Raw genomic sequence first — 57,531 nt, 5'->3', positions numbered from 1 at the left:
CTTCAATCAACACTTGAAATTATTACAGATAGGGAACATAAACTTAAAGATAGAAATGAGCTTATTAACGGTATTTCCTCTTCGCTTAATAAAGAGAAAGTACTACAAAGTATCGTTGAAAGCATGTGTAAAGTTACTGAAACAGATAAGGGGATTATTTCTTACTTGAATGAGGACGCTTTTGCCGCATGTGGTATTTCTCAATTAGGGATAGAACAATTTAGAAATCATATGGACAGTGACTTAATCCATCGGTTAATTACTGAGAAAAAGGCATTTACGATAAAAAGGGAGCAACATCACACAGAAAAAGGCTACCATGAAACAATCCAATATAGCTACGACTTGTATTTGCCTGTCATTTCCAATTTCTGTGTTATAGCAGTAATGGTTTACACGAGATTCGGAAACCCATTTTCGGCTAGTGAGCTAACTGAATATGACATACTCTCAAGACAAATTGCAATTTATCTCGAAAAAATCAGGTTGTTTGAGCAGTCTAAAAATGACTCACGATTAAACCAAGATATCTTGAATACGGTGCAAGAAGGAATACAGTTGATTGACAAAGACAACAAAATTATTCAGTTAAACCAGCCATTATGCAAAATATTTAAATGGAGCGATCCTTCGAAGGAATTATTAGGACTACCCTGGGATAAATGGAGCTGTTCGATGGAAGAGCAAATTCAGGAGGATGACTTTATTGACTCCCTGGAAAAACTGATACATGCTGCTAAACATAGCCCTAATGAAGATCATTCCTTTATTTACAGAATGAAAGACAGTAACCAAGTAATTAAAGTATATTCTAAAATACTCCAAGACTTTGAAGATGATTTTGGTATGCTACTCGTTCATCGTGATATTACAAAAGAGAATGAAGTTGCGGAAATGAAATCTGAATTGGTCAGTACAGTCAGCCATGAATTAAGAACACCATTGGCTAGTGTACTTGGTTTCACAGAGTTATTGCTAACGAAGGAATTAAAGCCTGAGCGAAAAACAAAGTATTTGCAGACGATTTATAATGAAGCAAAACGGTTAACAGCACTTATTAACGACTTTCTTGATATTCAAAGAATGGAATCAGGCAAGCAGACATATGAAAAGAAATATATCGATATTCAATCGATTCTGCAACATGTGATTAAGCTTCAAGAAATCAACACATCGATACATAAAATTAATTTTATAGTTGAAACTGAAGAAACAATCATATTAGGAGACCAAAGTAAAATAGGGCAAGTGTTTACAAACTTATTAAGTAATGCGATCAAGTATTCTCCAAATGGAGGAAACATCTTTATCCGAATATATCGAAGTAAAGATACGGTCTCTATTGATATTAAAGATGAGGGGCTTGGGATTCCTGAAGATGCAATTCCTCATTTGTTCCAGCAATTTTATAGGGTCGATAATTCCGATCGACGAAAAATTGGTGGTACTGGATTAGGACTTGCCATTGTTCAGGAGATTGCCAAAGCACACAGGGGGATAATCTCTGTAAGTTCTGTATATGGGAAAGGAAGCACATTCACAGTTCACCTTCCACTAGTAAGAATGAAATCTAGCATTCCAGATGAAAATAGTGATACATCTATGAATAAGTACACCATTATGATTGTAGAGGATGATCCAAGCCTTGCAGAACTATTAAAGCATGAGCTACAGGATTGGGGATTCAGTGTAAATCAGTTTAGCAGTGGCAAAAAGGCGTTTGAGCAAATGAAACTGGAAGCACCTGATACTGTAGTTTTGGACATCATGCTAGAAGATGAAATAGATGGATGGACAATTATGAAAGAAATGAAAGCAAGAGAAGAACTGTCAGATGTTCCGATATTCGTTTCAACTGCTCTTGACGAAAAAGAACTAGGATTCTCACTTGGTGCACAGGATTACTTGGTTAAGCCTTATAAACCAAGCCAATTATCTAAGTTAATCATGCAAACACTATTAAGTAATGAAAAAGACGGTCAGATTTTGGTACCTCATAAACAGAGTTAAATAGCAAAAAGATGATTTAGGTCTTATTATAAGCCAAATCATCTTTTTTCTTTTACCAATTTATTCAAAACCAGTCTCCAATTTATTTCACAGGATACATATTAATCAGCGTCCCCCAAATCAATCCCCTTCATAATATAAGGAATTGCTGAATGGATATATTCCTCCGGCGATATCTCCTTACTGCTTCTTCTCCATTCAACTGAAGCCCCATAAATTCCCCAGCTTAACATAACAGCCGTAACCTTTTGTGCTTGCACATCTTCAGTTGGACGCTGTTTTAACAGCATTTTATGAAAAATGACTTCGAGCTGCTCTCTAATAATCCGGGCAATCGTATCTTCATACCCTCTATGGCAACGATTGGATAATGACTTTTGAAAGTTCGTGATTGCTTTGAAAATATTTATCAGTGCTTCTTCATTTAGTTCATAATTTTGATAGTAATCGCCGTCCAAATTAACTAACAATACTTCTGACAATACCTTTTCCAATAAGTCATATATATCCTCAAAGTGATAATAGAATGTGGCACGATTAATTACAGCCTCCGCTGTAATATCCTTAACGGTAATATCCTTAAATTCCTTTTTACTTGAAAGTTCCATAAAAGAATCCATGATTAATTTGCGAGTACGTAAAACTCGTGGGTCCGTCTTTGATTGTTCCATTTATTATCACTCCTACTTTTTAAACAATTTCCTAAATGTGTTGTATAACCAACAAATCTACAGAACTATTGGTGTTGATTTTATTCATTATGACCTAAAATTCAATTGTAAGGCAAATAGGATGTTTTGTTAAACAATTTCAGGAGGAATAAATATGATTAAAATCGGCATTATTACTGGGAGTACGAGAGATTCACGCGTAAATATACAGGTATCAGAATGGGTGAAATCCGTTGCAGACCAAAGAACAGATGCTTCGTTTGAATTGGTAGATATTAAGGATTTCAACCTGCCAAAATTTAATGAACCAATTCCTGCAATTATGTCACAGGATTATGAAGCACCAGAGGCAAAAGCTTGGTCTGAAAAAATTAGGGAACTTGATGGTTTTGTTTTTGTCACTCCAGAATACAACAAAGCTGTTACATCTGGATTAAAAGATGCAATCGATTATTTATATGTTGAGTGGAATAATAAAGCAGCAGGAATTGTAAGCTATGGTTCTACTCTTGGAGTTACAGCAGCTAATAATTTACGATTGATCCTAACTGTACCAAAAGTCGCAACAGTAGGCACGCAGCCTGCACTCAGTCTTTTTACTGATTTTGAAGAAATGAGAACCTTTAAACCAGCACCGTTTCATCAAGAAACTGTTCAAACGATGCTAAATGAAGTCGTATCTTGGTCTACTGCATTAAAAACAATTAGATAAATAAATGATAACGAGAGATAAGCGTTTTGCCTCTTCTCTCCTATTCTATAGAAATGAGGGAAATGCATTGAAAAACAATAATAACATGATTTGTGACTTAGAAACTGGGGTCTGTGGAGTTGCAGGCGAAGAGGAAATGGAGATTATTAATTTTAATCAGCCAAAGAAATCAATCGAGCTTTATTATGTGACCGATCCTATCTGCTCACATTGCTGGGCAATTGAACCGACACTCCATCGTTTTACAGAGCAGTATGGTGATTATTTTAACTTCCATACGGTTATGGGTGGCCTACTGGAAAAATGGCATGACGGGCCAATTGATCCCGCAAATGGCATTTATAAACCAGCCGACGTTGCCGGTCACTGGAGAGAAGTTGGGGAAATTTCCAGAATGCCAATTGATGGCTCGTTAATGATTGATAATCCTGTTCAATCCTCCTATCCACCTTCCCGCGTATTTAAAGTAATTCAAAAAAATCATAGCGATGCTGCAGCATTTGAATATTTGCGCCGTGCAAGAGAAGCACTTTTCGCATTTAATCAAAATATCTCAGAACAATCGGTTATGATTGAAATCGTAAATAAACTCGGACTTGATGGAGAAGCAATTGTAAAGGAAGCAGCAGAACCAATCGGACAGCAATTACTCAATGAAGATTTTGCTCTGGCTGGCAGCTTAGGTGTCAGAGGGTTTCCTACCATTGTCATGATTAATGAGGAAAATAAAGGCGTAAAAATTGTTGGCGGCCGTCCGTTTGAATACTATGTTGACGGATTAAAGCAAGTTCTAAATGTGGAAGAACTTCAGCCAAAACAACAACCAGCGCTTTCTACCTTACTTGAAAAGGAAAAGCTATTGTTCTCCAAGGAAATTGAAGTAATGTATGATATTGAGAAATCAGATATGACCGCACTTATTGAAAGAGAGCTATCACCAGACAGTTATGACAAGAAGGAAGTTCTGGGCGAATTATATTTGACAACGACATAATAACGAGGAGAGATAAAATTGGCATATGTATTACAAGTAGGTTTTAAAATGAATGGACCCTTCGGAGATGAAATGGCTGAGGCGTTTACTGACTTAGCAAAAAGCATCAATGAAGAAGATGGGTTCATGTGGAAAATCTGGACGGAAAATCCGGAAGCAAATGAAGCTGGCGGCATTTATATTTTTGAAACAAAAGAAACAGCTGATAAATATTTAGAAATGCACTCTAAAAGGTTAGCTAGCTTGGGCATTACCGACGTCAAGGCGAAGATCTTCGCTATCAATTCTAAACTTACTGGGATTACTAGAGGGCCGGTAGAAGGTTAAAGTATATCCATAATTGCTATGGAACTTTCCGATTTTAAAACTAAATTATTTATCGACTAAGAAGAACATGATTCCTATAATATATTCGGGAATCATGTTCTTTTCATAGGCCTTTTTCTGGATTTTTTAATTTCAATATAATCTTTTACAATCTTTAAAGCTTCTATCATCTCTAAGACTTTTCTCAAAACAAAAACAAGCTATTTCATCATAGATGAAATAGCTTGTAAACGTTGAAAAATTAATATTTTTATTAAGATTAACGTTTTGAGAACTGAGGTGCACGACGTGCGCCTTTAAGACCGTATTTTTTACGTTCTTTCATGCGAGCATCACGAGTTAGGTAACCTTCGCGTTTTAGAGAAGCACGATATTCTGGATCTGCTTCTAATAATGCACGAGCAATACCATGACGAATTGCACCAGCTTGACCAGTGAAACCACCACCATGAACGTTAACTAACACGTCATAAGTTCCTTCAGTTTCTGTAGCAGCTAATGGCTGATTAAGAATTAGAAGTTGTGTGTCATATGGGAAATAGTCTTTAGCTTCACGACCATTAATAGTAACATTACCTGTGCCTGGTACTAAACGTACACGAGCAGTTGAGCTTTTTCTACGACCTGTGCCGTAATATTGTACTTGTGCCAATTGTTTAACCTCCTTCTAATTATCCACGAAGTTCGTAAACTTCTGGTTTTTGTGCTTGATTATTGTGTTCTGCGCCTCTGTATACATGCAATTTCTTAGCCATTTTACGACCTAATGGACCTTTTGGAAGCATCCCTTTAATTGCTCTTTCTAGCATTTCTTGAGGATATTTTGTACGCATTTCGTCTGCGTTACGTTCTCTCATTCCGCCTGGATGACCTGAATGGTTGTAGTACATTTTGTCATTGATTTTGTTTCCAGTTAATTCTATTTTCTCAGCATTGATAATGATAACATTATCTCCTGTGTCTGCATGTGGTGTGTAAGTTGGTTTGTGCTTTCCACGAAGGATTGCAGCAACTTCACTTGATAAACGACCAAGTCTTTGACCTTCAGCATCCACAACAAGCCATTTGCGTTCGATATTAGCTTCATTCGCCATAAAAGTTGTGCGCATGATAATTTCCCTCCATATATTAAAAAATTCGTTTCAAATTTGTTATTCCTATAGTCAACATAATTAGATTCCGGGGCTAATCATGGTTTAATTAGAAATAAAATGCCATAAATAATAATATAACACATGACAGGTATTTGTCAAGTTCTGTAGGTATTTATTTGTCATATTTTACTTGCCATAAATACAGTCCCTGGGGGGCAATTGTTTTACCAGCAAGTTGCCGATTTTTCCCATCTAATAAGGACTTAATGTCGGCTGGATTTCTTCTGCCTTGCCCGATATCGAGTAACACGCTGACCATAATTCGTACCATATTATACAAAAAACCGGATCCGCGAAAAATGAACTCCATCTCCGCTCCACTTTGCTTACATGTTGCTTGGTAAATCGTTCTTATTTTACTGCCTTTTGTTGTCGCCTTTGCAGAGGAAAACGTCGTGAAATCATGCGTTCCTTCTAGATAGCGACATGCCTCTTGTATCTTATCTATATCGAGACGATATGGAAAATAATATGCATAATTTCGTTTAAATACATCTGGTTCTTCAGCATTCCAAACGAAGTAGTGATATTCCTTTTCCATCGCACTATATCTCGCATGAAACGCATCTGTAACCCCTTCAACCTTATCGATATAGATATCTTCGGGTAGTAGGGTATTCATGGCTCGTTTCCATCCTAATTCAGGTATATCGTAGGGTGAATCAAAATGAATCACCTGCCCCTTTGCATGGACGCCTGCATCAGTACGACCTGATGCCTGCAGTCGAACCCGATCTCCTTTATGAATCTGTTTTAGAACCTTCTCCAGCTCTCCTTGAACGGTACGCTTCGTCGGTTGAAATTGAAAGCCAAAGAAGCCAGAACCATCATAATTGATTGTACACTTCAGTCTTCCCATCCTTGTCCAGCCTCTCTTACGAATACGTTCTTGTTAAGAATAAAATTGCCATGACACATGCAAATAGGAGATAGACCATGATGTCTCGTAACTCGATTTTCAGTTCACGTAACTTAGACCGTCCCTCTCCACCTTGATAGCCACGTGCCTCCATTGCCATTGCAAGCTCTTCTGCCCGTTTAAATGCACTAACAAACAGTGGGACTAACAGTGGCACAACCGCTTTGATTCGGTCTTTTATTGGCCCTGTCCGAAAATCAACGCCACGCGATGCCTGTGCTCTTGAAATCTTATCCGTCTCCTGCATTAATGTTGGAATAAAGCGTAAAGAAATCGACATCATCAATGCGAGCTCATGTACTGGAAATTTCACTTTATTTAATGGTCGCAGCATATCTTCAATTGCATCTGTTATTTCAATCGGTGTCGTTGTTAACGTGAGCAGTGAGGTCACTAGTATTAACAGGAAGAACCTGATTGAAATCGCAAATCCTTGAATGACACCACCGGAGTAAAATTCAAATATCCAGACATCAAATATAACGGTTCCCTCTTTAGTAACAAATAAGTGCAAGATAAACGTAAAGATAATAAGGAACCATACTGGGGTGAGACCCTTCATAATGAAACGTATTGGCACCCGTGATGTCAACATGCTTGCGAGCGCAAAAACGACAAGTACTCCATAACTTGGTAAGCTATTAGCAAAAAACACGGTAAATACATAGAAAAAGATAATCGTAATTTTTGTTCTTGGGTCCAATTTATGCACAATGGAAGTCCCAGGCACATATTGACCGATAATTAGGGAGTTATTCATTAGACTTTCGCTCCTTTGACTACCGATTTTATCATTTGTGCTAGCTCCTTGATTGTTTGCTTTTCAAAGGTAATTTCCTCACCAAATCTCTCTTTAAAGGAATTTATAAAACGAACCATTTCAGGCACATCCAGATGCACTTGATTAAGCGATTCCTTTTGGGTAAAGACTTCTTCAGGCTTTCCTTCCATATACTTGGACCCTTTATTTAAAATGATCACATGGTCCGCATACTTTACAGCATCTTCCATGCTGTGTGTCACGAGAACAGTCGTTAGGCCTTGTTCTTTATGCAATGAGTAGAACATCTCCATAATTTCCTTCTGCCCCCGTGGGTCGAGCCCCGCTGTTGGTTCATCTAGGACCAGTACGTCGGGTTTAACGGCTAGAACACCAGCAATCGCGACCCTTCGCATCTGCCCACCACTTAAATCGAATGGCGATCGTTCTAACACGCTTGTAGGAAGTCCTACTGCAGGGACAATCGCATCAATCCGTTTTTTAATCTCGTCTTGTGGTACATCAAAGTTTGCCGGACCAAAGGCAATATCCTTCTCCACCGTTTCCTCAAACAACTGATGCTCTGGATATTGAAAAACAACGCCAACACGACTACGTAATTCCTTCATATTCTTCGGCTTGTCTTCCTTCGACAGATGGTAATCGCCAATCGATACAATCCCCTCAGTCGGCACGGATAGCCCATTTAAATGGCTAATTAATGTCGACTTCCCGGAGCCTGTATGACCGATAATTGCTACAAACGAGCCGGATTCAATATGAAACGAAACATCGTCTAATGCTTTATGCTCGAATGGTGAGTTTGGTTGATAAATGTAAGTTACGTTCTCGAATGTAATGTCCATAATTCCTCCAGTAGCTCTTCGTGGTTTAATGGTTCTTGTAAAATCGTGATCCCCACTTGGTTTAATTCATCCGCTAAAATGGCTACAAATGGTACATCTAATCCGATTTTTCGAAGTTCATCTTTCTTGGAGAATATATCTCGTGGGGTAGCTTCATCCCATATTTCTCCTTCATTCATAACAATTACCCGGTCAGCTTGAACAACTTCATGTAAATCATGTGTGATTGTGATTAAAGAAAGCCCTTGATTGTTCTGAAGTTTAGACACTGTTTCCATTATTTCCTGCCGTCCACTTGGATCGAGCATCGCGGTGGCTTCATCTAGAATAAGTACCTTTGGTGATATTGCCAACACGCTCGCAATCGCAACACGCTGCTTCTGCCCACCTGATAATCGATGCGGCTCTGTCAGCCGGTAATCCTGCATTCCAACAGCATTCAATGTTTCATCTATCCGCTTCATCATCTCTTCGCGAGGGACGCCACGGTTTTCCATACCAAAAGCAACATCATCCTGCACCGTCGCTCCAACAAATTGGTTATCAGGATTTTGAAATACCATTCCAACTTCCTTGCGAATATTCCAAATCGATGCTTCATTTACCTGTTGTCCATCTATGATAATCTCCCCTTGTTGCGGAAAAAGCAATCCATTTACAAGTTTAGCAATCGTTGATTTTCCAGAGCCGTTATGACCAATAATGGCGACCCACTCATCCTCATAAATCTCAAATGATAAATTTTTCAATACCCAAGGCTGCTCTTCTCCATATCGAAACGATACATTTCTAAACTCAATTAATCTTTTACTCATTGAAAGTACCTCTCCTAACCTGTGCTCCGCCCGGGATTTTTTATGTGATTCGTCTATGCTGTGATTGTGTTGATCGTGTGGTGCTGATATGGTTTTGCATTGGGCGATATTATGGCGCTCCTGCTGATATACTTTCTCTCCGGGCGATATTCCAGCGCTCCTGCTGATATATTTTCTCTCTGGGCGATATTCCAGCGCTCCTGCTGATATATTTTCTCTCCGGGCGATATTATGGCGTTCCTGCTAATATACTTTTTCTCCGGGCGATATTCCAGCGCTCCTGCTGATATATTTTCTCTCTGGGCGATATTCGCATTAACCCGCAGATCGAGTGCCAGAACCACGCACTCTATGGTCTCCTGCTTATACCCTCCATCTCTAATCAAGCCCGCTACACTTTTCTTTACTACAAAAAAAGGGCTTGGATTCACCTCGTGAGAGATTAAAGTCCTGCCCTTGCCGCATGTTTCTTGTTTAGACCAATTCAATGATTGCCATTTTTGCGCCATCGCCTTGGCGTTCACCAAGTTTAAGAACACGTGTGTATCCACCTTGTCTCTCATCATAGCGTTTAGCAACATCATCAAAAAGTTTTTGTACTACATTGTTGTTTTCATCAGCTTCTTTATTGTAAAGGAATGCTGCTGCTTGACGGCGAGCGTGAAGATCTCCACGTTTACCTAATGTAATCATTTTATCTACAACCGATTTTAAATCCTTCGCTTTTGCTTCTGTAGTTTCAATCCGTTCATGAATAATTAAATCAGATGCAAGGTTGCGAAGTAATGCCATACGGCTGTCTGTACTACGTCCAAATTTTCTAGCCATGTTAGTACCTCCCTTTCAAAAAATCTCTAAAGGTGACTGTGTTTATCAGTCGTCATTACGCAGACCTAAGTCAAGATCCGCTAATTTAAGTTTAACTTCTTCAAGTGATTTACGACCTAAATTACGAACCTTCATCATATCTTCTTCGCTCTTGTTTGCGAGCTCTTGAACAGTATTAATTCCAGCGCGTTTTAAGCAGTTGTAAGATCTAACAGAAAGATCAAGTTCTTCGATTGTCATTTCCATGACTTTCTCTTTTTGATCTTCTTCTTTTTCGACCATGATTTCAGCATTTTGTGCTTCATCCGTTAGCCCGACAAAAATATTAAAATGCTCTGTAATGATTTTAGCACCTAAAGAAACTGCTTCTTCAGGACGAATGCTTCCATCTGTAGAGACATCTAATGTTAATTTATCATAGTTTGCATTTTGACCTACTCTTGTGTTTTCTACTTGGTAGGTAACACGTGATACAGGTGTGAAAATAGAATCAATCGCAATCACGCCTATTGGTTGATCCTCATGTTTATTCTGCTCAGCTTGACGATAACCTCGGCCACGCTCAGCTGTCATTCTCATGTTTAAAGCGCCTTTACTATTTAAAGTAGCGATTTTCAATTCAGGATTCAACACTTCTACATCACTGTCATAGGTAAGATCGGCAGCAGTTACTACTCCTTCACCTTGAACAGATAGTTCGATTGTCTTCGGTTCATCAGAATAAATTCTAAGTGCTAACTTCTTCAAGCTCAAAATAATTTGGGTAACATCTTCCACTACTCCATCAATCGTTGAGAACTCATGTAAAGCACCATCAATTTGAATTGATGTAACGGCAGCACCTGGAAGTGAGGATAGTAAGATACGACGCAAGGAGTTTCCTAGAGTGGCACCATATCCACGTTCAAGTGGTTCGACTACGAATTTCCCGAAAGTAGCATCATCGCTAATTTCGATCGTTTCAATAATTGGCTTTTCTATTTCGATCATTCAACAAAACCCTCCTTTAAAACGTCGAAACCCCGGCTAGACCCATGTCTAACCGAAATTCCCCAATAGGCAGTTGGCGTTTCTGCACTACCTGTAATTCATTCGTACTGTCCTGTCCTGATCTCTTAAAAATAAACTTACTTTTTTAGCTATCATAACCCATTATAGACAGAGTGACAAATTCTATACGGTAAAATTATACACGACGACGTTTTGGTGGGCGGCATCCATTATGAGGAACTGGTGTTACATCAACAATTGCAGTAACTTCTAAACCAGCTGCTTGAAGTGAACGAATTGCTGCTTCACGTCCAGCACCAGGTCCTTTAACAGTAACCTCTAATGTCTTCATGCCATTTTCAATTGCTGTTTTAGCTACAGTTTCTGCAGCCATTTGAGCAGCAAATGGAGTAGATTTACGTGAACCTTTAAAGCCTAATGCACCAGCTGAACTCCAACCAACTGCATTACCTTGTGTATCCGTAACCGTAACAATTGTATTGTTAAAAGTAGAACGGATATGCGCGATACCTGATTCAATATTCTTTTTCACACGACGTTTACGTGTATTAGTATTACGTGCCATTGATTAGTTAACCTCCTTCACTTTATTTTTTCTTGTTAGCCATTGTACGACGTGGGCCTTTACGAGTACGTGAGTTGTTTTTAGTATGTTGTCCACGAACTGGTAAGCTACGACGATGACGAAGGCCTCTATATGAACCAATTTCGATCAATCGTTTAATATTTAGTGATACTTCACGACGAAGATCACCTTCTGTTGTATATTGATCAATTACTGTACGAATTCGTCCTAATTCATCTTCAGTTAAATCACGAACGCGAGTGTCTTCTGAAACGCCTGCTTCTTTAAGGACTTTCTGTGCGGTAACTTTACCAATTCCAAAGATATATGTTAAAGAAATGACAACACGTTTATCACGTGGAATGTCAATACCTGCTATACGTGCCATAGAATAGTTGCACCTCCTAAGGTTTTATCCTTGTTTTTGTTTGTGTTTGGGATTTTCGCAAATCACCATTACTTTACCTTTACGCTTAATTACTTTACATTTTTCACATATTGGTTTTACAGATGCTCTTACTTTCATCATCTTTACCTCCTTTTATATCGGAGCTCGTTTATTTATAACGATACGTAATTCGTCCTTTTGTCAAATCATACGGAGAAAGCTCAACCGTTACTTTGTCACCTGGCAGAATACGGATAAAATGCATACGGATTTTACCAGATACATGTGCTAAGACCGTATGGCCGTTTTCAAGCTCTACTTTAAACATTGCGTTTGGCAATGTATCTGTTACGGTGCCTTCTACTTCAATTACATCATCTTTTGCCATCGTGTAGATCTCCCTTCTTCAAATCAGTCACAATCTCACTTTTAAACTTAGATATGGCAAATCGCAATTTCCCATTTGTGACACGACCAGTTTCTAGAAGGCTGTTTTGGACTTCTGGGGAAATATAGTCCATCTTCTCAAGGTGATGTAGATTCTTTCTCTTTGGCCTATTCGTCTTCCGCCTCTCCCCATCAGCTAACAAGACAGAATGATGATCCACTACATGAATGATTATCATATATTGGCCCGCTTCACGACCTTGCAAAATACGAACAACCTGACCTAGCATCAGAACCTGATCTCCTGTGTTCAACAACGATCACCTGCACTAAGGCATTAGAAAAATATTTTCCCTCTAAAGGGGCTACTTCTATATTTGACCTGTGTCACTTTATGTTAAAGCAATACATGTTAGTTTTAAAATTACTCGCAACTTTAATTATAACTTTTTACAGATAGAAATGCATCTATTCCATATTAGATGTAATTAAAATCGTATTATTTTACAAGTTTTTCTTGAATATCTTTGAAAACATCATCAATTCCTTGATTTCCGTTTACAGTAACAAGATATCCTTTATCTTGATAAAAATCGAGTAATGGTTTTGTCTGCTCGATATTCACGGCTAAACGTCTTTTCACTGTTTCGGCTTTATCATCATCACGCTGAATTAACTGTGAACCGTCTTTATCGCAAATTCCTTCTACTTTCGGAGGGTTAAATTCGATATGATAGGCTGTTCCACATGTTGGACAAATTCTACGACCCGTTAGACGCTCCACTAATTTTTCTTCTGGTACGTCTACATGTAATACGTAGTCAATGGATTCACCAAGATCTGAAAGAAGTTCTTGTAATGCCTCTGCTTGTGCAATCGTTCTTGGAAAACCATCCAATAGGAAGCCGTTCTTGCAGTCGTCCTTACTTAAACGTTCTTTTACAATTCCGATTGTTACTTCATCCGGAACAAGATCTCCACGATCCATATATTCCTTCGCTTTTTTACCAAGATCTGTACCTTCTTTGATGCTTAGGCGAAACATATCCCCAGTTGAAATATGTGGGATATTATATTTATCATTAATTTTCTCAGCCTGTGTACCTTTTCCGGCACCAGGTAACCCCATTAAAATTAAATTCATCATTCTTCCTCGCTCTCATTGGCAGCTGAGAACTATTTAATAAATCCTTTGTAGTGACGCTTCACTAACTGACTTTCCAGTTGTTTCATTGTTTGTAATGCTACACCTACAATGATTAGTAAACTTGTGCCGCCGATTTGTACTGCACTAGGCAGATTAGCAAGACTACCTAAAATGATTGGTAATATAGCAACAGCAGCTAAGAAAAGTGAACCTACAAATGTTAGACGATACAATACACGTGTAAGATACGTTTCTGTATTCTTCCCTGGACGAATTCCAGGAATATAGCCACCTTGTTTTTGCAAGTTCTCTGCCATTTGTTCTGGATTAACCTGAATAAATGTGTAGAAATACGAAAATGCAATAATTAAGGCTAAGTATATTACCATACCAACAGGTTGCGTATAATCAAATATGCTCCTGATTGTTGTTGCTACTTGACTACCTTCAAAGAAACTAGCAACCGTACTTGGTGCCATCATAAACGCTACTGAAAAGATTACAGGAATAACCCCTGCACCATTTACTTTTAACGGTAAATGCGTTGACTGACCACCAACTGGAGAACGATTCACAAGTTTTTTTGCGTATTGAACTGGTATTTTTCGTAATGCTTGATTAACAAAGATAACTCCAACTACAACCGCTATTGCAACTAATACAATTAAAGCAACTATAACGATATTGATAAATAGCTGATCCCCTGCATTTACGAAATACTGGCTATACAATTGTGCAACACCATTCGGCACTGCCGCAACGATACCTGCAAAGATAATTACGGAGATCCCATTTCCAACACCTTGTGATGTAATCTGTTCACCCAACCACATTAAAAATGCCGTACCAGCTGTTAATACAATTGCAATAACAAGGAATTTCATAAAACTAGGGTCGACGATCAACAAACCACCGGCCATCGCATTAAACCCTGCTGACATAGCAATTGCTTGAATAAATGCAAAACCGATTGCTGCATAGCGTGTAACCTGTGCAATTTTCTTTCGTCCCATCTCGCCTTGTTTCTTCCATTCTGCAAACTTAGGAACAATATCCATTTGCAATAATTGCATGATGATCGATGCTGTAATGTAAGGCATAATCCCCATAGCGAAAATTGAAAAGTTCTGTAATGCTCCACCACCGAATGTATTTAAGAAGCCAAAGACGTTTTGTTGGTTCATAAAGTCGATTGCTGCTTTATCTGTAAATGGCACAGGAATGAACGTGCCTAGACGAAAAACAATTAACATCAATAATGTGAAAACAATTTTTCGTCTAATGTCAGCCACGCGCCAAAAATTGGAGATTGTACGAAACATTAGATCACCTCAGTCTTACCGCCCGCTGTCTCAATTGCTTCTTTAGCTGAAGCAGAGAACTTATGAGCTTTTACTGTTAGTTTCTTTTCGATAGCGCCGTTTCCAAGCACTTTAATGCCGGAATTCAATTTGCTCACGATACCTTCTTCAAGTAATAGCTCTGGTGTAACTTCTGTTCCTTCTTCAAAACGATTTAATGCATCTAAGTTAACAATAGCAAACTCTTTACGATTAATGTTGCTAAAGCCACGTTTCGGTAAACGTTGGAATAATGGCATTTGACCACCTTCGAAGCCAGGACGTACACCGCCGCCTGAACGTGCGTTTTGTCCTTTATGTCCTCTTCCAGAAGTCTTACCATTACCTGAGGACGTTCCACGACCCACACGATTTCTCTCTTTGCGAGTTCCTTCTGATGCTTTTAATTCATGAAGTTTCATACAAGCACCTCCTCTTTAAGCTTAATAATATTATATTTCTTTAACTGTTACAAGATGAGATACGACATTAATCATACCGCGAACAACTGGAGTATCTTCACGAACAACGGACTGGCGAATTTTCTTAAGTCCAAGTGCTTCAACAGTTCTAATCTGTTTTTCTTTTCGACCAATAACACTCCGTGTGAGGGTGATTTCTAATTGTTTAGACATATTGTTTCCCTCCCTATTATCCTAACAGTTCTTCTACAGACTTTCCACGTAGTTTTGCTACGTCTTCTGCACGTTTTAATTGTGTTAAGCCTTCTAATGTTGCACGAATCATATTAATTGGTGTGTTTGAACCTAGTGATTTAGTAAGAATATCACCGATACCAGCAAGTTCTAGTACCGCACGAACAGGACCACCAGAGATAACTCCAGTACCTTCAGAAGCTGGTTTCATTAATACATGGCCAGATCCAAATTTACCATTCACTGTGTGTGGAATAGTAGTTCCAACGATTGGCACAGTAATTAAGTTTTTCTTTGCATCATCAACTGCTTTTTTAATTGCTTCTGGTACTTCTTGTGCTTTACCAGTACCGAAACCTACATTACCGTTCTTATCTCCAACAACAACTAGAGCTGCGAAACGGAAACGACGTCCACCTTTAACTACTTTAGCAACACGGTTTACCGTAACAACACGTTCTTCAAGTTCTAATTTGTTCGGATCAATGTTTGTTTTCATTAAGAGTTCCCTCCTTTTTATTAAAATTCAAGACCTGCCTCACGAGCAGCTTCAGCCAATGCTTTTACACGACCATGGTATAGATAGCCTCCGCGATCGAAAACAACGGATTTAACACCTTTTTCTTGCGCACGTTTTGCTACTAATTCACCGACTTTTTGAGCTGCATCTACATTGCTAGTAACTTCAACATTCAAATCTTTATCCTTTGTTGATGCACTTACTAATGTAACGCCATTATTGTCATCGATAATTTGTGCGTAGATGTTTTTATTTGAACGATACACGTTTAAACGAGGACGTGCTTCTGTTCCTGATAAGTTTTTACGAACTCGACCATGTCTCTTTTTACGAAGTACATTTTTGTCAGGCTTTGTGATCATCTGGGTCACTCCTTTCTTGCTTGCTAACTAACTAATCTTACTTAGCAGTTTTACCTTCTTTACGGCGAACAACTTCACCGACGTAGCGAATTCCTTTACCTTTATATGGCTCAGGAGGTCTGATTGCTCTAATGTTAGAAGCAACTTCACCAACTAATTCTTTATCGATACCTTTAATTATTAACTGCGTATTCTTCGGTACTTCAATTTCAATACCTTCGATTGGTTCAATTTCAACTGGGTTTGAATATCCAGCGTTAACCACTAATTTCTTACCTTGCAATTGTGCACGATAACCAACACCGATCATTTCAAGGTTCTTTTCGAAACCTTTACTTACACCCTCAACCATATTGTTGATTATGCTGCGAGTAGTACCGTGTAATGCACGGTGTTCTTTAGCATCTGATGGACGTTCAACAGTAAGAATATTATCATTTATGTTAATTTTCATATCTGAATGTAGATTTCTTGTTAATTCACCTTTTGGTCCTTTAACAGTAATTGTAGTGCCATTAAGGTTAATATCTACACCTTGTGGAATTTCAATTAATTTAAGTCCTATACGAGACATTCGATGCACCTCCTTAATTAAAAAATGTTAATTACCAAACATATGCGACTACTTCGCCACCAACAGCTTGTGAACGTGCTTCTTTATCGGAAAGCACTCCTTTAGATGTAGAGACAATAGCGATACCTAAACCATTAAGTACGCGAGGTACTTCATTAGCTTTAGCGTAAACACGTAGACCTGGTTTGCTAATACGTTTGATTCCTGTGATTACTCGTTCTTCGTTTGCACCGTACTTAAGGAAAATACGTAGAACGCCTTGTTTGTTGTCTTCGATTAGTTCATAATCTTTAACAAAACCCTCACGTTTAAGGATATCAGCGATATCTTTTTTCATTTTTGAAGCTGGAAGCTCCAGTTGCTCATGTTTTACTGTGTTCGCATTACGTATACGAGTTAACATATCTGCGATTGGATCTGTCATAACCATTACTAATTACCTCCTTCCCGATTCGGGGTTTACCAACTTGCTTTTTTGACACCAGGAATTTGACCTTTATAGGCAAGTTCACGGAAACAAATACGGCAAAGTTTGAATTTACGAATTACTGAATGTGGACGACCACAACGTTCACAGCGTGTATATTCTTGTACTTGATATTTATGTGTGCGTTTTTGTTTCGCAACCATTGATTTTTTAGCCACAAATTTCCCTCCTTGTATTAGCTCTCAGCTTACTTTTGGAAAGGCATGCCTAACTGAGCTAAAAGTTCACGTGCTTCTTCGTCTGTATTAGATGTAGTTACAATAACGATATCCATACCACGAACTTTATTCACTTTATCATAATTGATTTCTGGGAAAATTAATTGTTCTTTTACACCAAGTGTGTAATTTCCTCGTCCGTCAAAAGCTTTCTTCGAAATCCCACGGAAGTCACGTACACGTGGAAGTGAAACTGAGACAAGTTTTTGTAAGAAATCATACATACGTTCACCACGAAGGGTTACTTTTGTACCAATAGGCATTCCTTCACGAAGACGGAAACCAGCGATTGATTTCTTCGCACGAGTTATTAACGGTTTTTGACCAGAAATTAATGTTAATTCTTCAACAGCGCTATCTAGTGCTTTAGAGTTTTGAACAGCGTCACCAACACCCATGTTGATTACGACTTTCTCAATCTTCGGCACTTGCATTACTGATTTATAGTTAAATTTATTCATTAAAGATGGTGCAATTTCATCTTGATATTTTTGTTGTAATTGATTCATCATGTCGCCCTCCTTTCGTCGCTAAATTATTTATCTAATACTTCACCGGATTTTTTAGCGATGCGGACTTTTTTGCCGTCACGTACTTCATACCCAACACGAGTTGGTTCACCGGATTTAGGATCAATTGGCATTACATTAGAAACATGAATTGGTGCTTCTATGTCAAGAATTCCACCTTGTGGATTATCTTGTGAAGGTTTAGCGTGTTTCTTCACCATGTTTACACCTTCAACTAGTACACGGTCTTTTTTTGGATATGCTTCTAAAATCGTACCTGTTTTACCACGGTCTTTACCAGATAAAACTTTTACTTTATCACCTTTTTTTACATGCATGCTTGCGCACCTCCTTGACAGGGCTATTCATTCGCTTATAAAACTTCTGGAGCTAGAGATACGATTTTCATGAATTTAGCATCACGTAATTCACGTGCAACAGGTCCGAAAATACGGGTTCCTCTTGGACTTTTATCATCACGGATAATTACGGCTGCATTTTCATCAAAACGAATATACGATCCATCTTTACGGCGTGCACCAGTTTTTGTGCGAACGATGACAGCTTTAACAACTTCACCCTTCTTAACAACGCCACCTGGTGTTGCTTGTTTTACTGTACAAACAATTATATCACCAATATTAGCAGTTTTACGACCTGATCCACCCAATACTTTAATGGTTAATAATTCACGAGCACCAGAGTTATCTGCAACTTTTAAACGAGTTTCTTGTTGAATCATAACACTGTGACCTCCCTTCGGATAATTCCTTCGCGAACTTCAATTATATTATTACTGCTTCTTCTACTACTTCAACTAGACGGAAACGTTTAGTTGCTGAAAGCGGACGAGTTTCCATAATACGAACGATATCGCCGATTTTTGCTTGGTTATTCTCATCATGTGCTTTAAATTTCTTAGAGTATTTTACGCGTTTGCCGTACAATTTATGGTTTTTGTAAGTTTCAATTACAACGGTAATTGTCTTATCCATTTTGTCAGAAACAACGCGGCCTGTGTATACTTTACGATTATTACGTTCAGTCATTTTGAGGCTAACCTCCTCTCTTGAATTAGTTATTCACGTTTAATTCACGGTGACGTACAACAGTTTTCATCCGTGCGATTTCTTTTCTTACTTCACGAATACGTGCAGTGTTTTCCAACTGACCAGTTGCAAGTTGGAAGCGTAAATTAAATAATTCTTCTTTTAATGATTTAACTTTTTGTTCAATTTCGGCAGTGGTTAGTTCTCTGATTTCATTAGCCTTCATTGATTTCACCACCAATTTCTTCACGTTTTACGAACTTAGTTTTGATCGGTAGTTTATGAGCAGCAAGACGGAAAGCTTCACGTGCTACTTCTTCTGGTACTCCCGCAATTTCAAACATAATTTTCCCTGGTTTTACTACTGCAACCCATCCTTCAGGCGCACCTTTACCAGAACCCATTCGAACTTCTAGAGGTTTTGCTGTATATGGTTTGTCTGGAAAAATCTTGATCCAAACTTTACCACCACGTTTCATGTAACGAGTCATTGCAATACGAGCAGCCTCGATTTGACGACTTGTAATCCAAGAAGCTTCTAAAGCTTGTAGGCCATATTCACCGAAAGCTACTGTTGTGCCGCCTTTAGCTTGGCCTCTCATTTTACCACGATGTTGTCTACGATATTTAACACGTTTAGGCATTAACATAATGCATTGCCCCCTTCCTTATTTCTTAGTTTTAGTTGGAAGGACTTCTCCACGATAAATCCACACTTTAACACCTAATTTACCATAAGTAGTATCAGCTTCTGCTGTACCATAGTCAATATCAGCACGTAATGTGTGTAGTGGCACTGTTCCTTCACTATAATGTTCTGCACGAGCGATATCTGCTCCACCTAGACGACCAGATACTTGTGTTTTGATTCCTTTTGCTCCCATACGCATTGCACGTTGTATTGCTTGTTTTTGAGCACGACGGAATGAAATACGGTTTTCTAATTGACGAGCAATATTATCTGCTACTAATTTAGCATTAAGATCAACTTTTTTAATTTCAACGATATTGATGTGGACACGTTTGCCTGTTAGGCTGTTTAACGATTTGCGTAGAGCTTCTACTTCAGATCCACCTTTACCGATGACCATACCTGGTTTACCCGTATGAATTGTAATGTTTACACGATTTGCTGCACGCTCGATTTCGATAGAAGAAACAGCAGCAATTTTCAAGCGGTTTTCAAGATATTCTCTAATCTTAATATCTTCGTGTAAGAAGTCTGCATAGTCTTTATCTGCATACCATTTTGACTCCCAGTCTTTGATAATACCTACACGGAGACCCGTTGGATTAATTTTTTGACCCACTGACTATCCCTCCTTCTTTTCTGTTACCACTACTGTAATGTGGCTTGTGCGTTTGTTAATTTTACTTGCACGTCCTTGTGCGCGTGGACGGAAACGTTTCAATGTAGCACCCTCATTAACATATGCTTCAGATACAACTAAATTATCTGTGTCCATTTCGTAGTTATGTTCTGCGTTTGCGATTGCAGACTTCAAAACTTTCTCTACGACTGGAGAAGCACCACGTTGTGTATGACGGAGTATTGCAACTGCTTCGCCTACGTTTTTTCCTCGAATAAGATCAATAACTAATCGAACTTTACGAGGAGCTATACGAACTGATTTCGCAACGGCTTTAGCTTGCATACTTAGTGCCTCCTCTCATTAACGATTTGTTTTCTTATCGTCGCCAGCATGTCCTCTGTACGTACGGGTTGGCGCGAATTCACCTAATTTATGTCCGACCATGTCCTCTGTGATATAAACTGGAACGTGTTTACGTCCATCATATACTGCAATTGTATGACCAATAAAAGTAGGGAAAATAGTTGAACGACGAGACCAAGTTTTTACTACTTGTTTCTTATCGGATTCGTTTAATTTCTCAATCTTTACTAATAAATGATCATCTGCAAAAGGTCCTTTTTTTAAACTACGACCCATGGATAAACCTCCTTCCGCAATTGAAAGACGGGGATAAGTTCCCGCCAATTATTCCGCTTATTTTTTACGTTTACGAACGATATATTTATCAGACGGTTTGTTACGCGTACGTGTCTTGTAACCAAGAGTTGGTTTACCCCAAGGTGACATTGGTGATTTACGGCCGATTGGTGTACGTCCTTCACCACCACCATGTGGGTGATCGTTAGGGTTCATTACAGATCCACGTACAGTTGGGCGAATACCCATCCAACGAGAACGACCAGCTTTACCAATACGGATAAGCTCATGTTCAATATTTCCTACTTGACCAATTGTTGCGCGGCAAGTGCTTAAGATTAAACGAACTTCACCAGAAGAAAGACGCACTAATGTGTACTTATCTTCACGTCCTAGAATTTGAGCTTCAGCACCAGCTGAACGTGCTAATTGTCCACCGTTACCTGGTTTTAATTCAATGTTATGAATAACAGTACCTACTGGGATGTTAACTAGTGGCAATGCATTCCCAACCTTGATATCTGCTTCTGCGCCAGATTCGATTAATTGACCTACTTGTAATCCTTTTGGAGCTAAAATATAGCGTTTTTCACCATCAACATAGTTAATCAATGCGATGTTTGCTGTACGGTTTGGATCATATTCAACTGTAGCAACGCGACCTGGTATACCATCTTTGTTGCGTTTGAAGTCAATAATACGATATTGACGTTTGTGACCGCCGCCTTGATGACGAACAGTTAATTTACCTTGATTATTACGTCCGCCACGTTTAAATAGTGGACTTAGCAAGGATTTCTCTGGAGTGTCTGTTGTAATCTCTGCGAAATCTGAAACAGACATGTTACGACGACCATTTGATGTTGGTCTGAATTTTTTAATCGCCATCTTGTTTTCCCTCCTTCACGAGTATTTGTTTTTAAGCTTCAAAGAAGTCTAGTTCTTTACTATCCTCTGAAAGCTGTACGATAGCTTTTTTACGATCTGAACGATATCCTTGATAACGTCCTTGACGCTTTAACTTACCTTTAACATTAATTGTGTTTACGTTTAAAACTTTTACACCAAAGACAGATTCAATCGCATCTTTGATTTCAGTTTTATTTGCTTTTGGATATACTTCGAAAGTATATTTTTTCTCTGCCATTAAGTCTGCAGAATGCTCCGTAATGACAGGGCGTTTAATAATATCGCGTGCCTCTTTCATTATGCAAGCACCTCCCCTGCTTTTGCAGCTGCATCTTTCGTTAAGATCAACTTATCATGCGTAAGCAAGTCTAACACATTCAACTCTTCAACTGTTAATACTTTTACAGATTGAAGGTTGTTTGCTGAACGAGCGACAACTTCATCTTTATTTGCAGTTACGATTAGTGCTTTCGCATCAACGTTTAATGCAGTAAGCATCTTAACTACTTCTTTTGTTTTTGGAGCATCGATTGCAATGCTTTCCAATACTACTAAATTATCTTCCTTTACTTTAGAAGATAATGCAGATCTAAGTGCTAAACGGCGTACCTTTTTAGGTAGTTTATAGCTATAGCTGCGTGGTGTTGGTCCGAAAACGACTCCACCGCCTACCCATTGTGGCGAGCGAATAGATCCTTGACGTGCACGACCAGTTCCCTTTTGGCGCCATGGTTTACGACCACCACCGCGTACTTCAGAACGGTTTTTAACATCGTGAGTACCTTGACGTAAAGATGCACGTTGCATTACTACTGCTTCATGTAATACGTGAATATGTGGTTCAATCCCAAAAACAACATCGTTTAATTCGATTTCACCAGCATTACTTCCGTCTTGTTTTAATAGTGCTACTTTAGGCATGACATATCCTCCCTTCCTGTGTTTAATTAATTACCTTTAATTGCGCTTTTGATTTCTACATAAGATTTCTTCGCACCAGGTACATTACCTTTAACTAAAAGTAAGTTACGTTCAACATCAACATTAACAATTTCAAGGTTTTGAATTGTAATTTGTTGTGAACCCATATGTCCTGGTAGTTTCTTTCCTTTGAAGACACGCATCGCGTCTACTGCACCCATTGAACCTGGTCCTCTATGATAATGCGAACCATGACCCATAGGACCACGTGATTGACCGTGACGTTTGATTGAACCCTGGAAACCTTTACCTTTAGATGTCCCAGTTACATCAACTTTATCTCCAACTTGGAAAACTTCAACGCTAAGTTCTTGACCTACTTCAAACTCATCAAGATTTGCGTTACGGATTTCACGAACGTAGCGCTTAGGGGCTGTGTTTGCTTTATCAGCATGGCCTTTTTCCGCTTTATTAGTACGTGATTCCTTTTTATCTGCAAAACCGATTTGTAGTGCTTCATAACCATCATTTTCAATTGTCTTCTTTTGTAGTACTACGTTTGGCTCAGCCTGAATTACTGTAACAGGGATCAACTCTCCGTTCTCAGAAAAAAGCTGAGTCATGCCGATTTTACGACCTAAGATTCCTTTCGTCATCCGTTACACCTCCTATAATAAACCTATATTTTATAATTTAATTTCTATGTCCACACCAGATGGTAAGTCAAGACGCATTAACGAATCGACAGTTTTTGGTGTTGGATCAACAATATCAATTAAGCGTTTATGTGTACGCATTTCGAATTGCTCACGAGAATCTTTGTATTTGTGTACCGCACGTAATACAGTATAAATTGCTTTTTCTGTAGGTAACGGAATCGGACCAGATACATTAGCACCAGAACGTTTCGCAGTTTCTACAATTTTCTCAGCTGATTGATCTAAAATACGGTGATCGTACGCTTTTAATCGAATTCTAATCTTCTCTTTTGCCATTATTTTCCCTCCTTATCGCCCATATTATTATAGACATACTCCGTGAAAATTACTTGACAGCTCGCCATGGCAAAGGGGCCGGGCGTGCCAACAACCTCTCACATCATCGCCTTCTTCTGACCAACATTAATATTATACTAAAAACGCTTGGTCAATGCAACCTATATTTTTAAAAATTATAGGTTCTTTGCACATTTTTACATTATACATATATTTCACGATGGATGCAAGTTTTTATCGATTTCTTTTTTTGTTAATTATATTGAAGCTAAATAACATTTTCCGACAACATTCATTCTAATCAATGCTATTGTTTCATTTCAAGCAATGGATCGTAACTTAAGATGATATCCAACTCTTTGGCCGTCGCTCCAGAAATACACTACGCTGATTATAGTGTAGAATTTCAAACAAAAAGAATGAATAATCCACTAACGAACTAAGCTGAATGCCGCAAAACACTAGGGACTCGTCAATAAATAGCACGACATCAGAGATTCGTAGATCCAATCGCTGCAATCCCCTAATATGCATCAATAGAGACAAATCATTTTACCATCAGAACACAAAAAAACGTAGGTAACTTTATCAAGTTACCTACGTTTATAATGTTTACTTATTTAGTGATTGTTGAAACAACGCCAGATCCTACAGTACGTCCACCTTCGCGGATTGAGAAACGAGTACCGTCTTCAATAGCGATTGGTGAAATAAGTTCTACGATCATCTCAGTGTTATCACCAGGCATAACCATTTCAGTTCCTTCTGGAAGTTGGATAACTCCAGTTACGTCCGTTGTACGGAAGTAGAACTGTGGGCGATAGTTTGAGAAGAATGGAGTATGACGTCCACCTTCTTCTTTAGATAATACATAAACTTCAGCTTTGAAGTTAGTATGTGGAGTAATTGTACCTGGTTTTGCTAATACTTGACCACGGTTAATATCTTCACGAGCAACCCCACGAAGAAGTGCACCGATGTTGTCACCAGCTTCAGCATAATCAAGAAGCTTACGGAACATTTCAACACCTGTTACAGTTGATTTGCTTGGAGCTTCATTAAGTCCGATGATTTCAATTTCATCCCCAACTTTAATTTGACCACGTTCTACACGACCAGTTGCAACTGTACCACGACCAGTGATTGAGAATACATCCTCAACAGGCATCATGAATGGTTTGTCGTTGTCACGTTCTGGAGTTGGAACATATTCGTCAACAGCAGCCATTAATTCTAAGATAGCTTCTTCGTATTTAGGATCGCCTTCAAGAGCTCTAAGTGCTGAACCTTTAATAACTGGTACATCATCACCAGGGAAATCGTATTCTGATAATAGATCACGAACTTCCATTTCTACTAATTCAAGCAATTCTTCATCGTCAACCATATCCACTTTGTTAAGGAATACTACGAACGCAGGTACCCCAACGTTACGAGATAGAAGGATATGTTCACGAGTTTGTGGCATTGGGCCATCAGCAGCAGATACTACTAAGATTGCACCATCCATTTGTGCTGCACCAGTGATCATGTTTTTAACATAGTCAGCATGTCCTGGGCAGTCTACGTGAGCATAGTGACGAGTTGCAGTTTCATATTCAACGTGAGAAGTTGAGATTGTGATTCCACGTTCTCTTTCTTCTGGAGCACCATCGATTTGATCGTAAGCGCGTGCTTCCCCACCACCGTGTTTTGCAAGAACAGTTGTAATTGCAGCAGTTAAAGTAGTTTTACCATGGTCAACGTGTCCAAGAGTACCAACGTTAACGTGATCTTTTGAGCGGTCAAATTTTTCTTTAGCCATTTATAGTTCCTCCTTTAAATAAGTAAAAGTGTTTTATATTATTTTATATTGTACTAAGAAATAATGACTGTACATTATTTCTTAGCCTTTAATAAGAGTTATACGTTAGTTTTATCAAAAAATCAATTATTCGCCTGCGTTTTTCTTAATAATTTCTTCAGAAATGCTCTTCGGTACTTCTTCATAATGATCAAATGTCATTGTGTATACGCCACGGCCTTGTGTGTTTGAGCGTAATGCTGTTGCATAACCAAACATTTCAGAAAGTGGTACGAACCCTTTGACAACTTGTGCGTTCCCACGAGCTTCCATTCCTTCAATACGTCCACGACGAGAAGTAACGTCACCCATGATATCACCCATATATTCTTCTGGAATAACGATTTCCACACGCATCATTGGTTCCAAAATTACTGGGTTACACTTGTTCTTAGCAGCTTTTAATGCCATTGAAGCAGCAACTTTAAACGCCATTTCATTCGAGTCAACATCATGATAGCTACCATCGAATAATGAAGCTTTAATATCAACTAATGGATAACCAGCTAACACACCGTTTTGCAATGATTCTTTAACACCTTGTTCAACTGCAGGAATGTACTCACGAGGTACAACCCCACCAACGATGTTGTTATTAAATTCGAAGCCAGCTCCTTCTTCGTTTGGTTCAAATTTGATCCAAACGTGTCCGAATTGCCCACGTCCACCAGACTGACGTACGAATTTACCTTCGACTTCAGCAGATGCACGGAATGTTTCACGATACGCTACTTGCGGCGCACCAACATTTGCTTCTACTTTGAATTCACGTCTCATCCGATCAACAATAATGTCTAGGTGAAGTTCACCCATACCAGAAATAATTGTTTGACCAGTTTCTACGTTAGTTTCAGTTTTGAATGTTGGATCTTCTTCAGCAAGTTTTGATAATGCAATACCCATCTTATCTTGGTCAGCTTTTGTTTTTGGTTCAATCGCAACCGAGATAACTGGATCAGGGAATTCCATTGATTCTAAGATTACAAGTTCCTTCTCATCACAAAGTGTGTCTCCAGTAGTTGTATCTTTCAAACCAACTGCTGCTGCGATTTCACCAGAGTAAACTTCTGAAATTTCTTCACGGTGATTCGCATGCATTTGTAGAATACGTCCAACACGTTCACGTTTGTCCTTAACAGAGTTTCGTACATATGAACCAGATTTTAATGTTCCAGAATATACACGGAAGAATGTTAATTTACCAACAAACGGGTCTGTCATAACTTTAAATGCTAATGCAGAGAATGGAGCATTATCGTCAGCTGGACGAATAACTTTATCTTCTGTACCAGGAACAATCCCTTCAATAGCAGCAACATCTGTTGGAGCTGGAAGGTAATCAAGTACACCATCTAGCATTAATTGAACACCTTTGTTTTTAAATGCTGATCCACAGAATACAGGGTAGAATTCAACACTTAAAGTTGCTTTACGGATTGCAGTCTTTAGTTCATCGTTAGAGATTTCTTCTCCTTCTAAGAACTTCATCATTAGATCTTCATCAGAATCAGCTACAGCTTCGATTAAGCTTGCACGAAGTTCTTCAGCTTGTTCCTTCAAGTCTGCAGGAATTTCTCTTGATTCATCAACCGTTCCAAGATCATCAGTATAGAAATGAGCTTCCATGTTAATTAAATCAATAATCCCCTCGAATTGATCCTCTGCACCGATCGGCATTTGAACTGGATGTGCATTCGCACCAAGACGATCCTCTAATGTCTTTGTAGCATAAAGGAAATCCGCACCTGTTTTATCCATTTTATTAACGAATACCATACGTGGTACACCGTATGTCGTTGCTTGACGCCAAACAGTTTCTGTTTGTGGTTCTACACCGGATTGTGCATCAAGTACAGTCACCGCACCATCAAGAACACGTAATGAACGTTCAACTTCAACAGTGAAGTCTACGTGTCCAGGAGTGTCAATGATGTTGATTCGATGGCCTCTCCATGCAGCAGTTGTTGCAGCAGAAGTGATCGTAATTCCGCGTTCTTGTTCTTGCTCCATCCAGTCCATCTGTGATGCACCTTCATGTGTTTCACCAATTTTATGAATACGTCCTGTGTAGAAAAGAATACGCTCAGTAGTAGTGGTTTTACCTGCATCAATGTGCGCCATAATACCAATATTACGCGTCTTTTCCAAGGAGAACTCTCTTGTCATGTATTCTTCTCCTTCCTCTTAATGCTTTAGTTTTTAACTTACCAACGGTAATGAGCGAAAGCTTTGTTAGCTTCAGCCATTTTATGCATTTCTTCGCGTTTTTTCACAGAAGCTCCTGTGTTGTTAGAAGCATCTAGAATTTCATTAGCAAGACGTTCTTCCATTGTTTTCTCTCCACGTAGACGAGAATAGTTAACGATGTAACGTAAGCCTAATGCTTGACGACGTTCAGGGCGAACTTCCATTGGTACTTGATAGTTTGAACCCCCAACACGACGAGCTTTTACTTCTAATACTGGCATTACATTCTTCATTGCTTGTTCGAAAACTTCCATTGAGTTTTGGCCGCTTCTTTCAGCAACTAATTCGAATGCTTTATAAAGAATTTTTTGAGCCTTTCCACGTTTACCATCAATCATGATTTGATTGATTAAACGAGTTACTAATTTTGAATTATATAGTGGATCTGGCAATACATCACGTTTTGGCACTGGTCCTTTACGAGGCATATAGCATCCTCCTTTCCTGTGTATGGTACATTAAATTAATTATTTTTGTTTTGGTTTCTTTGTTCCGTATTTTGAACGACTTTGCATACGGCCGTCTACTCCAGCAGTATCAAGTGCGCCACGAACGATATGGTAACGTACCCCTGGTAAGTCTTTAACACGACCACCACGTAGAAGTACTACACTATGTTCTTGTAGATTATGACCAATTCCTGGGATGTACGCAGTTACTTCCATGTTGTTTGACAAGCGAACACGCGCATACTTACGTAAAGCTGAGTTCGGTTTCTTAGGAGTCAATGTACCAACACGAGTACATACACCACGTTTTTGTGGGGAACTTTGGTTTGTTAATTTCTTTTTAAAACTGTTATATCCTTTATTTAGTGCTGGTGAGTCAGTCTTTTTCACTTTACTCACACGGCCTTTACGGACAAGTTGATTAATTGTAGGCATTTATATGTCCTCCCTTCTTCACTTTTAAAAATGGGTAACCAGATATGTTAAATGGTTTTTATAATACCACACATCCAGGCGGTTCATTTTTCAACAAAAAAATAGTTCATTATTTTTATTAGCTTAATGATGCTATTTTTTCACTGCTACACTTGATGCATTTACTTCAATATTACAGGCTGCACCGAGCTTTTGTTTCGAACCAACACGGTGACAAGGTATATTTAATTCCACAGCTAAGCTAGCTACCTTTTGTGTCAATTGCCGATCAGCATCATCAGCAATGAAAACTTCACTTACTTCACCATTCAACATGGCTTTAAGTGTTTGTTTTATTCCAATAACAATTCTTGTTTTATCTTGCGTCACTTTTTCATAAGACATTTTAAACATCCTCCAAAGGTTACAAGCATAAACGGAATCACCTTGAATATAGTAACATTGTCATTTTTTATTGTCAATAAAAAAATGAATTATTTTGTCGTGTTTTCAACATATTACATTAAATTAATATTCCGGATTCATCTACAATTAATTACTATCCGAATAACCATTACTTTGTTCCTTGTAAAAATGGATGTCTTGTAGAAAGCAAGGGAGGTCCCTTGTTTCTACAAGATTATTCACCATTATTATTGAACCGTTTCAATCTCTTCTGTTTCTTCTACTGCTGGTTTATCAAGCACACCTTTAATGTTACGATACTGCGGCATTCCCGTACCTGCTGGAACGAGTTTCCCGATGATAACATTTTCTTTTAATCCAAGTAATTCGTCGCGTTTTCCTTTGATTGCTGCATCTGTTAGGACACGAGTTGTCTCTTGGAACGATGCTGCAGATAGGAATGAATCTGTTTCCAGGGAAGCTTTCGTAATTCCTAGTAGAACAGGTTTTCCTGTTGCAGGTTGATCTCCATCGAGTAGAACCGACTGGTTTGCATCTCTGAATTGATGTAATTCAAGTAATGAACCAGGAAGTAGGTTAGTATCTCCAGATTCACTAACACGAATCTTACGTAGCATTTGGCGAACCATTACTTCTACGTGTTTGTCGCCAATTTCTACCCCTTGCATACGATATACGCGTTGTACTTCACGTAATAAGTAGGCTTGAACTCCTTCAACACCTTGGATACGTAGCAAGTCTTTCGGATCAATTGAACCTTCCGTTAATTCCTGTCCAGCGAATACTTCGTCGCCAATAGCGACCTTCATCCTTGCGTTGTACGGAACAGGATAAGAGCGCTGTTCAACTTCACCTTGGATAACAATTTCTTGTTTATCCTTAACTTCTTTCATTTCTAAAACAGTACCAGCAATCTCTGTGATAACTGCTTGCCCTTTAGGAATACGTGCTTCAAATAACTCTTGAATACGCGGTAAACCTTGGGTAATATCATCTCCTGCAACCCCACCTGTATGGAAGGTACGCATTGTTAATTGTGTACCTGGCTCACCAATAGATTGTGCAGCAATAATACCAACCGCTTCTCCAACCTCAACGTCAGCACCTGTTGCAAGGTTTCGACCATAACATTTTTGGCAGACACCATGTTTTGTATTACATGTAAATGCAGAGCGAATCGTTACCTCTTTAATTCCCGCATTAATAATCGCCTTCGCTTGGTCTTCTAGAATTAATTCATTTCGTTTTACAAGTACTTTGCCTGTTTCAGGATGCTTCACAGCTGCAAATGCATTACGTCCGATTAAACGGTCAATTAATGGTTCAATCACTTCTGTTCCATCTACTAAAGCAGAAACAGTTAATCCGCGATCTGTACCACAATCATCTTCACGAATGATTACATCTTGGGCAACATCTACAAGTCTTCGTGTTAAGTAACCAGAGTCAGCAGTCTTAAGTGCTGTATCCGCAAGCCCTTTACGTGCACCATGTGTAGAAATAAAGTATTCTAATACGGTTAATCCTTCACGGAAGCTTGATTTGATTGGAATTTCAATGATCTTACCAGATGGATCGGCCATTAGACCACGCATTCCAGCAAGCTGTGTAAAGTTAGATGCGTTACCACGGGCACCGGAATCACTCATCATGAAGATCGGATTTCGGTTACTCAATGAATCCATTAGTTTACCTTGAATAACGTCTTTTGCTTGTGACCAAATGGAAATTACTCGGTCATAACGTTCTTCCTCTGTAATCAACCCACGACGGAATTGTTTTAGGACGTTATCCACTTTTACTTGTGCTTCATCAAGAATTTCCTGTTTATCCGGTAAAACAACGATATCAGATATACCAACAGTCATACCCGCTTTAGTTGAATAACTGAATCCTAAGTCCTTCATGCGGTCAAGCATTTTCGATGTTTCCGTGATCTTATACTGTTTAAATACTTCCGCGATAATATCACCTAAGAAACCTTTCTTAAATGGTTTGATCACATCACGGCTCTTAATTTCCTTCTTAAGATCTGTTCCAACCTCTACAAAGTATTCTGCGGGCGTTTTCTCTTGCAGGTTAACCTTTGTTGGCTCGTTAATATATGGGAATGACTCAGGCAAAATTTCATTAAAGATTAATTTACCTATTGTCGTTAGAAGCATCATGTTTTGTTGCTTATCTGTAAAGGTCTTGTTATTTACACTTGAAGCCAGTACTGCAATACGTGTGTGTAAATGAACATAACCATTATGGTACGCAAGCATCGCTTCACTAATATCCTTAAATACACTACCTTCACCAACTGAACCTTCGCGCTCTAACGTCAAGTAATAGTTACCTAATACCATATCCTGTGATGGTGTAACGACTGGTTTTCCATCTTTAGGGTTCAAAATATTTTGCGCTGCAAGCATTAGGATACGTGCTTCTGCTTGTGCTTCAGCACTTAATGGAACGTGAACAGCCATTTGGTCTCCATCAAAGTCTGCGTTATATGCAGTACATACTAATGGATGCAAACGAATTGCACGTCCTTCAACAAGTGTAGGCTCAAATGCCTGGATTCCCAGTCTATGCAATGTAGGTGCACGGTTTAAGAGTACTGGATGTTCTTTAATAACATCTTCCAGCACATCCCAAACATCTGGATGTACCCGTTCTATTTTACGCTTCGCTGATTTAATATTATGTGCAAACCCTCTTTCGACAAGCTCTTTCATAATAAATGGCTTAAATAGCTCGAGCGCCATTTCTCTCGGAAGTCCGCATTGATACATTTTCAAACTTGGACCAACGATAATAACAGAACGACCAGAGTAGTCAACACGCTTTCCAAGTAAGTTTTGACGGAAACGACCTTGCTTTCCTTTTAGCATATGTGATAAAGATTTCAAAGGTCGATTACCTGGTCCAGTTACCGGACGACCTCTTCGACCATTATCAATCAAAGCATCAACAGCTTCTTGAAGCATACGTTTTTCATTTTGAACAATAATACTAGGTGCACCAAGATCCAATAGTCGTTTCAAACGGTTATTTCTGTTGATTACACGACGATATAAATCATTTAAATCGGAAGTAGCAAAACGTCCACCATCAAGTTGAACCATTGGTCTAATTTCTGGCGGGATAACTGGAATAACATCAAGAACCATCCAGCTCGTATCATTACCAGAGTGACGGAATGCTTCCAATACTTCTAATCGTTTAATCGCTCTTGTTCTTCTTTGACCACTAGCAGTCTTTAATTCTTCTCTTAACGCGTCTACTTCTTTTTCAAGATCAATATCTTGAAGAAGTTTACGGATTGCCTCCGCACCCATTTGCGCTTTAAAGGAATTACCATACTTATCGTAATATGCGCGATATTCCTTCTCTGATAATAATTGTTTCTTCTCTAAAGGTGTATTTCCTGAATCAGTCACAATATATGCAGCGAAGTAGATAACTTCTTCTAATGCTCTTGGGGACATGTCTAAAATAAGACCCATTCTGCTTGGAATTCCTTTGAAATACCAAATATGTGATACAGGTGCGGCTAATTCGATATGCCCCATACGTTCACGGCGCACTTTCGATTTGGTTACTTCTACACCACAGCGATCACAAACAACACCTTTGTATCGTACACGTTTGTATTTCCCACAGTGACATTCCCAGTCTTTCGTCGGCCCAAATATACGCTCACAGAAAAGTCCATCCTTCTCAGGCTTCAACGTACGATAATTAATTGTTTCTGGTTTTTTAACCTCGCCATATGACCAGGAGCGAATCTTCTCTGGTGAAGCCAAACCTATTTTCATATACTCAAATGTATTTACATCTAGCAAGGAGCCTTCCTCCCTTATAATGTGCGATTTTTACGATTCGACTAACGGTATAAACTGGAGAATTACCTATATTACAAAGGTAATTCTCATATACTTATTCCATTTATTCGACTTCTAAATTAAGTTTACTTGCTGTTTGAACATCTTCTTCATCAATCTCACGTAAATCAATTTCTTGTTCATTGCTATTAAGCATCTTAACATCTAACCCAAGACTTTGAAGCTCTTTAATTAGAACTTTGAATGATTCTGGTACGCCTGGTTCAGGAATGTCGTCACCTTTCACAATGGCTTCGTAAGTTTTCACACGACCGACAATATCATCAGATTTCACTGTCAATATTTCTTGAAGTGTATATGCGGCACCATATGCTTCAAGTGCCCATACTTCCATCTCTCCGAAACGTTGTCCACCGAACTGTGCTTTACCACCAAGTGGTTGTTGCGTAACAAGTGAATATGGTCCAGTTGAACGTGCATGTAGCTTATCATCTACCATGTGGGCAAGCTTGATCATGTACATAACCCCCACAGACACACGGTTGTCGAATGCTTCACCTGTTCTTCCATCATAAAGAATTGTTTTCGCATCTCTGGCCATTCCGGCTTCTTCTAATGTTTCATAAACATCTTCTTCTGTAGCTCCATCAAATACTGGGGAAGCAACGTGAATTCCAAGATATCTTGCAGCCATTCCTAAATGAAGCTCAAACACCTGTCCGATATTCATTCGTGATGGTACCCCTAGTGGGTTAAGCATAATATCAATTGGTGTTCCGTCTGGCATGAACGGCATGTCTTCTTCTGGTAATATTTTCGAAATAACCCCTTTATTACCGTGACGTCCAGCCATCTTATCTCCTTCGTGAATTTTACGTTTTTGCACGATATATGCGCGAACGAGTTGATTCACACCCGGTGGTAACTCATCGCCATCTTCACGATTGAAAATCTTAACATCTAGAACAATTCCGCCAGCACCATGTGGTACACGTAATGAAGTATCACGAACTTCACGTGCCTTCTCACCGAAGATTGCGTGTAATAATCGTTCTTCTGCAGATAATTCGGTAACTCCCTTAGGTGTTACTTTACCAACTAAAATATCGCCATCGGTTACTTCCGCTCCAACACGAATGATACCATGCTCATCCAAGTCTTTCAGCGCTTCTTCACCAACGTTTGGAATATCTCTCGTAATTTCTTCAGGTCCAAGCTTCGTATCGCGAGACTCTGATTCATATTCTTCTATATGGATAGATGTATAAACATCATCTTTAACAAGTCTTTCACTCATAATGATCGCATCTTCATAGTTATAACCTTCCCAAGTCATGAAACCAACTAGGACGTTACGACCTAATGCAAGCTCCCCGTCTTCCATTGAAGGACCATCTGCAAGAACCTCTCCTTTTGTAACACGATCTCCTTCTGTTACAATCGGACGTTGATTAATACATGATCCTGCATTCGAACGAATGAACTTTTGCAAATGATAACGCTCAAGATCACCTTGAACTTCTTTTCCGTCTACATTTGAAACGCGACGAACAAGAATTTCTTTAGCTTCCACGCGTTCAACGATACCATCTGCTTTACAAATCACTGCAGCACCAGAGTCTTTTCCGTTCACATATTCCATACCAGTACCAACAATTGGTGCCTCTGGTTTCATTAATGGAACTGCTTGACGTTGCATGTTCGCACCCATCAACGCACGGTTCGAGTCATCATTTTCCAAGAAAGGAATACATGCTGTAGCAGCAGATACTACTTGTTTAGGTGATACATCCATGTAATCAATTTTTGAACGATGAACGATAATATTATCTTCACGGAAACGAGCAATTACTTCTTCTTCTACAAACTTATCTTCTTCATCAAGAATTGCATTCGCTTGTGCAACGATATAATTATCTTGTTCATCTGCAGTTAAATAGTCGATTTGCATCGTTACTTGACCTGTGTCTGGATCAACACGGCGATAAGGTGATTCAATGAAACCAAAAGCGTTTACTCTTGCATAACTTGATAACGAGTTGATCAACCCGATATTCGGTCCTTCAGGTGTCTCAATCGGGCACATACGACCATAATGGGTATAGTGAACATCTCGCACTTCAAATCCAGCCCGTTCACGTGTCAAACCACCAGGTCCTAGTGCAGATAAACGACGTTTATGCGTAAGCTCTGCTAACGGATTGATTTGGTCCATGAACTGTGATAACTGTGAACTACCAAAGAATTCTTTAATAGACGCGATTATCGGGCGAATATTGATCAATTGCTGTGGTGTAACGCTTGATGTATCTTGGATTGACATTCTTTCGCGTACAACACGTTCCATACGAGATAACCCGATACGGAATTGATTTTGCAATAATTCCCCTACAGAGCGAAGACGACGATTACCTAAATGGTCAATATCATCCGTATCCCCAACTTGATAAAGTAAGTTAAAGAAGTAACTGATTGATGACAATATATCTGCTGGAGTAATATGTTTAATGGAATCATCCACTTCTCCATTACCGATAACACTTAATTCTCTTTCGCCACTAGGATCTGTTGGATCTAGTATTTTGATGGTTTGTAAATGAATTTCGTCTTCAAGTACACCCTCATGCGGTTGGAATACCGCTTCACCAAGTTTATCTTCACTGCGTTCCAAATATGGAATCAATTTATTTAGTAATTTACGCTCAAGTCGATCGCCTTTTTGCGCTAACACTTCACCAGTTTCCTGATCAACGATTGTTTCGGCTAAAACTTGATTGAATAAGCGATTTTTAATGTTTAGCTTTTTATTCATTTTATAACGACCAACATGTGCTAAGTCGTATCGTTTTGGATCGAAAAAGCGTGAAACCAATAAGCTTTTTGCATTTTCTACCGTTGGTGGTTCACCAGGACGTAGACGATCATAGATTTCTAATAATGCTTTTTCTGTTGTTTCTGTATTATCTTTTTCGAGTGTGTTTTTTAAGTATTCATTTTCCCCAAGTAAATCGATTATTTCTTGGTCTGTACCAAATCCAAGTGCACGCAATAGCACCGTTATTGGTAATTTACGCGTACGATCAATCCGGACATATGCAACATCTTTTGCATCTGTTTCAAATTCCAGCCATGCACCACGGTTAGGGATAACAGTGGAAGTGATGCCACGCTTTCCGTTTTTGTCGATTTTCGCGTTAAAATAAACACTAGGTGAACGTACGAGCTGAGAAACGATTACACGTTCCGCTCCATTTATTACAAACGTACCGGTATCGGTCATTAATGGGAAATCCCCCATAAATACTTCTTGTTCTTTCACTTCACCGGTTTCATTATTGATTAAACGAACCTTCACACGAAGCGGAGCATTATAAGTGACGTCCCTTGATTTCGATTCATCTATACTATACTTCGGTTCACCTAAGCTATAGTCTACAAATTCAAGTGACAAATTACCTGTGAAGTCTTCAATAGGTGAAATATCTCTAAACATTTCTCCCATTCCTTCTTCTAAGAACCACTCATAAGAAGAAGTTTGAATTTCGATTAGATTCGGCAACTCTAAAACTTCACTAATACGCGCATAGCTCCTGCGTTGGCGATGCCGTCCATACTGAACTAGTTGACCTGTCAACTGCTTCACCCCTTAAATCCTGCCTTTTAAAAAGTGATCTCTTTTCAATAAGGCTTATCTTATTTAAAAAACGACGACTGCACACGAGGCACAGTGTTGTTTTCAAATCAATACTACTCGGCTGTTTGGCAAAAAAGCCGAAACAAACTTGCAAAGTCTTATTTTACAAGTTTTTTACATGAATACCATATGTGTAACAGGAAGGATTTCTATTTCAAAGGTTACGATATTTCCATTTTATAGTTTACAGAATGAACCTATAAACGGTATAATAGAATAAAGTAGAGATAAGATTTGTATAAAAAGCATTGTTTCTCTTAATTCTACCAGTGTTTCCGTTCACCAACGAAATATACATTTTACGAGTTATTGAGTACCCTCTAGACAAAATAACCCCATAGTAACATTTTATTATCATATCACATGAGTTTTAATAGGTCAAATTTTTAAAGCTCGTAATATATAATATCCCTTATCCTTCTTAACCACTTCTACTTCACCAAATAGACTTTCTAATTTTACTTTCGCTGATGGTGCACCTTGTTTCTTCTGGATGACCACCCATAACTCTCCGCGCGGCACTAGCGCTGCATATGATTCTTCAAACATACTATGAACAATCTGTTTACCCGCTCTTATTGGTGGGTTTGTTATAATTGACGCAAAGGAACGATTAATCAAATTAGATAGACGATCGCTTTGAATGATCTCGATATTTCCAACATGATTCGCAACAGCATTCTGCTCTGCTAACGCTAATGCACGTTGGTTTACATCCACCATCACAACATTTCTCTCCCCAAAACTATCAGCCAAGGAAATCCCAATCGGCCCATAACCACAGCCCAAATCTAAGAAATCACCCGTAACTCTTGGCTCCCTAAATCGCTCGATTAGTAATCTTGATCCGAAATCAACTTCGTTTTTGGAGAATACGCCAACATCACTGGTGAATCTATATTCTTTCTCTCTTAAATTGTATTTCCAAGTCTTTGGTGTGCTTTTAGATTGAGGTTGTTGAGAAAAGTAATGCTCAGACATTTGGGCACCTACTTTAACATGTAATAATTGAAGTTATCAAAGAGCATATGCTCCTCGGTAGTTGAAAAGAGCTCAGTCGTAATACGACGAGCTCCAGTTATTAATAGTATTCTAAATTATTTAACTTCTACGCTTGCGCCAACTTCTTCAAGTTTAGCTTTCATTTCTTCTGCTTCTTCTTTAGATACGCCTTCTTTGATTGCTTTAGGTGCGTTATCTACTAATTCTTTAGCATCTTTAAGTCCAAGACCAGTGATTTCACGAACAGCTTTAACAACTTTAATCTTCGCGTCACCAACACCAGCAAGTACTACGTCAAATTCAGTTTGTTCTTCTGCAGCAGCTCCACCAGCAGCTCCGCCTGCAACTGCAACTGGTGCAGCAGCTGTTACTCCAAATTCTTCTTCGATTGCTTTAACTAAGTCGTTTAATTCTAAAACGGACATTTCTTTGATCGCGCCAATCATTTCTTCTTTAGTCATGATATATTTCCTCCTAATTTAATTTTCATTTTTTGTATTAACATGCAAGGGATAAGCTATTATGCACCTTGTTCTTCTTTTTGCTCTGCAATTGCTTTTGTAACGTAAGCAAAGTTACGGATAGGTGCTTGAAGCACGCTAAGCAACATTGAAACCATACCTTCGTAATTTGGAAGATCTGCAAGTTCTTTGATTTGATCCAACGTTGCAACCTTACCTTCAATTACGCCACCTTTGATTTCTAAGTTCTCGTTAGTCTTTGCGAAATTATTAAGGATTCTTGCTGGAGCTACAACATCATTATTACTAAACGCAATAGCTGTAGGCCCAACTAAAGTATCGTTAATTTCTCCAAGTTCTGCAGCTTCTGCAGCACGACGACTCATAGAGTTCTTGTATACTTTGAATTCAATGCCTTCGTCACGTAATTGTTTACGAAGTATTGTTAATTCAGCAACGCTTAATCCACGATAGTCAACAACTACTGATGTTTGACTTTCACGGAATTTAGTTGTGATTTCTTCAACAAGTTGTTGTTTCTTTTCTACAATCTTAAGATTAGCCATTATTCCACCTCCCATTAATATTACATCATTACACCGGTCAAAAAGCGCAAGCACTTTGGTGAGCTACAATAAGCTTAAGCTGAGTAAGCAATATAGTAAAAAGCTCCCATGTCGACATAGGAGCTTTATATAACAAACGATAATCTTATCGACTGCTTTATAAACACCTCGGCAGGATTATTAAACCTCTAGGGTCCCTACTGTCTGCGGTATAACGTATTTTTTTAATCAACGGACATTATTATATCGGATTAGTTCCGAAATGTCAACGCCTTTAATTAGAATAAAAATATATAGAAAATCCCTATTTCTATTCACGTGGCAACCACGAGCACCGTACATCGCTAAACAGGCGCTTCTGCTCTTGTTAATTAGATACTTGAAACGTCAACTTTGATTCCAGGTCCCATTGTTGAAGCGATAGAAACATTCTTCATGTATATTCCTTTTGCAGTTTGTGGCTTAACTTTCACAAGTTGTTCTGTTAATGCCACGAAGTTTTCAACTAATTTTTCATCATCAAATGAAATTTTTCCGATTGGAACATGAATGTTAGATTGTTTGTCTACACGATATTCAACTTTACCAGCTTTAATATCGTTAACAGCTTTTTCTACATCAAATGTAACTGTTCCAGTCTTTGGATTTGGCATTAAGCCTTTTGGTCCAAGAACTCGGCCAAGCTTCCCTACTTCAGCCATCATGTCAGGTGTAGCAACAATTACATCAAACTCGAACCAACCTTGGTTAATCTTGTCAATGTATTCTCCTTCACCAACATAATCTGCTCCGGCAGCTTCTGCTTCTTTTGCTTTCTCACCTTTTGCGAATACTAGTACACGTTGTGTTTTACCAGTACCATGCGGCAATACGAAAGCACCACGGATTTGTTGATCTGCCTTCTTAGGATCTACTCCTAAACGGAATGCAGCTTCGACCGTTTCGTCGAAGTTAGCTTTAGCTGTTTGTTTAGCTAATGCAATAGCTTCTTTTACTTCATATGATTTTGTGCGATCAACAAGCTTTGTAGCTTCTTGATGTTTTTTACCTCTTTTAGCCATTTTATTTCCTCCTCTATTGTGGTTATAACGGTAATACCTCCCACTTATAAAAGCGCAGGCGCCTTTATTAAAGCATGCAATAAACCATTATTGGTCTATCGCATTCACGAAAAAGGTTGCGTCAGTTCCCATCCGCAACCATTGCCGTATTGTAAATTAGTCTTCGATTGTAATTCCCATGCTACGTGCAGTTCCTTCAACCATGCGCATCGCTGCTTCTACATCAGCGGCGTTTAAATCTGGCATTTTAGTTTCTGCGATTTCTTTCACTTTATCACGTTTTACAGTAGCAACTTTGTTCTTGTTCGGTTCACCTGAACCAGACTCAATACCTGCTGCTTTCTTCAATAGAACAGCTGCTGGTGGAGTCTTTGTAATAAATGTAAATGAACGGTCTTCAAATACCGTAATTTCAACAGGGATAATTAGGCCCGCTTGATCTTGTGTACGTGCATTGAACTCTTTACAGAATCCCATGATATTAACACCTGCTTGACCTAATGCTGGTCCTACTGGCGGCGCTGGGTTTGCTTTACCAGCTGGAATTTGTAATTTTACTAATTTGATTACTTTTTTAGCCACGAGACACACCTCCTTAAAGTCCGTGATGTGGTAATAGGGGTACCAATGGATCCCTCCCACTCATATTTACAAATGTCCTTATAACAGAACATGAATAACAAAAGAATTTTACCATGAATATCAATTATATGCAAGGAGTTGAATTAATTCTTTCAGAAAAAATTATTGCTCTCATAATTAACATTCCTATGGTAGCCTGGAAAACACTCGAAACTAGTCTGGTTGATTAGCCTAGTTTTTCTATTTGCGCAAAATCTAGTTCGACCGGTGTTTCTCTGCCAAACATATTTACATGCACCTTCACTTTTTGCTTATCTAAATCAATATGCTCGATTGATCCTGTGAAGTCAGAGAATGGCCCTTCTTTAACGCGAACATTTTCTTTCAGTTCGAAGTCAATTTGAACCTTCTGTGATTCCATTCCCATTCGTTTGAGAAGGGTATCTACTTCATCTGGTAATAATGGCGTAGGTTTTGCACCGTGACCACTTGAACCAACAAATCCAGTCACACCAGGAGTATTGCGCACAACATACCATGAATCATCTGTCATAATCATTTCTGTTAATACATACCCAGGGAAGAATTTCTTCTTCATGACCTTCTTCTTGCCATTCTTTATTTCTGTCTCTTCTTCTTCTGGAACGAGTACACGGAAGATCTTGTCCTCCATCCCCATCGTTTCCACCCGTTTTTCCAAATTCATTTTTACTTTGTTTTCATATCCAGAGTACGTATGAACAACATACCAATTTTTTTCCATTATATATAGGACAATTCGCTTGCCCTTCCCTCCCTTTAAAAGAGTTATTTTATCCTTCATCGAACGTTCGCCGCAAATAGTGTCCTAGAAAACTTGGCAATCCTCCAAGCCTTTAGGCGGATTCCAGTAGTTGCACTTATGCAGAAAGAAATATGGATATACTTTCTTTCTGCCAATATTAAAAAACCCGTTTTGGCGGGTTTTTTTCAAAAAAGGCGTATTTTTATACCATTATAGCATAATTAAAATAAATTATTCAAAAAAAGAATTCAAAATAAATGAAATCCCCATATCAACTACCATGAAGAATAACGCTACAAATACAACTGTCGATATAACAATAACCGTATAATTTCTTAATTCCTTGCCTTTTGGCCAGCTGACCTTCTTCATTTCCTTTGAAACATTTTTAAAAAACTTAAACACGCTTGTGCCCTCCAAACTCTACCTAAATGTACATTTATTCCGCATAAAACTAGCAATTTTGCAGTAGTATTTCACTATTTTTGAAGGGATATATCGCTTGATTTGCAGAAAGCGCCCCAGATGAAATCACACTTTATTTCGTTTCGCGATGCAATGTATGTTTCCCACATGTTTTGCAAAATTTGCGTACTTCTAAACGTGTAGATTGTGTGGATACATTTTTATTTGTCGAATAGTTTCTACTTAAACAAATTGCGCACGCCAAAGTTATGTTATTACTCATTCTACCACCCCATTATAAGAGGTTTTTTCCACATATAATGTAGCATGTTTCTACTTCTCATGTCAATGCAATATAAAGATACTTTCTGGTTGATAGGCTATTGCGATTTCGCTTCATTCACTTCTAGCAGCTGCTCCAATTTACGTTTCACCCGCTGTAAGGCGTTATCAATTGATTTCACATGTCTTTTTAATTCGACCGAAATCTCTTGATAGGTGCATCCATCGACATATAATTGGAGCACTTCTCGCTCTAACTCGCTTAATAATTCCGATAATTGCAGCTCAATATCACTCATTTTCTCGCGGTTTACAAGTAGTTCCTGCGGGTCAACCGACCTTGATTCAGCAATAATATCTAATAATGTTCGTTCCGAGTCTTCATCATAAATAGGCTTATCTAGTGACACATATGAATTTAGTGGGATATGCTTCTGCCTTGTTGCGGTTTTAATTGCGGTAATAATTTGTCTTGTAATGCATAACTCTGCAAATGCTTTAAAGGAGGATAGCTTGTCTGCATCGAAATCGCGAATCGCCTTATACAGACCTATCATTCCTTCTTGAATAATATCCTCTTTGTCGGCCCCAATTAAAAAATAGGTTCTTGCTTTCGCGCGCACAAAATTCCGGTATTTATGTATTAAATAGTCTAGTGCATGGTTATTCCCATGATGAATCAAATGCAAAATTTCATTATCGTTCAGGCTCTTTAGATCCTGTTTATCTAGATCAAGTTGACTAACGTTCATGAAGCCCCCTCCAATTACCGTTCCATCACTGTAACGTCATTATACAGGACCAATTTGAAGAACGTCAATACAAGATGACGCATATTTCATTACTTAATTGGGAAAAGTCTAACATTTATCGTCAATCCCAATATACAAAACTGGAAGTGTCTGTGTAGTGACGTATGGAAATTAACGGGTAAACTATAATTCCCCTCGTCTCATTTTTTCAAATTTAGCTAAGGTCTCTTGATCTAATTCTATTTTCGTTTGTGGCTTTATTTGTTGATGGTGGACAATCTCGGATTCAATTTCCCGTTCAATATCTTTGAGCTCAATGTATAGTTCCCTTGCCGACTTCCGAAGCGCACCTTGTCCAAATATCGTACGTTGCTCCGCATAATCTGAAGTCGCAACATATACCTGTGTCTTCACATTTTTTATTTTTTTTACTAGCTTTTCAATGCATTCATCGGCTGTTTCCTTTTCCTTTGTGTAAATGATGTCAACTTTGTATTGGTTCAGCTTGCTCTCTGTCCCTTTTACATAATAGGCATCGAATACAACAATCACTCGATGCCCTGAATATGCTTGATATTCTGCCATTAATTGAATTAGCCGTTCACGGGCCTCACCAATTTCCTTTTCTTTTAGTCGCTGCAATTCATCCCATGCCCCAATGATATTGTATCCATCAACTACAAGTACGACCATTATGCTTCACCGAGTGGATACCGCTTACGATAGACCTCATAGAGTAGCAAGCTACAAGCTACGGATGCATTCAAAGACGATACCTCGCCCTTCATTGGCAGACTAACCGTCCAATCACACTTTTTACGTACTAACCGACTAATTCCTTTCCCTTCGTTGCCAATTACTAACGCAATCGGCATGGTACCATCAAGCCTTCGATAATCCTCCGTTGCTTCCGCTTCAGTGCCAACAACCCAGATATTTCTTTCCTTCAATTCATCAATCGTATTGGCGATATTCGTCACTCTCGCAACCGGGATATGCTCGATTGCACCTGCAGCAGTCTTGGCAACAGTAGCCGTTAATCCTACCGATCTACGCTTTGGAATAATGACACCATGCACTCCTGTAGCATCAGCTGTCCGTAAGATAGAGCCTAGATTATGTGGATCCTCCAGCTCGTCCAAAATAATGAAAAAGGGATCCTCCGCTTTTTGCTCTGCATTTCTAAACAAATCATCTAATGATGCATATTCATAAGAAGCAACATAGGCAATTACCCCTTGATGATTGCCATCTGATAACTGATCCAGTTTGGACTTTGGTACCTTCTGCACAATCGTTCCAGCTTCCTTCGCTAACTGGTGAAGCTTTCCCTGTGTCTGCGCATTTAAATGCTCAAGTACAAGCACTTTATTCACAGACCTGCCAGATCGTAATGCCTCCATTACCGGATTTTTCCCGATGATAATTTCCTGTTCGATTTCCATCTTATACACTCCTTTCTTCGATAAATGCTACCGATAGTTGTAATAATTCTGCTAATCGAGCTTCATTTTTCAATAAATAATGATAGCCGATTAACGCTTCAAATGCAGTGCTGTAACGATAGGTTTGCACACTAATATTCTTCGGAATCGATCCAGATTTAGCATTTCTTCCTCGTGCTACGACACGTCTCTCTTCTTCCGAAAGAATGCCAATCTCTAAGAAGTGTAAAACGACAGCTGCTTGCGCTTTCCCCGCTACAAACTGAACCGCGTGATTATGGAGCTGATTTGGTTTAACTTCACCTTTATTTAATAAGTACTCACGTACATAGACTTCATAAATGGCATCCCCCATGTACGCGAGCGCTAAACTTTTCATTTGTTTTACTTCCAATTCCATTGTTAGCCCCTTTTCCAGCGGACCCCTTGAGCAGTATCTTCCAAAACAATATGCTGGTCCTTCAATAAATCCCTTATCTCATCTGCACGTGCAAAGTTTCGATTCTTTCTTGCTTCGTTCCGCTCCACGATTAGTGCCTCGATATCCTCATCTAGTAAATCCTTCTCTTCGTTCACATTGATACCAAGAATTTGCAAGAATAGCTTGATCTTCTCCTGAAATGCATCGATCACTTGAATCGTCGTCTGCTTCGATTGTAAATACACATTTGCTTCTTTCGCCAAGTCGAATAAGATAGAAATAGCATTTGCCGTATTGAAATCATCATCCATCGCTACTTCAAACTGCCGTTTTAATACGTCAATCTTTGTTAACCATTCTTCTTCATTCCCAGCTAGATTCGTACTTGAAGCTTTTCGATGCTCAAGGTTTTGGTATGCCGTTTTAACTCGGTCAAATCCATTCTTCGCATTTTCCAATAACTCTTCTGTAAAATTAATCGGATTACGGTAATGTACACTCAGCATAAAGAATCTTAAAACCTGTGGGTCATGCTTTTCAATTAAATCACGTGCCAAAACAAAATTCCCAAGAGATTTCGACATCTTTTCATTATTGATATTAATATAACCATTATGCATCCAGTAGTTTGCAAATGAGTGTCCCGTCATCGCTTCTGACTGGGCGATTTCATTTTCATGATGTGGAAAGGTTAAATCCTGTCCACCAGCATGAATATCAATTGTATCGCCAAGGTACTTCTTCACCATTGTCGAGCATTCAATATGCCATCCAGGTCGGCCTTTACCCCACGGGGAGTCCCAAGAAATTTCACCATCCTTCGCCTGCTTCCATAGGGCGAAGTCAAGCGGGTCTTCTTTCTTTTCGCCGATTTGAATCCTGGCGCCCGAGCGTAATTCATCGATAGACTGATGGGATAGTTTCCCATATCCTGCAAATGCACGTGGTTTAAAGTATACATCGCCTTCTGCCTCGTATGCATATCCTTTATTAACAAGCACTTCAATAAAGCGAATAATATCTTCCATTGACTCCATTACACGTGGATTAACCGTTGCCTTCTTAACCCCTAATGCAGCGACATCCTCTAAATAAGCATCAATGTATTTATCTGCAATCTCTGGGACTCGGGCACCCGCTTCATTTGCTGTTTTAATGATTTTGTCGTCAACATCGGTGAAATTAAGTACATAGTCGACCACATATCCCTTGTATTCAAAATACCGTCTTACCGTATCAAATACAATTGCAGGACGAGCATTACCAATATGGATATAGTTGTAAACGGTTGGTCCGCACACATACATACTAACTTTTCCCTCAACCAGTGGTTTGAATTCCTCCTTGTCTCGGGTTAATGTATTATAAACTGTTATTGACATAATCCGTCTTCCCTTCTTTCAGCCTATCGATTTCTATCTTTAGTTGATCAATCTCCTGCTGCAATTCTTTGCAACGATCTGCTACTGGATCGGGTATCTTATGATGATCCAAATCTGTCCTTACCCTTTCTCCATTTTGCACGACGACCCTTCCCGGTATACCTACAACCGTTGAATGATCTGGGACATCCTTAATAACGACAGCACCACCACCAACTTTGGAGCTCTCCCCGATGGTTATTGCCCCAAGCACCTTCGCACCAGTAGAAATCAGCGCATTGTCCTTGACTGTTGGGTGACGTTTACCTTTTTCCTTCCCTGTTCCACCTAATGTAACACCTTGGAAGATTGTAACATTATCACCAATTTCGCATGTTTCGCCAATGACGACACCCATGCCATGGTCGATAAATAACCGTCTGCCAATTACTGCCCCTGGGTGGATTTCAATTCCAGTAAAAAAGCGACTAACCTGCGATATTACTCTAGCAATAAAGAATAATTTCCTTTTATAAAAGGCATGGGCTATTCGGTGGTTCCAAACAGCGTGCACACCGGAATAGGTTAAGAACACTTCAAAATAGGTTCTAGCAGCCGGGTCCTGTTCAAACACCACATCCATGTCCTCTTTCATCCTTTTGAAAATCCCCATGATTCTACTCCCCCCCTTGGATAATTAGAAAACTTGGTTGTCACAAAGCCTTTCGGTGACAGCTTTAGTTGCACTTATGTAGTAAAAAAGTCGATATACTTTCTTACCTACCAAGAAATAATAGACATTGCAACCTAATGGCGTTTAATTACTACTAGAATTATCGGAATTAAAAAAAGCGTCCCTGTGTAATCAATACACAGAGACGCTTCGCACGCGGTCCCACTCTGTTTGGAAAAGTAATACTTCCCAACTTGTGCTCTAATAACGGTAGAGAACCGCTGTTATATACTGTATTTTCCATAACAGACTCTAAGGGGCACTTCAAAAATGACGCCTAGAATCACTCACAGCCACGGTGATTCTCTCTGGATAAGCTAATCATTTTCTACTTTCCCTTTTCAACGTTCATCTTTATCCACATATGACGATGGACTTCATTTGCTTATTAATACTATATTATACAATTGCCTAAATGTGAACACTTAAGCTCCTAATTGTTTTAGCACCTTATCTAAACGTGCCAGGATAACTTCTTTTCCTAATAGCTCAATTGCAAACGGAAGTTCAGGGCCATGCATTTGTCCTGTTGTCGCGATTCGGATGGGCATGAATAGTTTCTTCCCACGATGACCAGTTTCCTTTTGGGTCGCCTTAAACTGTGCTTTAATTGAGTCCTTCGTGAAATCATCCAAATGGATTAACTTGTCCGCGAATACTTGTAATACTTCTGGCACTTGTTCTTCTTTTAACACTTCCAATGATGCTTCATCAAGTTCAATATGGTCATTGAAGAACAGATCCGTTAGCTCAACGATTTCCTTACCATATCGTAATTGGTCACGATATAAAGAAATCATATTCTCTGCCCAAGTGCGCTTATCATCATCCATATCCGCTGGTAATTTCCCTGCTTCTACTAAGTATGGCATTGTGAGTTCAATGACTTTGCTGTAATCAGCTTTCTTAATGTATTCATTGTTCATCCATTTTAATTTTTGTTGATCAAAAATTGCTGCAGATGTAGATAAGCGTTCTGGATCAAAAATTTCAATCAATGTTTCTTGATCAAAGATTTCCTCCTCGCCAACAGGTGACCAGCCAAGTAAAGAAATAAAGTTGAACATCGCTTCAGGCAAATACCCTAAATCTTTGTATTGCTCAATAAATTGAACGACATGGTTATCCCGTTTACTTAATTTCTTCCGTTCTTCATTTAGGATTAACGTCATATGACCATATTGTGGTGCAGTCCAGCCGAATGCATCATAAATCATCATTTGCTTCGGTGTATTGGAAATATGCTCTTCCCCGCGAAGAACATGGGAAATTTCCATTAGATGATCATCGATTGCAACAGCAAAATTGTAAGTCGGAATGCCATTTTGCTTCACCATTACCCAGTCACCGAAGTCGCTTGACTCAAATGAGATTTCTCCACGAACGATATCCTGGAATGTATATGTTTTGTTATCTGGAACACGGAAACGAATACTAGGCTTTCTACCTTCCGCTTCAAAAGCAGCAATTTGTTCTGCTGTTAAATCGCGGTGTGCACCAGAATATTTAGGTGTTTGTCCATTGGCTTTTTGTTCATCACGCTCTGCTTCAAGCTCTTCCTCCGTCATATAGTCTTTATATGCAAGGCCTCTTTCAAGAAGCTCGTCCGTATATTTTTGATAAATATCAAGTCGCTCTGTTTGACGATACGGACCGTATTCTCCGCCAATATCTGCTCCCTCGTCCCATTCGATGCCAAGCCATTTCAGGAATGTGTTCTGACTTTCCTCTCCACCTTCAACATTACGTTTATCGTCGGTATCCTCTACCCGAACAATAAATTTCCCATCAAAGTGTTTTGCATATAAATAATTAAAAAGTGCTGTTCTTGCGTTACCGATGTGCAAATGGCCTGTTGGGCTTGGAGCATATCGTACACGAACTTCATTTGTCATGGTGTTTCCCCTTTCTATTCATAACCTCTACGCCTGAGGTGTTTCGATTGATTCATTTTGTGCTTGCTTCATGTATCCAGTTTTAACTATTAATAAGAAAAGTGATAACATATTCTGTTATCACTTTAATACTCTATCCTCTATAAGTTATACCCTTTTTACTGCGCTTTTTCAAGTAATTTTGGTTTTGCAAAAATCATTCGACCCGCAGATGTTTGCAATACACTCGTAATTAGAACTTCAATCGTTTGACCGATATAGTCCCTGCCTTCTTCGACAACAATCATCGTGCCATCATCTAAATATGCGACTCCTTGATTATGCTCTTTCCCATCCTTAATTACTTGTACGACTAATTCTTCTCCCGGTAATACAACAGGCTTCACTGCATTGGCTAAATCATTAATATTTAGTACGCTCACACCTTGAAGATCACATACTTTATTTAGATTAAAGTCATTTGTTACAACAATCCCATTGATTACTTTTGCGAGCTTAATTAACTTACTATCTACTTCCTGAATCTCCTCAAAATCACCATCATAAATCTCTACTTTGATTGGTAAGTCCTTTTGAATTCGATTTAAGACATCCAATCCACGACGACCACGATTTCGCTTTAAAGCATCTGAAGAATCGGCAATATGCTGTAACTCTCCTAAAACAAATTGCGGAATTATGAGCGTCCCTTCTAAGAAGTTCGTTTGACAAATATCAGCGATACGCCCATCGATGATTACACTAGTATCTAATATTTTTGCCCTTGAGCTAGCAATTTCTTCTACATCCTGACCATCTGCAGCTTTTCGTTTTTCTTTCTTATTCGTTTTTAATAGATTGAAGAATTCATCTCTCCGTCGGAAACCAACTTGAAATCCAAAGTAACCGAGTAAAATGGTAATAAAGAGCGGTAAGATTTGCGAGATAATTTCAATACGAATATCTTGTAATGGCATTGTAAAGAAGTATGCAATAACTAATCCGATAATCAAACCTAAACTACCAAACATTAAATCGATTGCTGGAATTTTTATAAGTGCATCCTCTATCCATTTTAAGAAGTTTACAATATAGTCCGTCAACCAATAAGAGATAAGAAAGAATACGATTGCACCTAATACCATGCCCACATATGGTGATGTGAACCAACTATCTAATGAAACACCTAATAAACTAAAAATGTTTGGAACATATAAATACCCTACTGTTGCTCCAAGAACAATAAAAAATAGATTCACGATTATTTTTAGCACCATTATCACCTCCATTCTTTATTATTGCCTTATTTTTATAAATTAACCTTTAGAAAAGGGAGAAAACGATGATTTAATCATAACATGGAAACTATTGCATTACATTTTCTAACATAATAACCGTTTTACTGTTCAATTCCCACGTCTAACGCCTCTTGAACCGTGCTTACGCCAATCACCTGAATATTGTTCGGTGGCGTCCAGCCCTCCAAATTATTCCTTGGGCAAATCACACGCTTAAACCCAAGCTTAGCAGCTTCTTGTACACGCTGCTCAATGCGAGAAACACGTCTTATCTCACCAGTTAAACCGACCTCGCCAATAAAGATATCATTCGGCCTTGTTGAACGATCACGGAAGCTTGATGCGATACTGACAACAAGTGCTAAATCAATAGCAGGTTCATCGAGCTTTACACCACCTGTTACTTTAATATATGCATCCTGATTCTGTAACATCATTCCAACACGTTTTTCTAAAACTGCCATCAATAATGGCACCCGATTATGATCAATTCCTGTCGCCATTCTTCGTGGGTTTCCGAAGCTGGACGGTGATATTAATGCCTGGATTTCAACCAAAATCGGTCTCGTTCCCTCCATTGAGGCAACTACTGTCGAGCCTGCTGTCCCTTCTGAACGCTCTTCCAAGAATATTTCAGAAGGATTCATTACTTCTCGAAGCCCTTCTTCTTTCATTTCAAAAATACCCATCTCATTCGTGGAACCAAAACGATTTTTAACACTACGTAAAATCCGGTAGACATGATGCCTTTCCCCTTCAAAGTAGAGAACAGCATCAACCATATGCTCAAGCATTCTTGGTCCAGCAATGGCCCCTTCCTTTGTCACATGGCCAACAATAAAAATTGGAATGCCCATTGATTTCGCAATCCGCATAAGCTCACCAGTACATTCTCGAACTTGTGAAACACTGCCAGGAGCACTTGATATTTCCTCGCGATAAATCGTTTGAATGGAATCAATCACAACAAATGAAGGCTTAACTTCCTCAATTTGCTTCGTAATATCATATAGATTTGTTTCAGATAAAACATATAATAAGTCAGCTTTTATTCCAAGTCGGTCCGCCCTAAGCTTTGTCTGACGAGTAGATTCTTCACCCGATATGTATAAGACTGGCAACTGTTTTTCAGCTAACTGAGAAGAAATTTGTAATAGCAGGGTTGATTTACCAATACCAGGATCACCACCAATTAACACAAGGGAGCCAAGAACGATTCCACCACCAAGCACTCGATTGAACTCTTTCATCGATGTCGTCACACGTGGTTCCTTTTCTGATTCAATGGATGTAATACGCTCTGGTTTACTATTCAGCTTCGTAACACCTTTAAAGACATGGTTGCCTCTAGTCGTTGTTGACTCAATTTCTTCGACCATCGTATTCCAGTTATTACAACCAGGGCATTTCCCCATCCACTTCGCTGATTCATAGCCACAATCCTGACAAACAAACTTATTTTTACGCTTTGCCAAATTTCTCGTCCCTTTCCTCTCTATCTATTGTAAACCCTTTTTACGCTTCATAGGTTACAGAATTCTATCAAATTGATCATTGCCTTCCCTAATTTTTGCCACAACTTGATGTATTGACTACTGATTACAATAGCTTATTGTTAAAAAGTCAGGGAATTTTAGGAAAAGCTAGAAGATGGATCTCTTCTAGCTTTGTATGGTAATCATCTGGATTCGTATTAAGTTAGCTTATCTATACCTTTCTTAACTACCAAAATAACAATGCGAAATCTGCCTTAGATTATTTATGCTAGGATAATGAAATCTCCTTTGTTATTCAGTCCGACTTTTACTTTTTCACCAATTGAAATGGTTCCTTTAAGAAGTTCTTCAGACATTAAATCCTCGATGTTCTTTTGAATGGAACGACGTAATGGTCGTGCCCCATATTCAGGATCAAATCCTTCATTGGCAATTTTCTCAACAGCCTTATCCGTAAGTGAGAAATCGATGTCCTGTTCCTTCAAGCGCTTCTGCAATTGCTTGATCATTAATACTACAATATTCTTCATATGTTTCTTCTCTAAGGAATGGAATACGATGGTTTCATCAATTCGGTTTAGGAATTCAGGACGGAATGCCTTTTTCAATTCACCCATTACTTTTGATTTCATATCTTTATAATCTTGTGTTTCATCGCCAAGGTTAAAACCAACATATTTATTCTGTTTTAATTCACTTGCCCCAACATTCGATGTCATGATGATCACTGTATTTCGGAAATCAACGACACGACCCTTCGAATCTGTTAACCGACCATCCTCTAATACTTGCAGCAAAATATTAAATACTTCTGGATGTGCCTTCTCAATTTCATCAAGGAGTACAACAGAATACGGCTTTCTTCGTACCTTTTCTGTTAGCTGACCACCTTCATCGTATCCTACATATCCTGGAGGAGAACCAACAAGACGAGATGTTGAATGACGCTCCATATATTCTGACATGTCGATGCGGATCATTGCATCCTCATCAGCGAACATCACCTCTGCAAGTGCACGAGCAAGTTCTGTTTTACCAACACCTGTTGGTCCTAAGAAGATAAACGAACCAATCGGACGTTTTGGATCCTTTAATCCAGCACGCGCTCTACGGATTGCTTTGGCTACTGCATCTACTGCCTCTTCTTGACCGATCACGCGTTCGTGTAAGGTTTCTTCCATATTTAGAAGGCGTTTCGTTTCATCCTTCGTTAGCTTGGAAACAGGAACTCCAGTCCAAATCGATACGACACTTGCGATGTCCTCCATCGTTACTTCAGAATCGGTTTGTCCCTGCTTTTCCTTCCATTCCTGTTTGGTCTTTTCTACTTCTTCACGGAAACGTTGCTCAGAATCACGTAAAGATGCTGCCTTTTCGAATTCCTGACTTTGTACTGCTGCATCTTTTTCTTTCCGTACTTCTTCAAGCCTTTGTTCCAATTCCTTTAAATTTGGCGGAATTGTATAAGAACGCAAGCGGACTTTCGATCCAGCTTCGTCGATTAAGTCAATCGCTTTATCCGGTAAGAAACGATCGGTAATATATCTATCGGAAAGCGTTGCAGCTGCTTCAATCGCTTCATCGGTAATCGTTACGCGGTGGTGTGCCTCATAGCGGTCACGAAGGCCATTTAAAATTTCGATTGTTTCTTCTAATGTTGGCTCATCCACTGTGATTGGTTGGAATCTCCGCTCTAATGCTGCATCCTTTTCAATATATTTACGATACTCATCAAGTGTTGTCGCACCAATACATTGCAATTCGCCGCGTGCGAGAGAAGGTTTCAAAATATTGGATGCATCAATTGCACCTTCTGCTCCTCCTGCTCCAATTAGCGTATGCAGTTCGTCAATAAATAATATGACATTCCCTGCTTGGCGAATTTCCTCCATTACCTTCTTCAGACGATCTTCAAATTCACCGCGATATTTCGTACCTGCAACGACTGTACCCATATCAAGTGTCATTACGCGTTTGTCACGTAATGTTTCAGGAACCTCATTGTCGATAATTTGTTGTGCTAGTCCTTCAGCAACCGCCGTTTTACCAACACCAGGCTCACCAATTAGTACCGGGTTATTTTTTGTACGGCGACTAAGTATTTGAATCACACGCTCAATTTCCTTTGCACGACCGATAACAGGATCAATCTTCCCGTCCTTCGCGCTTTGCGTTAAATCCCTTGCTAAGGAATCAAGTGTTGGGGTGTTTGCGCTTGATTGCTGTTGCCCACTTCTTCCTTGACGCCCTGCTTGTGATTCATTGCTTCCTAAGAGCTGAAGTACTTGCTGACGCGCCTTATTCAAACTGACGCCTAAATTATTAAGTACACGGGCAGCAACTCCTTCACCCTCACGAATTAATCCGAGTAAAATATGCTCTGTCCCGACATAGGAATGCCCTAACTTTCTTGCTTCATCTTGGGAAAGCTCGACAACTTTCTTCGCCCGAGGGGTGTAATGAATTGATTGCATTTGCTGCTTGCCGGTACCAATCAGCTTTTCCACTTCTTCTTGGATTTTTGGAACTTCTAAGCCTAATGATTGCAATGCCTTCGCTGCGATTCCCTCGCCTTCGCGGACGAGACCTAAGAGAATGTGCTCTGTACCAATATTCGAATGTCCAAGGCGTACTGCTTCTTCTTGAGATAGCGCCAATACTTTCTGTGCTCTTTCTGTAAAACGTCCAAACATCATAATTGATTCCCTCCTATTTCTCTAATTCTAATCGTTCTCGGATGAGTGATGCACGGAGCACATCACACTCATTAGCTGTGAGGTTTTTCTTAGCAAAATGCTGTAAGAATCCTGGTTGTATAAGTACCATAAGTTCATTAAGTATGCTTCTCGATGTATGTTTAATAATACCTAAATCTATTCCTAATCGCACGTTTGAGATACATCTAGCTGCTTCTGTTGCATTTATAATGCGACTATATTCTAAAACACCATAAGAACGATAGATACGATCTTCTAGTGTCAATTCAGATTGTTTCATAAGTATGCTACGAGCGTTCCGTTCATGTCCAATTAATTGATTCACAATACTCTCGAGATCGCTCACAATATCTTCTTCCGATTTACCTAGCGTAATTTGGTTGGAAACTTGGAATATATTTCCTATCGTTTCACTACCTTCACCATAAATGCCTCTTACCACGAGACCTAACTGGTTGATTGCTGGTATTATTCGATTAATTTGTTTCGTCAACGTCAGTGCCGGTAGATGCATCATAACCGAAGCACGTAGCCCTGTTCCAACATTTGTAGGGCAGCACGTTAAATATCCCCGCGTTTCGTCAAATGCATAGTCCACTCTTTCCTCCAACCAATCATCTAGTGCAAATGCATCTTCTAGTGCATTTCGCAATTGTAATCCAGGATAATAGAGTTGAATCCGAAGATGATCCTCTTCGTTAATCATCACAGAGATTTGCTCATCTTGTGAGATTAGCGCTGCAGCCTCATCACTATACTTCACTAAATGGGGGCTGATTAAGTGCTTTTCGACTAATACATGCTTTTCAATCGCTGATAGGTCACTTATTGAAATAAACTCCAAATCCTCATGATTTCGAAATGATTGATGTTCATAGTTTTCCTGAAAAAAGTCACGAATTTCTTCTAGCTTTTCTTCATCCGCTATCAATGGATAGGATACATCAGCGACATTTCTTGCTAACCGGATTCGGCTACTTAAAACGATGTCACTTTCTGGACCATCATTACGCATCCAGGGGCTAATTGCATTATCGATAAAGTGTTCTAAGCTCATGACTTGTCACCTGCTTCTGACTTCTTTGAACTACTTTCTAGCGCTTTGATTTTATCACGGATGATTGCCGCCTTTTCAAATGCCTCGGTTTCAATTAAGTATTGAAGCTCCTTCTTATAGTCCTCAAGTTGTTTCCTTGTTTGTAAATCAATACCCGTACGTTTCGGAACCTTTCCATTATGTTTCGTATTCCCTGCATGTGCACGTCGAAAAATAGGATCCAAACGAGTTGAAAAGGTATGATAACAGGATGCACATCCAAATTTTCCAATCCGCTTAAACTGGGTGAATGTCATTCCACAATGTGGACATGTCAATTCCTGTGCTTGCTGTTTGAATGCGTCATTTTCAACACTCTCTATTTTAGATGCATTGAAATTAATTAAATCCGTTAGTAAATGATGAAACGAATATGCCTCATCCGGATAGGTTAAATATCCCTTCTCCTTCGCACATACCTCGCAAACATGAATTTCCGTCTTTTCACCATTACTTATTTGTGTAAAATGAAGTGTGGCTGGTCGTTCATGGCACTCTTGACATTCCACTCTGCTTCTCCTCCTTACCTATTTGTATCATTGTTAAGAAAATCTTATACTCTGCTACTATACTTAGCAAGAATAAAGAATCTACATATACTTTAATTGTGTAAGCATAGCAGTTAGAATGCGCGCCCGTACTTCATCACGGACCGGCAATTTAAATGCGAGTGTATTTCGATCAATCGCACTAAGCATCAGCTTTGCCTCACGCTCCGAAATAAGTTCTTCTTCTAAAAGACGCTCGAGCACATCAATTGACGAGCGCTGGGTTACGACCGGGTTGATCATTTGTATGATTTCATCTATTAATTCAGATTTATCCTGGTGTGTTACTCGAATGATTCGAATATATCCACCACCACCACGCTTACTTTCTACTGTATACCCTTTTTCCATTGTAAAACGCGTGTTGATTACATAATTGATTTGGGAAGGAACACATTGAAACAATTCCGCAATTTCACTTCGCTTAATCTCAATCGCATTTTGCCCCTTTGATTGCAAAACCCTTTTCAAATACTCTTCAATAACATCTGAAATATTACTCATCTGCCCATCTCCTCTTGTTAGTATGAGTAAGTCTATTATTTATTGCATCATTTGACTTTGACTATCTTTGACTATATCCTTATTATACGCATTTATTATGGAGATGCAAATAGATTTTATAACCTAGTGTGGACAAAAAAACGAAAACAAAACCTTACACTGTGATTAATGTAAGGTTTTGTTAAGAAAATCTGCGTTTAGCTTCAATGTTGAAGCCAATGGAATGGAAGAAAGTGTTTCCCTATTTATCCAGTTCAGAAACATTATTCACGTAATCAATCTTAGAAATCGCATCTATCATGGAAATTCGATCCCCATTCTTCCCCTGTATTAATCGAATGTGTATTTTTCTAATCTCACTTTCCATTTTAATAATATCGATATTCTTTACCTTTTCGCCAAACATCTCAACCGCTGCAACAACGTCCTTTATTTCTAACTCCGGTTCGACAATAATTTCAATGAAACTGGAAGCATGGATTCTTGGAAGAAGCTTTTCGAAATTGTTCAGGAAGATTAAACTTACTAAAATAATCAATGTTGTTAACATTGCAGCCCCGTACATTCCAACACCCACTACTAGACCAATTCCAGCTACAGTCCAAATCGATGCCGCCGTAGTTAAACCGCGAATCGTACCTCCATATACAATAATCGTTCCTGCTCCAAGAAAACCAATGCCACTTATAACGTAAGATGGTATTCGTGCTGGATCAAATCGCACATTATCATACGCCTCTATAAATGAGGAAAACCCGTATAGTGACATTAACATCATTAAACAAGAGCCGACACCTACTAGTATGTGTGTTCGAAAACCAGCGGAGTGATTATTCAGTTCCCGTTCAAAACCAATTAAACCTGACAGTACTAAGGCAATAAGTAAACGAATAATAATAATATGAAAATCATCCCCAAATACTTCATGTAAAAGTGTGTCCAATTGCTTGCATTCCTTTCTGTTCCAAGTAATTTTACTATTGTATTAGCAACTATATTGATTTATTCAATTATGTATATGCTTAGAATTCATGATTAAGACCAGATAATGATTTAAATAAAAAAGTCTAAGATACAGGTTTTGTATCTTAGACTTTTTTGTTAGCCTGGCGGCGTCCTACTCTTGCAGGGACAAAGTCCCAACTACCATCGGCGCTGAAGAGCTTAACTACTGTGTTCGGGATGGGAACA

General features: G+C 39.0%; 71 protein-coding genes, 1 rRNA gene and 2 other annotated features (1 of these 74 only partly in view). Of the genes, 4 read left to right on the top strand and 68 right to left on the bottom strand.

The features are described from left to right. On the top strand, positions 1-2,010 hold the 3' portion of the coding sequence (locus CWR48_RS02205; protein WP_115771409.1) for an ATP-binding protein. The gene continues 858 nt to the left of window position 1, outside the view; 2,010 of the gene's 2,868 nt are visible here — the last part of the coding sequence; its start codon lies off the left edge, out of view; it ends in the stop codon at positions 2,008-2,010. A gap of 101 nt (positions 2,011-2,111) precedes the next feature. Here CWR48_RS02205 and CWR48_RS02200 read toward each other — a convergent pair whose 3' ends face one another. Further along, positions 2,112-2,681: a TetR/AcrR family transcriptional regulator gene (locus tag CWR48_RS02200; RefSeq protein ID WP_115771408.1), complete on the bottom strand. Its 570-nt coding sequence runs from the start codon at positions 2,679-2,681 to the stop codon at positions 2,112-2,114. Between the two features lie 154 nt (positions 2,682-2,835). Here CWR48_RS02200 and CWR48_RS02195 point away from each other — a divergent pair, with 154 nt between their 5' ends. From CWR48_RS02195 to CWR48_RS02185, 3 genes are all read left to right on the top strand, one after another. Next, entirely contained in the window at positions 2,836-3,393 is a 558-nt protein-coding gene (locus CWR48_RS02195) for an NADPH-dependent FMN reductase (protein WP_115771407.1), read from the top strand. An 85-nt stretch (positions 3,394-3,478) separates the two neighbouring features. Further along, entirely contained in the window at positions 3,479-4,387 is a 909-nt protein-coding gene (locus tag CWR48_RS02190; protein ID WP_115771456.1) for a DsbA family protein, read from the top strand. Between the two features lie 18 nt (positions 4,388-4,405). After that, entirely contained in the window at positions 4,406-4,714 is a 309-nt protein-coding gene (locus CWR48_RS02185) for a monooxygenase (protein WP_115771406.1), read from the top strand. A 259-nt stretch (positions 4,715-4,973) separates the two neighbouring features. Here CWR48_RS02185 and rpsI read toward each other — a convergent pair whose 3' ends face one another. From rpsI to rrf, 67 genes are all read right to left on the bottom strand, one after another. Then, entirely contained in the window at positions 4,974-5,366 is a 393-nt protein-coding gene (gene rpsI, locus CWR48_RS02180; RefSeq protein WP_115771405.1) for a 30S ribosomal protein S9, read from the bottom strand. 19 nt (positions 5,367-5,385) lie between these two features. Beyond that, positions 5,386-5,823 carry a 50S ribosomal protein L13 gene (gene rplM / locus CWR48_RS02175; protein WP_115771404.1) on the bottom strand — a complete coding sequence of 146 codons (438 nt, stop codon included), beginning with the start codon at positions 5,821-5,823 and terminating at the stop codon, positions 5,386-5,388. Positions 5,824-5,980: 157 nt separating this feature from the next. Further along, the gene (gene truA, locus CWR48_RS02170; protein ID WP_115771403.1) at positions 5,981-6,727 is read right to left on the bottom strand and encodes a tRNA pseudouridine(38-40) synthase TruA; all 747 of its coding nucleotides are present in this window, start codon (positions 6,725-6,727) and stop codon (positions 5,981-5,983) included. 16 nt (positions 6,728-6,743) lie between these two features. Further along, complete coding sequence (locus tag CWR48_RS02165; RefSeq protein WP_115771402.1) at positions 6,744-7,547, bottom strand: energy-coupling factor transporter transmembrane component T family protein; 804 nt, start codon at positions 7,545-7,547, stop codon at positions 6,744-6,746. Then, positions 7,547-8,413 (bottom strand): energy-coupling factor ABC transporter ATP-binding protein, encoded by an 867-nt coding sequence (locus CWR48_RS02160; protein WP_115771401.1) that lies wholly within the window; start codon positions 8,411-8,413, stop codon positions 7,547-7,549. Before CWR48_RS02160 ends, CWR48_RS02165 begins: the two co-directional genes overlap by 1 nt. Next, positions 8,389-9,228 (bottom strand): energy-coupling factor ABC transporter ATP-binding protein, encoded by an 840-nt coding sequence (locus CWR48_RS02155; protein ID WP_115771400.1) that lies wholly within the window; start codon positions 9,226-9,228, stop codon positions 8,389-8,391. The genes CWR48_RS02160 and CWR48_RS02155 overlap by 25 nt, the downstream gene beginning before the upstream one ends. 53 nt (positions 9,229-9,281) lie before the next feature. Continuing rightward, on the bottom strand, positions 9,282-9,737 hold the full coding sequence (locus CWR48_RS02150) for a hypothetical protein (protein WP_115771399.1): 456 nt from the start codon (positions 9,735-9,737) through the stop codon (positions 9,282-9,284). After that, the gene (gene rplQ, locus CWR48_RS02145) at positions 9,703-10,056 is read right to left on the bottom strand and encodes a 50S ribosomal protein L17 (protein ID WP_115771398.1); all 354 of its coding nucleotides are present in this window, start codon (positions 10,054-10,056) and stop codon (positions 9,703-9,705) included. Before rplQ ends, CWR48_RS02150 begins: the two co-directional genes overlap by 35 nt. 45 nt (positions 10,057-10,101) lie before the next feature. After that, complete coding sequence (locus CWR48_RS02140; protein WP_115771397.1) at positions 10,102-11,046, bottom strand: DNA-directed RNA polymerase subunit alpha; 945 nt, start codon at positions 11,044-11,046, stop codon at positions 10,102-10,104. A 196-nt stretch (positions 11,047-11,242) separates the two neighbouring features. Next, positions 11,243-11,632 carry a 30S ribosomal protein S11 gene (gene rpsK, locus CWR48_RS02135; protein WP_115771396.1) on the bottom strand — a complete coding sequence of 130 codons (390 nt, stop codon included), beginning with the start codon at positions 11,630-11,632 and terminating at the stop codon, positions 11,243-11,245. 22 nt (positions 11,633-11,654) lie between these two features. Then, positions 11,655-12,020 carry a 30S ribosomal protein S13 gene (gene rpsM / locus CWR48_RS02130; protein ID WP_115771395.1) on the bottom strand — a complete coding sequence of 122 codons (366 nt, stop codon included), beginning with the start codon at positions 12,018-12,020 and terminating at the stop codon, positions 11,655-11,657. Between the two features lie 24 nt (positions 12,021-12,044). Further along, entirely contained in the window at positions 12,045-12,158 is a 114-nt protein-coding gene (gene rpmJ / locus CWR48_RS02125) for a 50S ribosomal protein L36 (protein ID WP_010095733.1), read from the bottom strand. 31 nt (positions 12,159-12,189) lie between these two features. Beyond that, on the bottom strand, positions 12,190-12,408 hold the full coding sequence (infA, locus tag CWR48_RS02120) for a translation initiation factor IF-1 (protein ID WP_040985051.1): 219 nt from the start codon (positions 12,406-12,408) through the stop codon (positions 12,190-12,192). Beyond that, positions 12,395-12,697, bottom strand: coding sequence for a KOW domain-containing RNA-binding protein (locus CWR48_RS02115; protein ID WP_115771394.1), 303 nt, complete (start codon positions 12,695-12,697; stop codon positions 12,395-12,397). Before CWR48_RS02115 ends, infA begins: the two co-directional genes overlap by 14 nt. A 209-nt stretch (positions 12,698-12,906) precedes the next feature. Next, positions 12,907-13,551 carry an adenylate kinase gene (locus CWR48_RS02110; RefSeq protein WP_115771393.1) on the bottom strand — a complete coding sequence of 215 codons (645 nt, stop codon included), beginning with the start codon at positions 13,549-13,551 and terminating at the stop codon, positions 12,907-12,909. Positions 13,552-13,583: 32 nt separating this feature from the next. Next, complete coding sequence (gene secY, locus CWR48_RS02105; protein WP_115771392.1) at positions 13,584-14,876, bottom strand: preprotein translocase subunit SecY; 1,293 nt, start codon at positions 14,874-14,876, stop codon at positions 13,584-13,586. Beyond that, positions 14,876-15,316 carry a 50S ribosomal protein L15 gene (gene rplO, locus CWR48_RS02100; protein WP_115771391.1) on the bottom strand — a complete coding sequence of 147 codons (441 nt, stop codon included), beginning with the start codon at positions 15,314-15,316 and terminating at the stop codon, positions 14,876-14,878. The genes secY and rplO overlap by 1 nt, the downstream gene beginning before the upstream one ends. Positions 15,317-15,346: 30 nt before the next feature. Beyond that, entirely contained in the window at positions 15,347-15,529 is a 183-nt protein-coding gene (gene rpmD / locus CWR48_RS02095; protein WP_115771390.1) for a 50S ribosomal protein L30, read from the bottom strand. Positions 15,530-15,545: 16 nt separating this feature from the next. Next, a complete protein-coding gene (rpsE, locus tag CWR48_RS02090; protein WP_115771389.1) occupies positions 15,546-16,049 on the bottom strand; it encodes a 30S ribosomal protein S5 in 504 nt (167 codons plus the stop codon). Between the two features lie 20 nt (positions 16,050-16,069). Then, entirely contained in the window at positions 16,070-16,432 is a 363-nt protein-coding gene (gene rplR, locus CWR48_RS02085) for a 50S ribosomal protein L18 (protein ID WP_115771388.1), read from the bottom strand. A 37-nt stretch (positions 16,433-16,469) separates the two neighbouring features. Continuing rightward, positions 16,470-17,006 (bottom strand): 50S ribosomal protein L6, encoded by a 537-nt coding sequence (rplF, locus tag CWR48_RS02080; protein WP_115771387.1) that lies wholly within the window; start codon positions 17,004-17,006, stop codon positions 16,470-16,472. 31 nt (positions 17,007-17,037) lie between these two features. After that, positions 17,038-17,436 carry a 30S ribosomal protein S8 gene (gene rpsH / locus CWR48_RS02075; RefSeq protein ID WP_115771386.1) on the bottom strand — a complete coding sequence of 133 codons (399 nt, stop codon included), beginning with the start codon at positions 17,434-17,436 and terminating at the stop codon, positions 17,038-17,040. 29 nt (positions 17,437-17,465) lie between these two features. Further along, the gene (locus tag CWR48_RS02070) at positions 17,466-17,651 is read right to left on the bottom strand and encodes a type Z 30S ribosomal protein S14 (protein ID WP_114914902.1); all 186 of its coding nucleotides are present in this window, start codon (positions 17,649-17,651) and stop codon (positions 17,466-17,468) included. Between the two features lie 29 nt (positions 17,652-17,680). Next, on the bottom strand, positions 17,681-18,220 hold the full coding sequence (gene rplE / locus CWR48_RS02065) for a 50S ribosomal protein L5 (protein ID WP_115771385.1): 540 nt from the start codon (positions 18,218-18,220) through the stop codon (positions 17,681-17,683). 26 nt (positions 18,221-18,246) lie between these two features. Continuing rightward, on the bottom strand, positions 18,247-18,558 hold the full coding sequence (rplX, locus tag CWR48_RS02060; protein WP_115771384.1) for a 50S ribosomal protein L24: 312 nt from the start codon (positions 18,556-18,558) through the stop codon (positions 18,247-18,249). A 35-nt stretch (positions 18,559-18,593) separates the two neighbouring features. Next, positions 18,594-18,962 (bottom strand): 50S ribosomal protein L14, encoded by a 369-nt coding sequence (rplN, locus tag CWR48_RS02055; protein ID WP_115771383.1) that lies wholly within the window; start codon positions 18,960-18,962, stop codon positions 18,594-18,596. Between the two features lie 43 nt (positions 18,963-19,005). Continuing rightward, entirely contained in the window at positions 19,006-19,269 is a 264-nt protein-coding gene (rpsQ, locus tag CWR48_RS02050; protein ID WP_115771382.1) for a 30S ribosomal protein S17, read from the bottom strand. A 25-nt stretch (positions 19,270-19,294) separates the two neighbouring features. Further along, on the bottom strand, positions 19,295-19,495 hold the full coding sequence (rpmC, locus tag CWR48_RS02045) for a 50S ribosomal protein L29 (RefSeq protein WP_114914897.1): 201 nt from the start codon (positions 19,493-19,495) through the stop codon (positions 19,295-19,297). Further along, a complete protein-coding gene (gene rplP, locus CWR48_RS02040; RefSeq protein ID WP_115771381.1) occupies positions 19,485-19,919 on the bottom strand; it encodes a 50S ribosomal protein L16 in 435 nt (144 codons plus the stop codon). The genes rpmC and rplP overlap by 11 nt, the downstream gene beginning before the upstream one ends. Before the next feature lie 18 nt (positions 19,920-19,937). Beyond that, positions 19,938-20,579, bottom strand: coding sequence for a 30S ribosomal protein S3 (gene rpsC / locus CWR48_RS02035; protein WP_115771380.1), 642 nt, complete (start codon positions 20,577-20,579; stop codon positions 19,938-19,940). A gap of 3 nt (positions 20,580-20,582) precedes the next feature. Then, positions 20,583-20,924 carry a 50S ribosomal protein L22 gene (rplV, locus tag CWR48_RS02030; RefSeq protein WP_115771379.1) on the bottom strand — a complete coding sequence of 114 codons (342 nt, stop codon included), beginning with the start codon at positions 20,922-20,924 and terminating at the stop codon, positions 20,583-20,585. Positions 20,925-20,942: 18 nt separating this feature from the next. Continuing rightward, on the bottom strand, positions 20,943-21,221 hold the full coding sequence (rpsS, locus tag CWR48_RS02025; RefSeq protein WP_115771378.1) for a 30S ribosomal protein S19: 279 nt from the start codon (positions 21,219-21,221) through the stop codon (positions 20,943-20,945). Positions 21,222-21,278: 57 nt separating this feature from the next. After that, positions 21,279-22,109: a 50S ribosomal protein L2 gene (gene rplB, locus CWR48_RS02020; RefSeq protein ID WP_115771377.1), complete on the bottom strand. Its 831-nt coding sequence runs from the start codon at positions 22,107-22,109 to the stop codon at positions 21,279-21,281. Positions 22,110-22,140: 31 nt separating this feature from the next. Continuing rightward, a complete protein-coding gene (gene rplW / locus CWR48_RS02015) occupies positions 22,141-22,428 on the bottom strand; it encodes a 50S ribosomal protein L23 (RefSeq protein WP_114914891.1) in 288 nt (95 codons plus the stop codon). Further along, complete coding sequence (rplD, locus tag CWR48_RS02010; RefSeq protein WP_115771376.1) at positions 22,428-23,051, bottom strand: 50S ribosomal protein L4; 624 nt, start codon at positions 23,049-23,051, stop codon at positions 22,428-22,430. Before rplD ends, rplW begins: the two co-directional genes overlap by 1 nt. Positions 23,052-23,077: 26 nt before the next feature. After that, positions 23,078-23,707, bottom strand: a complete 630-nt coding sequence (gene rplC / locus CWR48_RS02005; RefSeq protein ID WP_115771375.1) for a 50S ribosomal protein L3 — start codon at positions 23,705-23,707, stop codon at positions 23,078-23,080. A 30-nt stretch (positions 23,708-23,737) separates the two neighbouring features. Continuing rightward, positions 23,738-24,046, bottom strand: a complete 309-nt coding sequence (rpsJ, locus tag CWR48_RS02000) for a 30S ribosomal protein S10 (RefSeq protein WP_114914888.1) — start codon at positions 24,044-24,046, stop codon at positions 23,738-23,740. Between the two features lie 616 nt (positions 24,047-24,662). Next, the gene (gene tuf / locus CWR48_RS01995) at positions 24,663-25,850 is read right to left on the bottom strand and encodes an elongation factor Tu (RefSeq protein ID WP_115771374.1); all 1,188 of its coding nucleotides are present in this window, start codon (positions 25,848-25,850) and stop codon (positions 24,663-24,665) included. A 126-nt stretch (positions 25,851-25,976) separates the two neighbouring features. Next, positions 25,977-28,055, bottom strand: a complete 2,079-nt coding sequence (fusA, locus tag CWR48_RS01990; protein WP_115771373.1) for an elongation factor G — start codon at positions 28,053-28,055, stop codon at positions 25,977-25,979. A 38-nt stretch (positions 28,056-28,093) separates the two neighbouring features. Continuing rightward, positions 28,094-28,564, bottom strand: a complete 471-nt coding sequence (gene rpsG, locus CWR48_RS01985) for a 30S ribosomal protein S7 (RefSeq protein WP_115771372.1) — start codon at positions 28,562-28,564, stop codon at positions 28,094-28,096. 39 nt (positions 28,565-28,603) lie between these two features. After that, entirely contained in the window at positions 28,604-29,020 is a 417-nt protein-coding gene (rpsL, locus tag CWR48_RS01980; protein WP_115771371.1) for a 30S ribosomal protein S12, read from the bottom strand. Between the two features lie 132 nt (positions 29,021-29,152). Then, a complete protein-coding gene (locus CWR48_RS01975) occupies positions 29,153-29,404 on the bottom strand; it encodes a ribosomal L7Ae/L30e/S12e/Gadd45 family protein (RefSeq protein WP_115771370.1) in 252 nt (83 codons plus the stop codon). 248 nt (positions 29,405-29,652) lie between these two features. Then, complete coding sequence (gene rpoC / locus CWR48_RS01970) at positions 29,653-33,258, bottom strand: DNA-directed RNA polymerase subunit beta' (protein ID WP_115771369.1); 3,606 nt, start codon at positions 33,256-33,258, stop codon at positions 29,653-29,655. A gap of 103 nt (positions 33,259-33,361) precedes the next feature. Further along, complete coding sequence (gene rpoB, locus CWR48_RS01965) at positions 33,362-36,892, bottom strand: DNA-directed RNA polymerase subunit beta (protein ID WP_115771368.1); 3,531 nt, start codon at positions 36,890-36,892, stop codon at positions 33,362-33,364. 438 nt (positions 36,893-37,330) lie between these two features. Next, positions 37,331-37,933 (bottom strand): class I SAM-dependent methyltransferase, encoded by a 603-nt coding sequence (locus tag CWR48_RS01960; RefSeq protein WP_115771367.1) that lies wholly within the window; start codon positions 37,931-37,933, stop codon positions 37,331-37,333. A 116-nt stretch (positions 37,934-38,049) separates the two neighbouring features. Beyond that, the gene (gene rplL, locus CWR48_RS01955) at positions 38,050-38,415 is read right to left on the bottom strand and encodes a 50S ribosomal protein L7/L12 (protein WP_115771366.1); all 366 of its coding nucleotides are present in this window, start codon (positions 38,413-38,415) and stop codon (positions 38,050-38,052) included. A 59-nt stretch (positions 38,416-38,474) separates the two neighbouring features. Then, on the bottom strand, positions 38,475-38,981 hold the full coding sequence (gene rplJ, locus CWR48_RS01950) for a 50S ribosomal protein L10 (protein WP_115771365.1): 507 nt from the start codon (positions 38,979-38,981) through the stop codon (positions 38,475-38,477). 87 nt (positions 38,982-39,068) lie between these two features. After that, positions 39,069-39,209: a sequence feature (ribosomal protein L10 leader region), on the bottom strand. A gap of 143 nt (positions 39,210-39,352) precedes the next feature. Beyond that, positions 39,353-40,042, bottom strand: a complete 690-nt coding sequence (gene rplA / locus CWR48_RS01945) for a 50S ribosomal protein L1 (RefSeq protein WP_114914877.1) — start codon at positions 40,040-40,042, stop codon at positions 39,353-39,355. A 156-nt stretch (positions 40,043-40,198) separates the two neighbouring features. Beyond that, entirely contained in the window at positions 40,199-40,624 is a 426-nt protein-coding gene (gene rplK, locus CWR48_RS01940) for a 50S ribosomal protein L11 (RefSeq protein ID WP_147294831.1), read from the bottom strand. Positions 40,625-40,850: 226 nt separating this feature from the next. Continuing rightward, on the bottom strand, positions 40,851-41,387 hold the full coding sequence (nusG, locus tag CWR48_RS01935; protein ID WP_115771364.1) for a transcription termination/antitermination protein NusG: 537 nt from the start codon (positions 41,385-41,387) through the stop codon (positions 40,851-40,853). A gap of 252 nt (positions 41,388-41,639) precedes the next feature. Continuing rightward, positions 41,640-41,813: a preprotein translocase subunit SecE gene (secE, locus tag CWR48_RS01930; protein WP_115771363.1), complete on the bottom strand. Its 174-nt coding sequence runs from the start codon at positions 41,811-41,813 to the stop codon at positions 41,640-41,642. Between the two features lie 133 nt (positions 41,814-41,946). Continuing rightward, a complete protein-coding gene (gene rpmG / locus CWR48_RS01925) occupies positions 41,947-42,096 on the bottom strand; it encodes a 50S ribosomal protein L33 (RefSeq protein ID WP_115771362.1) in 150 nt (49 codons plus the stop codon). A 97-nt stretch (positions 42,097-42,193) separates the two neighbouring features. Further along, entirely contained in the window at positions 42,194-42,847 is a 654-nt protein-coding gene (gene sigH, locus CWR48_RS01920) for an RNA polymerase sporulation sigma factor SigH (RefSeq protein WP_115771361.1), read from the bottom strand. Positions 42,848-43,030: 183 nt separating this feature from the next. Further along, on the bottom strand, positions 43,031-43,540 hold the full coding sequence (locus tag CWR48_RS01915) for an NYN domain-containing protein (protein WP_115771360.1): 510 nt from the start codon (positions 43,538-43,540) through the stop codon (positions 43,031-43,033). Then, entirely contained in the window at positions 43,540-44,286 is a 747-nt protein-coding gene (gene rlmB / locus CWR48_RS01910; RefSeq protein ID WP_115771455.1) for a 23S rRNA (guanosine(2251)-2'-O)-methyltransferase RlmB, read from the bottom strand. Before rlmB ends, CWR48_RS01915 begins: the two co-directional genes overlap by 1 nt. Positions 44,287-44,293: 7 nt before the next feature. Continuing rightward, on the bottom strand, positions 44,294-44,692 hold the full coding sequence (locus CWR48_RS01905; protein ID WP_115771359.1) for a Mini-ribonuclease 3: 399 nt from the start codon (positions 44,690-44,692) through the stop codon (positions 44,294-44,296). A 2-nt stretch (positions 44,693-44,694) separates the two neighbouring features. Further along, entirely contained in the window at positions 44,695-46,095 is a 1,401-nt protein-coding gene (gene cysS / locus CWR48_RS01900; protein ID WP_115771358.1) for a cysteine--tRNA ligase, read from the bottom strand. Continuing rightward, entirely contained in the window at positions 46,076-46,747 is a 672-nt protein-coding gene (cysE, locus tag CWR48_RS01895) for a serine O-acetyltransferase (RefSeq protein WP_115771357.1), read from the bottom strand. The genes cysS and cysE overlap by 20 nt, the downstream gene beginning before the upstream one ends. Positions 46,748-46,945: 198 nt before the next feature. Continuing rightward, positions 46,946-47,161: a binding site (T-box leader), on the bottom strand. A 71-nt stretch (positions 47,162-47,232) separates the two neighbouring features. Next, the gene (gltX, locus tag CWR48_RS01890; protein ID WP_115771356.1) at positions 47,233-48,702 is read right to left on the bottom strand and encodes a glutamate--tRNA ligase; all 1,470 of its coding nucleotides are present in this window, start codon (positions 48,700-48,702) and stop codon (positions 47,233-47,235) included. Positions 48,703-48,860: 158 nt separating this feature from the next. Continuing rightward, positions 48,861-49,955, bottom strand: a complete 1,095-nt coding sequence (locus CWR48_RS01885; protein ID WP_115771454.1) for a PIN/TRAM domain-containing protein — start codon at positions 49,953-49,955, stop codon at positions 48,861-48,863. Between the two features lie 125 nt (positions 49,956-50,080). Beyond that, the gene (gene radA / locus CWR48_RS01880; protein WP_115771355.1) at positions 50,081-51,454 is read right to left on the bottom strand and encodes a DNA repair protein RadA; all 1,374 of its coding nucleotides are present in this window, start codon (positions 51,452-51,454) and stop codon (positions 50,081-50,083) included. 284 nt (positions 51,455-51,738) lie between these two features. Continuing rightward, on the bottom strand, positions 51,739-54,171 hold the full coding sequence (gene clpC, locus CWR48_RS01875; protein ID WP_115771354.1) for an ATP-dependent protease ATP-binding subunit ClpC: 2,433 nt from the start codon (positions 54,169-54,171) through the stop codon (positions 51,739-51,741). Between the two features lie 13 nt (positions 54,172-54,184). Further along, entirely contained in the window at positions 54,185-55,249 is a 1,065-nt protein-coding gene (mcsB, locus tag CWR48_RS01870) for a protein-arginine kinase McsB (RefSeq protein ID WP_115771353.1), read from the bottom strand. Further along, positions 55,246-55,797 carry a protein-arginine kinase activator protein McsA gene (gene mcsA, locus CWR48_RS01865; RefSeq protein ID WP_115771352.1) on the bottom strand — a complete coding sequence of 184 codons (552 nt, stop codon included), beginning with the start codon at positions 55,795-55,797 and terminating at the stop codon, positions 55,246-55,248. The genes mcsB and mcsA overlap by 4 nt, the downstream gene beginning before the upstream one ends. A gap of 81 nt (positions 55,798-55,878) precedes the next feature. Then, positions 55,879-56,340, bottom strand: coding sequence for a CtsR family transcriptional regulator (locus CWR48_RS01860; RefSeq protein WP_115771351.1), 462 nt, complete (start codon positions 56,338-56,340; stop codon positions 55,879-55,881). 241 nt (positions 56,341-56,581) lie between these two features. After that, entirely contained in the window at positions 56,582-57,283 is a 702-nt protein-coding gene (locus CWR48_RS01855) for an MgtC/SapB family protein (protein ID WP_115771350.1), read from the bottom strand. A gap of 161 nt (positions 57,284-57,444) precedes the next feature. Next, positions 57,445-57,531, bottom strand: a 5S ribosomal RNA gene (rrf, locus tag CWR48_RS01850); the annotation flags it as partial.

It is taken from the genome of Oceanobacillus arenosus (assembly GCF_003369575.1).
GTDB lineage: Bacteria > Bacillota > Bacilli > Bacillales > Amphibacillaceae > Oceanobacillus > Oceanobacillus arenosus.
Note: the sequence above shows the minus strand (reverse complement) of the source record. Positions and strands in the feature narration are given on the sequence as shown.

Excerpts from the sequence above, each read along its gene's own strand:
- rplQ (WP_115771398.1), bottom strand. The coding sequence starts at position 10,056 with ATGGCTAGAAAATTTGGACGTAGTACAGACAGCCGTATGGCATTACTT.
- CWR48_RS02160 (WP_115771401.1), bottom strand. The coding sequence starts at position 8,413 with ATGGACATTACATTCGAGAACGTAACTTACATTTATCAACCAAACTCA.
- secY (WP_115771392.1), bottom strand. The coding sequence starts at position 14,876 with ATGTTTCGTACAATCTCCAATTTTTGGCGCGTGGCTGACATTAGACGA.
- sigH (WP_115771361.1), bottom strand. The coding sequence starts at position 42,847 with ATGAACGTTAGTCAACTTGATCTAGATAAACAGGATCTAAAGAGCCTG.
- rplL (WP_115771366.1), bottom strand. The coding sequence starts at position 38,415 with ATGACTAAAGAAGAAATGATTGGCGCGATCAAAGAAATGTCCGTTTTA.
- rplP (WP_115771381.1), bottom strand. The coding sequence starts at position 19,919 with ATGTTAATGCCTAAACGTGTTAAATATCGTAGACAACATCGTGGTAAA.
- CWR48_RS02150 (WP_115771399.1), bottom strand. The coding sequence starts at position 9,737 with ATGGCGCAAAAATGGCAATCATTGAATTGGTCTAAACAAGAAACATGC.
- CWR48_RS01975 (WP_115771370.1), bottom strand. The coding sequence starts at position 29,404 with ATGTCTTATGAAAAAGTGACGCAAGATAAAACAAGAATTGTTATTGGA.
- CWR48_RS01860 (WP_115771351.1), bottom strand. The coding sequence starts at position 56,340 with ATGAGTAATATTTCAGATGTTATTGAAGAGTATTTGAAAAGGGTTTTG.
- CWR48_RS02140 (WP_115771397.1), bottom strand. The coding sequence starts at position 11,046 with ATGATCGAAATAGAAAAGCCAATTATTGAAACGATCGAAATTAGCGAT.
- rplF (WP_115771387.1), bottom strand. The coding sequence starts at position 17,006 with ATGTCTCGTATAGGACTTAAATTAATTGAAATTCCACAAGGTGTAGAT.
- rpmC (WP_114914897.1), bottom strand. The coding sequence starts at position 19,495 with ATGAAGGCTAATGAAATCAGAGAACTAACCACTGCCGAAATTGAACAA.
- rplN (WP_115771383.1), bottom strand. The coding sequence starts at position 18,962 with ATGATTCAACAAGAAACTCGTTTAAAAGTTGCAGATAACTCTGGTGCT.
- CWR48_RS01915 (WP_115771360.1), bottom strand. The coding sequence starts at position 43,540 with ATGGTCGTACTTGTAGTTGATGGATACAATATCATTGGGGCATGGGAT.
- rpsG (WP_115771372.1), bottom strand. The coding sequence starts at position 28,564 with ATGCCTCGTAAAGGACCAGTGCCAAAACGTGATGTATTGCCAGATCCA.
- rplW (WP_114914891.1), bottom strand. The coding sequence starts at position 22,428 with ATGAAAGAGGCACGCGATATTATTAAACGCCCTGTCATTACGGAGCAT.
- rpsS (WP_115771378.1), bottom strand. The coding sequence starts at position 21,221 with ATGGGTCGTAGTTTAAAAAAAGGACCTTTTGCAGATGATCATTTATTA.
- rplX (WP_115771384.1), bottom strand. The coding sequence starts at position 18,558 with ATGCATGTAAAAAAAGGTGATAAAGTAAAAGTTTTATCTGGTAAAGAC.
- rpsE (WP_115771389.1), bottom strand. The coding sequence starts at position 16,049 with ATGAAAACAAACATTGATCCGAACAAATTAGAACTTGAAGAACGTGTT.
- CWR48_RS01960 (WP_115771367.1), bottom strand. The coding sequence starts at position 37,933 with ATGTCTGAGCATTACTTTTCTCAACAACCTCAATCTAAAAGCACACCA.
- CWR48_RS02165 (WP_115771402.1), bottom strand. The coding sequence starts at position 7,547 with ATGAATAACTCCCTAATTATCGGTCAATATGTGCCTGGGACTTCCATT.
- cysE (WP_115771357.1), bottom strand. The coding sequence starts at position 46,747 with ATGGGGATTTTCAAAAGGATGAAAGAGGACATGGATGTGGTGTTTGAA.
- infA (WP_040985051.1), bottom strand. The coding sequence starts at position 12,408 with ATGGCAAAAGATGATGTAATTGAAGTAGAAGGCACCGTAACAGATACA.
- cysS (WP_115771358.1), bottom strand. The coding sequence starts at position 46,095 with ATGTCAATAACAGTTTATAATACATTAACCCGAGACAAGGAGGAATTC.
- rplJ (WP_115771365.1), bottom strand. The coding sequence starts at position 38,981 with ATGGCTAATCTTAAGATTGTAGAAAAGAAACAACAACTTGTTGAAGAA.
- CWR48_RS01905 (WP_115771359.1), bottom strand. The coding sequence starts at position 44,692 with ATGGAATTGGAAGTAAAACAAATGAAAAGTTTAGCGCTCGCGTACATG.
- rpsJ (WP_114914888.1), bottom strand. The coding sequence starts at position 24,046 with ATGGCAAAAGAGAAGATTAGAATTCGATTAAAAGCGTACGATCACCGT.
- rplO (WP_115771391.1), bottom strand. The coding sequence starts at position 15,316 with ATGAAACTTCATGAATTAAAAGCATCAGAAGGAACTCGCAAAGAGAGA.
- CWR48_RS02110 (WP_115771393.1), bottom strand. The coding sequence starts at position 13,551 with ATGAATTTAATTTTAATGGGGTTACCTGGTGCCGGAAAAGGTACACAG.
- mcsB (WP_115771353.1), bottom strand. The coding sequence starts at position 55,249 with ATGAGCTTAGAACACTTTATCGATAATGCAATTAGCCCCTGGATGCGT.
- rpmD (WP_115771390.1), bottom strand. The coding sequence starts at position 15,529 with ATGTCTAAACAATTAGAAATCACCCTCACACGGAGTGTTATTGGTCGA.
- gltX (WP_115771356.1), bottom strand. The coding sequence starts at position 48,702 with ATGACAAATGAAGTTCGTGTACGATATGCTCCAAGCCCAACAGGCCAT.
- rplC (WP_115771375.1), bottom strand. The coding sequence starts at position 23,707 with ATGACGAAAGGAATCTTAGGTCGTAAAATCGGCATGACTCAGCTTTTT.
- nusG (WP_115771364.1), bottom strand. The coding sequence starts at position 41,387 with ATGGAAAAAAATTGGTATGTTGTTCATACGTACTCTGGATATGAAAAC.
- rplB (WP_115771377.1), bottom strand. The coding sequence starts at position 22,109 with ATGGCGATTAAAAAATTCAGACCAACATCAAATGGTCGTCGTAACATG.
- tuf (WP_115771374.1), bottom strand. The coding sequence starts at position 25,850 with ATGGCTAAAGAAAAATTTGACCGCTCAAAAGATCACGTTAACGTTGGT.
- clpC (WP_115771354.1), bottom strand. The coding sequence starts at position 54,171 with ATGATGTTTGGACGTTTTACAGAAAGAGCACAGAAAGTATTGGCGCTA.
- rpsH (WP_115771386.1), bottom strand. The coding sequence starts at position 17,436 with ATGGTTATGACAGATCCAATCGCAGATATGTTAACTCGTATACGTAAT.
- CWR48_RS02200 (WP_115771408.1), bottom strand. The coding sequence starts at position 2,681 with ATGGAACAATCAAAGACGGACCCACGAGTTTTACGTACTCGCAAATTA.
- rplM (WP_115771404.1), bottom strand. The coding sequence starts at position 5,823 with ATGCGCACAACTTTTATGGCGAATGAAGCTAATATCGAACGCAAATGG.
- rplA (WP_114914877.1), bottom strand. The coding sequence starts at position 40,042 with ATGGCTAAAAGAGGTAAAAAACATCAAGAAGCTACAAAGCTTGTTGAT.
- rplV (WP_115771379.1), bottom strand. The coding sequence starts at position 20,924 with ATGCAAGCTAAAGCCGTTGCGAAATCAGTTCGTATAGCTCCTCGTAAA.
- rplR (WP_115771388.1), bottom strand. The coding sequence starts at position 16,432 with ATGATCACAAAGCCTGACAAAAATGTACTTCGTAAAAAGAGACATGGT.
- CWR48_RS02195 (WP_115771407.1), top strand. The coding sequence starts at position 2,836 with ATGATTAAAATCGGCATTATTACTGGGAGTACGAGAGATTCACGCGTA.
- CWR48_RS02155 (WP_115771400.1), bottom strand. The coding sequence starts at position 9,228 with ATGAGTAAAAGATTAATTGAGTTTAGAAATGTATCGTTTCGATATGGA.
- rpsQ (WP_115771382.1), bottom strand. The coding sequence starts at position 19,269 with ATGACTGAACGTAATAATCGTAAAGTATACACAGGCCGCGTTGTTTCT.
- rpsM (WP_115771395.1), bottom strand. The coding sequence starts at position 12,020 with ATGGCACGTATAGCAGGTATTGACATTCCACGTGATAAACGTGTTGTC.
- rpmG (WP_115771362.1), bottom strand. The coding sequence starts at position 42,096 with ATGAGTAATAACATAACTTTGGCGTGCGCAATTTGTTTAAGTAGAAAC.
- rpsL (WP_115771371.1), bottom strand. The coding sequence starts at position 29,020 with ATGCCTACAATTAATCAACTTGTCCGTAAAGGCCGTGTGAGTAAAGTG.
- rplD (WP_115771376.1), bottom strand. The coding sequence starts at position 23,051 with ATGCCTAAAGTAGCACTATTAAAACAAGACGGAAGTAATGCTGGTGAA.
- truA (WP_115771403.1), bottom strand. The coding sequence starts at position 6,727 with ATGGGAAGACTGAAGTGTACAATCAATTATGATGGTTCTGGCTTCTTT.
- rplE (WP_115771385.1), bottom strand. The coding sequence starts at position 18,220 with ATGAATCAATTACAACAAAAATATCAAGATGAAATTGCACCATCTTTA.
- fusA (WP_115771373.1), bottom strand. The coding sequence starts at position 28,055 with ATGACAAGAGAGTTCTCCTTGGAAAAGACGCGTAATATTGGTATTATG.
- CWR48_RS02115 (WP_115771394.1), bottom strand. The coding sequence starts at position 12,697 with ATGCTAGGTCAGGTTGTTCGTATTTTGCAAGGTCGTGAAGCGGGCCAA.
- rpsK (WP_115771396.1), bottom strand. The coding sequence starts at position 11,632 with ATGGCACGTAATACTAATACACGTAAACGTCGTGTGAAAAAGAATATT.
- CWR48_RS02190 (WP_115771456.1), top strand. The coding sequence starts at position 3,479 with ATGATTTGTGACTTAGAAACTGGGGTCTGTGGAGTTGCAGGCGAAGAG.
- rpmJ (WP_010095733.1), bottom strand. The coding sequence starts at position 12,158 with ATGAAAGTAAGAGCATCTGTAAAACCAATATGTGAAAAATGTAAAGTA.